62 protein-coding genes (1 of these 62 only partly in view) are annotated in these 53,889 nt (G+C 71.1%); 31 read left to right on the top strand and 31 right to left on the bottom strand.

Features of this window, described 5'->3' with window-relative positions; translation table 11 throughout:
- On the bottom strand, window positions 1–1,248 hold a 1,248-nt coding region (locus LLS1_RS00005), incomplete at its 3' end, for an alanine racemase (protein ID WP_226653062.1).
- A gap of 126 nt (window positions 1,249–1,374) precedes the next feature.
- On the opposite strand from LLS1_RS00005, the gene LLS1_RS00010 reads away from it, so the two are divergent.
- The 7 genes from LLS1_RS00010 (at window position 1,375) to LLS1_RS00040 (ending at window position 6,861) form a co-directional block, all read left to right on the top strand.
- On the top strand, window positions 1,375–2,382 hold the full coding sequence (locus LLS1_RS00010) for a sugar kinase (protein WP_226653063.1): 1,008 nt from the start codon (window positions 1,375–1,377) through the stop codon (window positions 2,380–2,382).
- Window positions 2,379–3,236 carry an IclR family transcriptional regulator gene (locus LLS1_RS00015; RefSeq protein WP_226653064.1) on the top strand — a complete coding sequence of 286 codons (858 nt, stop codon included), beginning with the start codon at window positions 2,379–2,381 and terminating at the stop codon, window positions 3,234–3,236. Before LLS1_RS00010 ends, LLS1_RS00015 begins: the two co-directional genes overlap by 4 nt.
- Window positions 3,233–3,637 carry a RidA family protein gene (locus LLS1_RS00020; protein ID WP_223358857.1) on the top strand — a complete coding sequence of 135 codons (405 nt, stop codon included), beginning with the start codon at window positions 3,233–3,235 and terminating at the stop codon, window positions 3,635–3,637. The genes LLS1_RS00015 and LLS1_RS00020 overlap by 4 nt, the downstream gene beginning before the upstream one ends.
- A gap of 117 nt (window positions 3,638–3,754) precedes the next feature.
- A complete protein-coding gene (locus LLS1_RS00025) occupies window positions 3,755–4,858 on the top strand; it encodes a type III polyketide synthase (protein WP_226653065.1) in 1,104 nt (367 codons plus the stop codon).
- The gene (locus tag LLS1_RS00030; RefSeq protein ID WP_226653066.1) at window positions 4,855–5,379 is read left to right on the top strand and encodes an isoprenylcysteine carboxyl methyltransferase family protein; all 525 of its coding nucleotides are present in this window, start codon (window positions 4,855–4,857) and stop codon (window positions 5,377–5,379) included. Before LLS1_RS00025 ends, LLS1_RS00030 begins: the two co-directional genes overlap by 4 nt.
- Window positions 5,376–6,434 (top strand): NAD(P)/FAD-dependent oxidoreductase, encoded by a 1,059-nt coding sequence (locus LLS1_RS00035; protein ID WP_226653067.1) that lies wholly within the window; start codon window positions 5,376–5,378, stop codon window positions 6,432–6,434. The genes LLS1_RS00030 and LLS1_RS00035 overlap by 4 nt, the downstream gene beginning before the upstream one ends.
- Window positions 6,435–6,567: 133 nt before the next feature.
- Window positions 6,568–6,861, top strand: coding sequence for a hypothetical protein (locus tag LLS1_RS00040; RefSeq protein ID WP_223358854.1), 294 nt, complete (start codon window positions 6,568–6,570; stop codon window positions 6,859–6,861).
- 77 nt (window positions 6,862–6,938) lie between these two features.
- On the opposite strand, the gene LLS1_RS00045 is transcribed toward LLS1_RS00040, so the two are convergent.
- From LLS1_RS00045 to LLS1_RS00060, 4 genes are all read right to left on the bottom strand, one after another.
- Entirely contained in the window at window positions 6,939–7,325 is a 387-nt protein-coding gene (locus LLS1_RS00045) for an META domain-containing protein (protein ID WP_223358853.1), read from the bottom strand.
- Between the two features lie 118 nt (window positions 7,326–7,443).
- On the bottom strand, window positions 7,444–9,144 hold the full coding sequence (locus LLS1_RS00050) for a hypothetical protein (protein WP_226653068.1): 1,701 nt from the start codon (window positions 9,142–9,144) through the stop codon (window positions 7,444–7,446).
- A gap of 82 nt (window positions 9,145–9,226) precedes the next feature.
- Window positions 9,227–10,234, bottom strand: a complete 1,008-nt coding sequence (locus tag LLS1_RS00055) for a hypothetical protein (RefSeq protein WP_226653069.1) — start codon at window positions 10,232–10,234, stop codon at window positions 9,227–9,229.
- Window positions 10,235–10,320: 86 nt separating this feature from the next.
- Window positions 10,321–11,514, bottom strand: a complete 1,194-nt coding sequence (locus LLS1_RS00060) for an MFS transporter (RefSeq protein ID WP_226653070.1) — start codon at window positions 11,512–11,514, stop codon at window positions 10,321–10,323.
- A 133-nt stretch (window positions 11,515–11,647) separates the two neighbouring features.
- On the opposite strand from LLS1_RS00060, the gene LLS1_RS00065 reads away from it, so the two are divergent.
- Together LLS1_RS00065 and panD are read left to right on the top strand one after the other, a co-directional pair.
- Window positions 11,648–12,100 (top strand): MarR family winged helix-turn-helix transcriptional regulator, encoded by a 453-nt coding sequence (locus tag LLS1_RS00065; RefSeq protein ID WP_226653071.1) that lies wholly within the window; start codon window positions 11,648–11,650, stop codon window positions 12,098–12,100.
- Between the two features lie 9 nt (window positions 12,101–12,109).
- Window positions 12,110–12,523: an aspartate 1-decarboxylase gene (gene panD / locus LLS1_RS00070; protein ID WP_226653072.1), complete on the top strand. Its 414-nt coding sequence runs from the start codon at window positions 12,110–12,112 to the stop codon at window positions 12,521–12,523.
- A gap of 52 nt (window positions 12,524–12,575) precedes the next feature.
- On the opposite strand, the gene LLS1_RS00075 is transcribed toward panD, so the two are convergent.
- Window positions 12,576–13,076 carry a hypothetical protein gene (locus tag LLS1_RS00075; RefSeq protein ID WP_223358847.1) on the bottom strand — a complete coding sequence of 167 codons (501 nt, stop codon included), beginning with the start codon at window positions 13,074–13,076 and terminating at the stop codon, window positions 12,576–12,578.
- A gap of 70 nt (window positions 13,077–13,146) precedes the next feature.
- Between LLS1_RS00075 and LLS1_RS00080 the strand changes: the two genes are divergently transcribed.
- Complete coding sequence (locus tag LLS1_RS00080; RefSeq protein ID WP_223358846.1) at window positions 13,147–13,509, top strand: nuclear transport factor 2 family protein; 363 nt, start codon at window positions 13,147–13,149, stop codon at window positions 13,507–13,509.
- A gap of 6 nt (window positions 13,510–13,515) precedes the next feature.
- Here the strand turns inward: LLS1_RS00080 and crcB are convergent, their stop codons facing one another.
- Genes crcB through LLS1_RS00095 form a run of 3 tightly spaced genes read right to left on the bottom strand, consistent with a single transcriptional unit; the run spans window position 13,516 to window position 14,869 of the window.
- Window positions 13,516–13,890, bottom strand: coding sequence for a fluoride efflux transporter CrcB (crcB, locus tag LLS1_RS00085; RefSeq protein ID WP_223358845.1), 375 nt, complete (start codon window positions 13,888–13,890; stop codon window positions 13,516–13,518).
- Window positions 13,887–14,345, bottom strand: coding sequence for a CrcB family protein (locus LLS1_RS00090; protein WP_226653073.1), 459 nt, complete (start codon window positions 14,343–14,345; stop codon window positions 13,887–13,889). The genes crcB and LLS1_RS00090 overlap by 4 nt, the downstream gene beginning before the upstream one ends.
- The gene (locus tag LLS1_RS00095; protein ID WP_223358843.1) at window positions 14,342–14,869 is read right to left on the bottom strand and encodes a universal stress protein; all 528 of its coding nucleotides are present in this window, start codon (window positions 14,867–14,869) and stop codon (window positions 14,342–14,344) included. The genes LLS1_RS00090 and LLS1_RS00095 overlap by 4 nt, the downstream gene beginning before the upstream one ends.
- Window positions 14,870–15,034: 165 nt before the next feature.
- On the opposite strand from LLS1_RS00095, the gene LLS1_RS00100 reads away from it, so the two are divergent.
- The 5 genes from LLS1_RS00100 (at window position 15,035) to LLS1_RS00120 (ending at window position 18,895) form a co-directional block, all read left to right on the top strand.
- A complete protein-coding gene (locus tag LLS1_RS00100; protein WP_374758227.1) occupies window positions 15,035–15,394 on the top strand; it encodes a phage holin family protein in 360 nt (119 codons plus the stop codon).
- A complete protein-coding gene (locus LLS1_RS00105; protein WP_226653075.1) occupies window positions 15,391–15,660 on the top strand; it encodes a hypothetical protein in 270 nt (89 codons plus the stop codon). The genes LLS1_RS00100 and LLS1_RS00105 overlap by 4 nt, the downstream gene beginning before the upstream one ends.
- Window positions 15,650–16,663 carry a YihY/virulence factor BrkB family protein gene (locus LLS1_RS00110; RefSeq protein ID WP_226653076.1) on the top strand — a complete coding sequence of 338 codons (1,014 nt, stop codon included), beginning with the start codon at window positions 15,650–15,652 and terminating at the stop codon, window positions 16,661–16,663. The genes LLS1_RS00105 and LLS1_RS00110 overlap by 11 nt, the downstream gene beginning before the upstream one ends.
- Window positions 16,664–16,729: 66 nt before the next feature.
- Entirely contained in the window at window positions 16,730–17,410 is a 681-nt protein-coding gene (locus LLS1_RS00115; RefSeq protein ID WP_226653077.1) for an NUDIX domain-containing protein, read from the top strand.
- Window positions 17,411–17,713: 303 nt separating this feature from the next.
- Window positions 17,714–18,895, top strand: a complete 1,182-nt coding sequence (locus LLS1_RS00120) for an RtcB family protein (protein ID WP_226653078.1) — start codon at window positions 17,714–17,716, stop codon at window positions 18,893–18,895.
- An 18-nt stretch (window positions 18,896–18,913) separates the two neighbouring features.
- On the opposite strand, the gene LLS1_RS00125 is transcribed toward LLS1_RS00120, so the two are convergent.
- The 3 genes from LLS1_RS00125 to LLS1_RS00135 all read right to left on the bottom strand — a co-directional run bounded on the left by LLS1_RS00125 (window position 18,914) and on the right by LLS1_RS00135 (window position 22,597).
- Window positions 18,914–19,933, bottom strand: coding sequence for a hypothetical protein (locus tag LLS1_RS00125; RefSeq protein ID WP_226653079.1), 1,020 nt, complete (start codon window positions 19,931–19,933; stop codon window positions 18,914–18,916).
- Between the two features lie 310 nt (window positions 19,934–20,243).
- On the bottom strand, window positions 20,244–21,932 hold the full coding sequence (locus LLS1_RS00130) for a hypothetical protein (RefSeq protein ID WP_226653080.1): 1,689 nt from the start codon (window positions 21,930–21,932) through the stop codon (window positions 20,244–20,246).
- Complete coding sequence (locus tag LLS1_RS00135; protein WP_226653081.1) at window positions 21,929–22,597, bottom strand: response regulator transcription factor; 669 nt, start codon at window positions 22,595–22,597, stop codon at window positions 21,929–21,931. Before LLS1_RS00135 ends, LLS1_RS00130 begins: the two co-directional genes overlap by 4 nt.
- Before the next feature lie 302 nt (window positions 22,598–22,899).
- On the opposite strand from LLS1_RS00135, the gene LLS1_RS00140 reads away from it, so the two are divergent.
- The 4 genes from LLS1_RS00140 (at window position 22,900) to LLS1_RS19450 (ending at window position 25,282) form a co-directional block, all read left to right on the top strand.
- On the top strand, window positions 22,900–23,538 hold the full coding sequence (locus LLS1_RS00140) for a hypothetical protein (RefSeq protein ID WP_226653082.1): 639 nt from the start codon (window positions 22,900–22,902) through the stop codon (window positions 23,536–23,538).
- An 80-nt stretch (window positions 23,539–23,618) separates the two neighbouring features.
- Window positions 23,619–24,347 carry a YcnI family protein gene (locus LLS1_RS00145; protein ID WP_223358833.1) on the top strand — a complete coding sequence of 243 codons (729 nt, stop codon included), beginning with the start codon at window positions 23,619–23,621 and terminating at the stop codon, window positions 24,345–24,347.
- A complete protein-coding gene (locus LLS1_RS00150) occupies window positions 24,344–25,108 on the top strand; it encodes a copper resistance protein CopC (RefSeq protein WP_226653083.1) in 765 nt (254 codons plus the stop codon). The genes LLS1_RS00145 and LLS1_RS00150 overlap by 4 nt, the downstream gene beginning before the upstream one ends.
- A gap of 45 nt (window positions 25,109–25,153) precedes the next feature.
- Window positions 25,154–25,282, top strand: coding sequence for a hypothetical protein (locus tag LLS1_RS19450; protein WP_264186778.1), 129 nt, complete (start codon window positions 25,154–25,156; stop codon window positions 25,280–25,282).
- A 28-nt stretch (window positions 25,283–25,310) separates the two neighbouring features.
- Here the strand turns inward: LLS1_RS19450 and LLS1_RS00155 are convergent, their stop codons facing one another.
- On the bottom strand, window positions 25,311–25,472 hold the full coding sequence (locus tag LLS1_RS00155) for a hypothetical protein (protein WP_223358831.1): 162 nt from the start codon (window positions 25,470–25,472) through the stop codon (window positions 25,311–25,313).
- A 140-nt stretch (window positions 25,473–25,612) separates the two neighbouring features.
- On the opposite strand from LLS1_RS00155, the gene LLS1_RS00160 reads away from it, so the two are divergent.
- Together LLS1_RS00160 and LLS1_RS00165 are read left to right on the top strand one after the other, a co-directional pair.
- Window positions 25,613–26,800, top strand: coding sequence for a MarP family serine protease (locus tag LLS1_RS00160; RefSeq protein WP_223358830.1), 1,188 nt, complete (start codon window positions 25,613–25,615; stop codon window positions 26,798–26,800).
- A gap of 19 nt (window positions 26,801–26,819) precedes the next feature.
- Window positions 26,820–27,842, top strand: a complete 1,023-nt coding sequence (locus tag LLS1_RS00165) for an NADPH:quinone reductase (RefSeq protein ID WP_226653084.1) — start codon at window positions 26,820–26,822, stop codon at window positions 27,840–27,842.
- Here the strand turns inward: LLS1_RS00165 and LLS1_RS00170 are convergent.
- Window positions 27,826–29,094, bottom strand: coding sequence for an MFS transporter (locus tag LLS1_RS00170; protein WP_226653085.1), 1,269 nt, complete (start codon window positions 29,092–29,094; stop codon window positions 27,826–27,828). The genes LLS1_RS00165 and LLS1_RS00170 overlap by 17 nt on opposite strands.
- 90 nt (window positions 29,095–29,184) lie before the next feature.
- Between LLS1_RS00170 and LLS1_RS00175 the strand changes: the two genes are divergently transcribed.
- From LLS1_RS00175 to LLS1_RS00190, 4 genes are read left to right on the top strand one after another with little or no spacing between them, the layout of a single operon-like run.
- The gene (locus tag LLS1_RS00175) at window positions 29,185–29,739 is read left to right on the top strand and encodes a TetR/AcrR family transcriptional regulator (RefSeq protein WP_223358827.1); all 555 of its coding nucleotides are present in this window, start codon (window positions 29,185–29,187) and stop codon (window positions 29,737–29,739) included.
- 53 nt (window positions 29,740–29,792) lie between these two features.
- Window positions 29,793–30,533 carry an AzlC family ABC transporter permease gene (locus LLS1_RS00180; protein ID WP_226653086.1) on the top strand — a complete coding sequence of 247 codons (741 nt, stop codon included), beginning with the start codon at window positions 29,793–29,795 and terminating at the stop codon, window positions 30,531–30,533.
- On the top strand, window positions 30,530–30,835 hold the full coding sequence (locus LLS1_RS00185) for an AzlD domain-containing protein (RefSeq protein WP_223358825.1): 306 nt from the start codon (window positions 30,530–30,532) through the stop codon (window positions 30,833–30,835). Before LLS1_RS00180 ends, LLS1_RS00185 begins: the two co-directional genes overlap by 4 nt.
- A 36-nt stretch (window positions 30,836–30,871) precedes the next feature.
- Entirely contained in the window at window positions 30,872–31,255 is a 384-nt protein-coding gene (locus LLS1_RS00190) for a hypothetical protein (protein ID WP_226653087.1), read from the top strand.
- Here the strand turns inward: LLS1_RS00190 and LLS1_RS00195 are convergent.
- From LLS1_RS00195 to LLS1_RS00225, 7 genes are all read right to left on the bottom strand, one after another.
- Window positions 31,242–31,913 carry a GntR family transcriptional regulator gene (locus tag LLS1_RS00195; RefSeq protein WP_226653088.1) on the bottom strand — a complete coding sequence of 224 codons (672 nt, stop codon included), beginning with the start codon at window positions 31,911–31,913 and terminating at the stop codon, window positions 31,242–31,244. The two genes, LLS1_RS00190 and LLS1_RS00195, sit on opposite strands and share 14 nt — an antisense overlap.
- 274 nt (window positions 31,914–32,187) lie before the next feature.
- Window positions 32,188–33,279 carry a sugar-binding protein gene (locus LLS1_RS00200; protein ID WP_223358822.1) on the bottom strand — a complete coding sequence of 364 codons (1,092 nt, stop codon included), beginning with the start codon at window positions 33,277–33,279 and terminating at the stop codon, window positions 32,188–32,190.
- Between the two features lie 47 nt (window positions 33,280–33,326).
- Window positions 33,327–34,670 (bottom strand): multiple monosaccharide ABC transporter permease, encoded by a 1,344-nt coding sequence (gene mmsB / locus LLS1_RS00205; protein ID WP_226653089.1) that lies wholly within the window; start codon window positions 34,668–34,670, stop codon window positions 33,327–33,329.
- Window positions 34,671–34,672: 2 nt separating this feature from the next.
- Window positions 34,673–36,220, bottom strand: coding sequence for a multiple monosaccharide ABC transporter ATP-binding protein (mmsA, locus tag LLS1_RS00210; RefSeq protein ID WP_223358820.1), 1,548 nt, complete (start codon window positions 36,218–36,220; stop codon window positions 34,673–34,675).
- 151 nt (window positions 36,221–36,371) lie between these two features.
- Window positions 36,372–37,562 (bottom strand): ROK family transcriptional regulator, encoded by a 1,191-nt coding sequence (locus LLS1_RS00215; RefSeq protein ID WP_226653090.1) that lies wholly within the window; start codon window positions 37,560–37,562, stop codon window positions 36,372–36,374.
- 52 nt (window positions 37,563–37,614) lie between these two features.
- Window positions 37,615–37,944, bottom strand: a complete 330-nt coding sequence (locus LLS1_RS00220) for an L-rhamnose mutarotase (protein ID WP_226653091.1) — start codon at window positions 37,942–37,944, stop codon at window positions 37,615–37,617.
- Between the two features lie 26 nt (window positions 37,945–37,970).
- On the bottom strand, window positions 37,971–39,263 hold the full coding sequence (locus LLS1_RS00225; RefSeq protein WP_226653092.1) for an enolase C-terminal domain-like protein: 1,293 nt from the start codon (window positions 39,261–39,263) through the stop codon (window positions 37,971–37,973).
- Between the two features lie 142 nt (window positions 39,264–39,405).
- Between LLS1_RS00225 and LLS1_RS00230 the strand changes: the two genes are divergently transcribed.
- Complete coding sequence (locus tag LLS1_RS00230) at window positions 39,406–40,254, top strand: fumarylacetoacetate hydrolase family protein (protein ID WP_226653093.1); 849 nt, start codon at window positions 39,406–39,408, stop codon at window positions 40,252–40,254.
- A gap of 44 nt (window positions 40,255–40,298) precedes the next feature.
- Window positions 40,299–41,048: an SDR family NAD(P)-dependent oxidoreductase gene (locus LLS1_RS00235; protein ID WP_226653094.1), complete on the top strand. Its 750-nt coding sequence runs from the start codon at window positions 40,299–40,301 to the stop codon at window positions 41,046–41,048.
- A gap of 40 nt (window positions 41,049–41,088) precedes the next feature.
- On the opposite strand, the gene LLS1_RS00240 is transcribed toward LLS1_RS00235, so the two are convergent.
- Genes LLS1_RS00240 through LLS1_RS00270 form a run of 7 tightly spaced genes read right to left on the bottom strand, consistent with a single transcriptional unit; the run spans window position 41,089 to window position 48,550 of the window.
- Complete coding sequence (locus LLS1_RS00240; RefSeq protein ID WP_226653095.1) at window positions 41,089–41,814, bottom strand: GntR family transcriptional regulator; 726 nt, start codon at window positions 41,812–41,814, stop codon at window positions 41,089–41,091.
- 58 nt (window positions 41,815–41,872) lie between these two features.
- Window positions 41,873–42,865, bottom strand: a complete 993-nt coding sequence (locus LLS1_RS00245; RefSeq protein WP_226653586.1) for an aldo/keto reductase — start codon at window positions 42,863–42,865, stop codon at window positions 41,873–41,875.
- A gap of 2 nt (window positions 42,866–42,867) precedes the next feature.
- On the bottom strand, window positions 42,868–43,989 hold the full coding sequence (locus LLS1_RS00250) for a mandelate racemase/muconate lactonizing enzyme family protein (protein ID WP_226653096.1): 1,122 nt from the start codon (window positions 43,987–43,989) through the stop codon (window positions 42,868–42,870).
- 29 nt (window positions 43,990–44,018) lie between these two features.
- Window positions 44,019–44,909: a carbohydrate ABC transporter permease gene (locus tag LLS1_RS00255; protein WP_226653097.1), complete on the bottom strand. Its 891-nt coding sequence runs from the start codon at window positions 44,907–44,909 to the stop codon at window positions 44,019–44,021.
- On the bottom strand, window positions 44,899–45,885 hold the full coding sequence (locus LLS1_RS00260) for a carbohydrate ABC transporter permease (RefSeq protein WP_226653098.1): 987 nt from the start codon (window positions 45,883–45,885) through the stop codon (window positions 44,899–44,901). The genes LLS1_RS00255 and LLS1_RS00260 overlap by 11 nt, the downstream gene beginning before the upstream one ends.
- A gap of 5 nt (window positions 45,886–45,890) precedes the next feature.
- Window positions 45,891–47,138 carry an ABC transporter substrate-binding protein gene (locus LLS1_RS00265; protein ID WP_223358810.1) on the bottom strand — a complete coding sequence of 416 codons (1,248 nt, stop codon included), beginning with the start codon at window positions 47,136–47,138 and terminating at the stop codon, window positions 45,891–45,893.
- 47 nt (window positions 47,139–47,185) lie between these two features.
- Window positions 47,186–48,550 carry an alpha-L-fucosidase gene (locus tag LLS1_RS00270; protein ID WP_226653099.1) on the bottom strand — a complete coding sequence of 455 codons (1,365 nt, stop codon included), beginning with the start codon at window positions 48,548–48,550 and terminating at the stop codon, window positions 47,186–47,188.
- A gap of 75 nt (window positions 48,551–48,625) precedes the next feature.
- On the opposite strand from LLS1_RS00270, the gene LLS1_RS00275 reads away from it, so the two are divergent.
- Genes LLS1_RS00275 through LLS1_RS00290 form a run of 4 tightly spaced genes read left to right on the top strand, consistent with a single transcriptional unit; the run spans window position 48,626 to window position 52,320 of the window.
- A complete protein-coding gene (locus tag LLS1_RS00275; RefSeq protein WP_226653100.1) occupies window positions 48,626–49,996 on the top strand; it encodes an alpha-L-fucosidase in 1,371 nt (456 codons plus the stop codon).
- Between the two features lies 1 nt (window position 49,997).
- Window positions 49,998–50,834 carry an amidohydrolase gene (locus LLS1_RS00280; RefSeq protein WP_226653101.1) on the top strand — a complete coding sequence of 279 codons (837 nt, stop codon included), beginning with the start codon at window positions 49,998–50,000 and terminating at the stop codon, window positions 50,832–50,834.
- A 38-nt stretch (window positions 50,835–50,872) separates the two neighbouring features.
- On the top strand, window positions 50,873–51,625 hold the full coding sequence (locus tag LLS1_RS00285) for an SseB family protein (RefSeq protein ID WP_226653102.1): 753 nt from the start codon (window positions 50,873–50,875) through the stop codon (window positions 51,623–51,625).
- Between the two features lie 20 nt (window positions 51,626–51,645).
- Window positions 51,646–52,320, top strand: coding sequence for a LysE family translocator (locus LLS1_RS00290; RefSeq protein WP_226653103.1), 675 nt, complete (start codon window positions 51,646–51,648; stop codon window positions 52,318–52,320).
- A gap of 37 nt (window positions 52,321–52,357) precedes the next feature.
- On the opposite strand, the gene LLS1_RS00295 is transcribed toward LLS1_RS00290, so the two are convergent.
- The 3 genes in view from LLS1_RS00295 to argF are tightly spaced (at most 25 nt apart) and all read right to left on the bottom strand, a layout consistent with a single transcriptional unit that may run on beyond the window.
- The gene (locus LLS1_RS00295; protein WP_226653104.1) at window positions 52,358–52,777 is read right to left on the bottom strand and encodes a hypothetical protein; all 420 of its coding nucleotides are present in this window, start codon (window positions 52,775–52,777) and stop codon (window positions 52,358–52,360) included.
- A 25-nt stretch (window positions 52,778–52,802) separates the two neighbouring features.
- The gene (locus LLS1_RS00300; protein ID WP_226653105.1) at window positions 52,803–53,753 is read right to left on the bottom strand and encodes a carbamate kinase; all 951 of its coding nucleotides are present in this window, start codon (window positions 53,751–53,753) and stop codon (window positions 52,803–52,805) included.
- Window positions 53,753–53,889 carry the final stretch of an ornithine carbamoyltransferase gene (argF, locus tag LLS1_RS00305; protein ID WP_226653106.1) on the bottom strand. Its footprint extends 889 nt past the window's final position, so only the last 137 of its 1,026 coding nucleotides appear in the window; its start codon lies beyond the right edge, outside the window — the gene reads right to left on this strand; it ends in the stop codon at window positions 53,753–53,755. The genes LLS1_RS00300 and argF overlap by 1 nt, the downstream gene beginning before the upstream one ends.

Here is a 53,889-nt window from a genome sequence, read left to right on the forward strand (position 1 = left end):
CCGGGGGCCCCCCCCCCGCCCCCCCCCCGGGGGGGGGCCGGCGAGGGCGTCGTCCACCACGGCGAGCGCGCGCCACTTGTCGAAGGTGGTGCAGGGGTGCGAGAGGCCGAAGCGGATCACGTCGCCGACCTCCACGGTGGCGTGCGCAGGAAGGCGCACGAACGCGTGCTGGTCGTTGAGGGCGGTGACCACGGCGCCATCGAGCGGGAGGTCGCGGTCGGCGCCGCGCGGCCGCACGGCCTGCGGGACCGGCAGCCCCTCGTCGTACGGGAAGTCCCGCTTGCCCGCGTCGACGAGGGCGAGCCCCGGTTCCGGTCGCGAGACGACCGTCGCCCAGCCGTGGATGGCCGACCGGAAGGGGCCGCCTCCCACCCGGCCGAGCGGGGTGATGACGCTGTAGAACCCGTCGTCGTGCGTGACGTAGGCGCCGGAGCGCAGCAGGACGTCGACGACGCGGCCGCGGGATCCTGCCAGGTCGCGACGCGGCGCGAGGACGTCCGCCACCACGTCGAAGTAGGCGCTGCCGCCCGCGGTGAGGACGACGGGTGCGCCCTCCGGGTACAGTCCCGCCTCCTCGAACGCGTCGTGCAGGGCCGCGAGCGTCTCGAGATACGCCCGCACGGTCGCGAGACTCTCGGCGCTGCCGTCGTGCGCGAGGGCTCCTTCGTATCCGGCGACGCCCGCCAGCCGCAGCACCGGAGAGTCCGCGACGGCGCGTCCGACGGCGAGCGCCTCCTGCACGGTGCGGGCGCCCGTGCGCCCGCCGGGAGCGCCGAGCTCGACCAGCACGGCGAGCGGCTCCGCCGCGGTGGCAGCGGCGTCGGTCAGCGCGTCGGACATGATCTCGACGGCGCGCACCGAGTCCGCCCAGACGGTGAGCCGGGAGGTGTGGGGGGCGAAGGCGCGCACCGCAGCGGGCTGCACCAGCGCGTTGGCGAGCAGCACCCGCGGGATGCCCCAGCCCAGCGCGACGGACGCCTGCCACGGCGTCGCGACGGTGATGCCCCACGCACCGGCGTCCAGCTGGCGCTGCCAGAGCTCCCGGCTCATCGTCGTCTTGCCGTGGGGTGCCAGCGAGACGCCCGTGCTGCGGCACCACTCGGCCATCGTCGCGAGGTTGTGTGCGACGGCGCTCTCACTGAGGGTCACGAGCGGAGTGGGGAACTCGCGCAGCGGGGGCCGCGCGGTGCCGAGCGCGGCGACATCGGCGAGCGCGTAGCCCAGCGGAACGGCCTTGTACTCTCTCACGTCGGTCCTTCGAACGGGGATCAGGAGCCGCGCGTTGCGTATGTTGCAACGCTCGTTGCACGTCGTGCTCCGTCTGTTCTAGCATGCCCCTGGACGTCCGCCAAGAGCACTCGGAGAGGAGGCGCGATGCCGTCGCCCCTGCTCGTCACCCTCGGCGAAGCCCTCATCGCGCTCTACCCGGAGGCGCATCGCCCGCTCGCCGAGGCTCAGACCTTCGGCTCCGACGTGGGCGGCGCCGAGTTCAACGTCGCCACCTCCCTCGCCCGCCTCGGCCTGCCCACCGCCTGGGTCTCCCGGCTGGGAGCGGACGGCTTCGGCGAGCGAATCCTCCGCGTCGCCGACGACGCCGGCCTGGACGTCTCGGCCGTCGAGCGCGACGAGTCACGCCCCACCGGGCTGTACATCAAGGAGTCCACGGTCGCGCCGGAGGGCGTCCGCACCCGGATGCACTACCACCGCCGCGACTCGGCCGCAGCGGCGATCGACGCCGACCTGCTGCGCCGCGGGAACGCGGCGTCGCTCCTGCAGCGCGCCACGCACGTGCATACCAGCGGGATCACGGCCGCCCTCTCGTCGACCGCGGCCGCGGCGACCGGTGGCCTGCGCGACGCCGTCGGCCCGGACGCCATGATCAGCGTCGATCTGAACCACCGGCCGCGCCTCTGGGAGGGCCGCGACACCGCACCGCTTGACGCCCTCGTCGCCCAGGCCGACCTCCTCTTCGCCGGACACGACGAGGCGGGCACGTACTTCGGCCACGCCGACCCGGCGCAGCTCTTCGCCTCGTTCCCGCAGCTGACTGCGATCGTGCTCAAGCACGACGCCCACCGCGCCTCGGTGCACCGTCGCGACGGCCAGGAGACCCACGTGCCGTGCCTGAGCGTGGAGGTCGTGGAGCCGGTCGGCGCGGGCGACGCGTTCGCCGCCGGGTTCCTCGCCGGCCTCGCCGAGGGCCGCGACGACGAGGCCTGCCTGCGGCTCGGCCACGCCCTCGCCGCGGCGACGCTCATCGGCCACGGCGACCGTCCGCTCACCGTCCCGACGGTGGCGGAGCGCGAGACGATCGCGCGCGCCGCGGGGGCGTGGTCCGGGTGGCGGGTGCACCCCGGAGAGCTCCCGTGGAGGTCCGCATGAGCCAGTCCCTCGCCCGCGCACTCGACGTGCTCGACCTCGTCTCGCGCGGCACCGCCACCCTCGATGCGCTGGCCGACCAGGTCGGAGTGCACAAGAGCACCGTGCTGCGCCTCCTGCAGACGCTGGAGCAGCGCGGCTTCGTCGGGCGCGACAGCGGGCACCGGTACCACCTCGGCCCGGCGGTCTTCGCTCTCGCCGAGAGCGCCCTCGACACCCGCGACGTGCGCACTGCGGCCTCCCCCGCCCTCCGCTCGCTCGCCGCCGAGACCGGGCAGACGGTGCACTTGGCGACCTACCAGGACGGCGTCGTCACCTATATCGACAAGGTCGAGTCGCGGCAGCCGCTGCGCATGTACTCACGTGTCGGGCTGCCCGCCGCCCTCCACGCGACCGCCGTCGGCAAGGTGCTGCTCGGCGCGCTCGACGACGCCGAGCTCGATCGCGTCGTCTCCACCGTGGTGTTCGAGCACTACACGGACCGCACGATCAGCGGCGCCGCCGACCTGGTCGCCGAGGTCCGTCGGAGCGCCGACCGCGGCTGGGCCGAAGACCACGAGGAGCACGAGACCTTCATGAACTGCGTGGGAGCACCGGTGTTCGGCGCCGACGGCCGGGTCGCCGCCGCGGTGTCGGTGTCGGTCCCGAACGTCGTGCTGCCGTACGAGGGCGTGCTCGCGCTGCTCCCCGCGCTGCTCGCCGCGACCGCCCGCATCTCCGCCGAGCTGGGGGCGCCCGCGAGGTCGATCCCCCTGGCGGTGCTCCCGGAGGCCGCCCACGCCTCATCCTCCACCGCATCCCCCTTCCCCACCGACGCGGGCGCACCCGTGTCCGCCGCACCGAAAGGCACCGCATGACCGACCGCCTCGCCGTCTCCACCGCCGACGCACCGCCGCCCGCGCACACCTTCTCGCAGGGCGTCCGCCGCGGACCCTTCCTGCAGGTGTCGGGCCAGGGCCCGGTCGACCCCGCCACCAGCGAATACCTGCACCCGGGCGATGTGAAGGCGCAGACCATCCGCACCCTGCAGAACGTGGAGGCGATCCTCGCCGCCGGAGGAGCGACCTTCGACGACGTGATGATGCTGCGCGTCTACCTGACCACGCGCGACGACTTCGGCCCGATGAACGAGGCCTACGGCGAGTTCGTCGGCGCCCGCGTCGCCTCCGGCGTGCTGCCGGCCCGCACCACCGTGTTCACCGGGCTGCCCCGGGCGGAGATGCTCGTGGAGATCGACGCGCTGGCCGTGCTCGCCTGAGCGGCACACATGTGGACCGAATGTCGCGAATCGCGCACTGGAAGCCGACATTCGGTCCAAATGTGAGGCGGCCGTGAGCCGTCGTCGCGGGGCGTGCGCCGGGTGTACGTTGCGCGTGTGAGCCGAATCGTGTCGGTGGCGCCGGTGCTCCCGGCCCGCAGCTACCCCCAGCAGGAGATCACGACCGCGCTGCTGGGGATGATCACCCCGGACCCGCAGCGCCAGGCCGTCATGCGGCGCATCCACGCGGCCAGCGGGGTCGAGACGCGCAGCCTGGTCATGCCGCTGGAGCGGTACAGCTCGCTCGCCTCGTTCCAGGAGTCCAACGACTTCTTCATCGCCGAGGGGACGACGCTGGCCGAGCGGGCGGTGACCGGCGCGCTGGTCTCGGCGGGGCTGCAGCCGGCCGATGTCGACTTCCTGCTCTTCACCTCGGTCACCGGTATCGCGGCCCCGTCGATCGACGCCCAGCTGGTCGCGCGTCTGGGGCTGCGGCCCGATGTCAAGCGCCTGCCGAGCTTCGGACTGGGCTGCGTCGCCGGAGCCGCCGGCATCGCGCGCGTGCACGACTACCTGGCCGGGCATCCGGGGGAGGTCGCGGTGCTGCTCTCGGTCGAGCTCTGCTCGCTGACCGTGCAGGCGGCCGACGACTCGATGGCCAACATCGTCGCCAGCGGCCTCTTCGGCGACGGTGCGGCCGCGGTCGTGATGGTCGGAGACGAGCGGGCCCTGACGCTCGGGATCGCCGGGCCGGAGGTCGTCGACACCCGCAGCCGCATCTACCCCGACACCGCCGACGTGATCGGCTGGGACATCGGAGGCACGGGGTTCCGCATCGTGCTGAGCGCGGGCGTGCCCGACGTGATCGAGCGGAACTTCGCCGGGGACGCCCGCGGGATCCTCGCCGCGCACGACCTCGAGGTGAGCGACGTGGGCGCGTGGGCCGCGCATCCCGGCGGCCCGAAGGTGCTGGAGGCGTTCGCCCAGGCGCTCGACCTGCCCGAGGGGGCGCTCGACGCAAGCTGGCGGTCGCTGGCACGGGTGGGCAACCTCTCGTCGGCCGCGGTGCTGCACGTTCTCGCCGAGCAGCTGGATGCGCACGGCCCCGGCACGGTCGGCCTCCTGTTCGCGCTCGGACCGGGGGTGACGAGCGAGCTCGTCCTGCTCCGCTGGGCGGACGGCGCCCCGCGTGTCCCCGAGCCCCTCGGTGTCGCAGCGTGATCTGGTACACGGTGCTCGTGCTCGCCACCGGTGGCGAGCGCATCGCCGAGCTGGTCGTCTCCGCACGCAACGCGCGCTGGTCGTTCGCGCGCGGCGGTGTGGAGTTCGGGCGCGGCCACTTCCCCCCGATGGTGGCGCTGCACACCGGCCTCCTGCTCGCCTGCCTCGCAGAGGTCTGGTTCGGCGACCGCCCCTTCCTGCCCGGGCTGGGCTGGCCGATGCTCGCGCTGGTGCTGGCCAGCCAGGCGCTGCGCTGGTGGTGCATCGCCGCGCTGGGGCCCCGCTGGAACACGCGCGTGATCATCGTGCGCGACCTGCCGCTCGTGGCGAGCGGACCGTACCGGTGGCTGAAGCACCCGAACTACGTCGCCGTCGTGGTCGAGGGTTTCGCCCTGCCGCTGGTGCACACCGCGTGGATCACGGCGATCGCCTTCACCGTCCTGAACGCCGTGCTCCTGCTCGCCGTGCGCATCCCGTGCGAGGACCGCGCGCTGGCGACCGTCCTGCCCGCTCGCGCATGAGCGGCGCCCCGCGGGGCGATGCCGACCTGATCGTCGTCGGCGGCGGACCCGTGGGGCTCGCCTGCGCCATCGAGGCGCGCCTCCACGGCATGGAGGTGCTGGTGATCGAGCCGCGCGACGGCCCGATCGACAAGGCGTGCGGCGAAGGGCTGATGCCCGGCGCACTGGCGGCCCTGGACCGCATCGGCGTCGACCCGCCGGGCAGCCCGCTCGCCGGCATCGCGTACGTCCGCGGCGACGCACGCGTGGAGCACCGCTTCGCCGCGCGTCCCGGCCGCGGGGTGCGGCGCACGGTGCTGCACGACGCCCTCGCGCTCCGTGCGGACGAACGAGGCGCGCGGAGGCTGAGGGGCCGTGTCAGCGCACTCGCGCAGCGGCGCGACGGCGTGCGCCTCGAACTGGCCGGCGGCGGCGCGGTCGAGGCGCCGTGGGTGATCGCAGCCGACGGCCTCCACTCCCCCGTGCGGCGCCTGCTCGGCCTCGACCACCGGCCGCAGGCGGAGAGCCGGCGCCGGTTCGGGGTGCGCCGCCACTACGCCGTCGAGCCCTGGACGGACCTCGTCGAGGTGCACTGGTCTCCGGAGGCGGAGGCGTACGTGACCCCCGTCGACGCCGGGACCGTCGGCGTCGCCGTGCTCGGTCGGCGGCCCCTCGACCAGGACGCCGTGCTCGCCTCGCTCCCGGATCTCGCCGCGCGACTGGAGGGCGCCCTGCAGCTGGGACCGACGCGCGGGGCGGGGCCGCTGCTGCAGCGCGCCCGGTCGCGTGCGTCGGGGCGGGTGCTGCTGGCGGGAGACGCCTCCGGCTACGTCGACGCACTCACCGGGGAGGGGATGCGCGTCGGGTTCGCGCAGGCGCGCGCCGCGGTCGCCGCCGTGCGCGCGGGCGACACCACTCAGTACGAACGAGCCTGGCGCGCGACGACGAGGGACTTCCGGATGCTGACCTCCGCGCTCGTCCTCGCCGCGCGGTCGCCCTTCCGCCCCCGCATCGTGCCGACGGCCGTCGCGCGACCCGAGCTGTTCGGCTCCATCGTCGAGCGCCTCTCTCGCTGACGACAGGCCCCGGCCGGTGACTGCGGCGCGGGTATTGCATGCATAGGAAGGCCTAAATGATGCGCGCTTGGGGTCGGCAGCGTTAGCATTTGGAAGATCCGTTGTAACCGTGTGATATTCCAGGAGGTCGGGAATGAGCAAGCCGTCCGAGGCATCAGGCTTCCGGTCTCCATCCACGACCGTCACGCCGGCGACGACCAAACGGCAGCGCACCACGATCACGTTCTATCTGTCTGACGCGCTGCGCAACCGCGCACGAGCGGTCTACCGCGCCACGTCGTTCGCGGAGCGCGACAGCAGCTGGTCCGAGATGCTCACGAAGGCACTGCTCGCCGAGGTGGAGCGCCGAGAGCTCGAGCACAACGACGGCAAGCCCTTCTCGGCGAGCGAGGAACCACTGACTCCCGGTCGACCCATCGGGTTCTGATCGGGACGAGGGGGCGTCGTGCAGCTGATCCCCCAAGGCACATGCACGGCGCCCTCTCACTCACAGGATCGGCACGCTCAGCCCTTGGCGAGCGTGCCGATCTTGCCTCCGCCGTTCTTGTAGACGACCAGCTCATCGCCCGACACCTTCGCCGTGACAGCGATGTTCAGCCACGGGTTGACGCCTTCGCAGGCCTTCAGCGTCGACGCGAACGGGCCGAACGTGAACGTGTCGCCGCTCACCGTCCCCTTGCCCGACAGGTCGTTGCAGCCGTCGTTGCCGCTGAACGTCCCGTCGTCCTGGATCGTCAGATGAGGCTGCCCCGCGGCCGTCGAGCCCCACGTCCCCGTGAAGGACGACGCCGAGGAGGAGCATCCGCTCAGCGCGATCACCGCAGCGACCGCGGCGAAGGCGAGAGCGGCACGGACGGGGCGGGTGGCGCGGACGCGGCGCAGGCTGTTCATGGCTCACACCGTAGCGGGTGGGCGGGTGCGCAGGGAATGGGGCAAAACGCCGTCGCGGGCGGGCAGGGCGAAGCGGGCCGCCGGCCGGGTGCCGACGGCCCGCAGGCCGAACGCACGCCTACCGCGTGCGGTGGTGCCGACGCTCGCGGCTGGCCGCCGTGAAGAGCGCCATCACTCCGAGAAGGGCGAGCAGCGCCGCGAGGGCGCCGAGGGCCAGTTCGTTGGTTCCCGTCGACGCGAGCATCGCCGAGCCGCCGGTGCCGAGGGCGACCACCGCGCCGGCCGAGGCGGGCATCGTTCCCACCGCGCCGATGACGGTGCCGTCACCCGGGGTGGCCGGGGTCGAGGGTGTCGTCGGGGTGGTGGGAGTGGTCGGCGTCGTCGGGGTGGTGGGAGTGGTCGGGGTCGAGGTCGATCCCGTCGTCCCGCTGTCGCCGATCACGCTGATCGCGTTGCCGCCGATGGTCACCGGCACCTCCAGTCCGACCGGCGCCTCGACGGGGAGCAGGCCGCCGAGCAGCCCCGTACCCGGGTCGGTGCCCCCTCCCGTCGCCGTAGTGCCGCCCGTCGCCGGGGCCACCACGGTGGAGGAGTCGCTGGACGAGTCGCCCACGACGCTCACTGCGTTGCCGCCGGCCGTCACCGGAACTCCCGCATCGATCGGAAGCTGGATGCCGCTGCCGAGCAGGCCGCCGTCGGAGCCGTTCCCGGTGGCCGTCGTGCCGCCGGTCGCCGGCGCGGTGGTCGAGGAACCGGTCGACGTCGAGTCGCCCACGACGCTGATCGCGTTGCCGCCCGCCGTCACCGGGACCGCCGCATCCACCGGGGCCTGGATGGCGCCGAGCAGGCCGCCGTCCGAGGAGCCGGCGCCCGTCGCCGATGCCGACGGCCCGGACCCGGAGGCAGCCGGAACCGACGCCGCCGAGCCTGTCGACGACGAGTCACCCAGCACGCTGATCGCGTTGCCGCCCGCCGTCACGGGAGCGTCCGCGCCCACGACCGCCTGCACGTCACCGAGCAGACCCGAGCCGGTCCCGCCGGAGGCGGAACCTGCGGTGGCTGACGCGCCCGAGCCGGACCCGGCCGGAGCCGAGGTGGCCGCACCCGTCGACGACGAGTCACCCAGCACACTGATCGCGTTGCCGCCCGCCGTCACCGGGACCGCCGCATCCACCGGGGCCTGGATGGCGCCGAGCAGGCCGCCGTCCGAGGAGCCGGCGCCCGTCGCCGATGCCGACGGCCCGGACCCGGAGGCAGCCGGAACCGACGCCGCCGAGCCCGTCGACGACGAGTCACCCAGCACACTGATCGCGTTGCCGCCGACGGTGACGGGCACCGCGGCGGAGACGGGGGCCTGCACGTCGCCGAGCAGGCCGTCGCCGGAGTCGCCGGCTGCGGTGGCCGTCGCGGCGGGAGCCGGAGCAGCCGCGGGGGCCGTGGCTGCCGAGTCCGCGCTGCCCGCGTCACCGACCACGCTGACCGCGTTGCCCGTGACCGTGACGGGGACGGACACATCGGCCACCGCCTGCGTGCCGCCGAGGATGCCGCCGACAGCGGACGGGTCGATCGTGGCGGACGGCGCCGGGGCGGGAGCCGGGGCGCTGGAGGCGGACGACGCGGACGAGGAGTCGCCCACGACCGAGATGCCGTCGCCGGAGAGAGTGACCGGCACGGAGAGCCCGACGAGCGCCTGGGCGCCGCCGGAGCCGGCGCTGTCTGCGGACGGGGCCTCAGCGGCGTTCGCCGCCGCAGTGCCCGCCAGCCACAGGCCGCCGGCGCAGAGGGTGATCCACAACCCTCGCGAAACGTACTTGTTCATGATTCAGCCTTTCGAATGAGTGTCGATGCGCCTCCGCTCGGGAGGCATGGTCGCGTTCTGCCCGCAGGCAGACGAGACCCACTCAGTCGGGGCTGGTGTCGTGGTCGGCGACGGGGGACGCCGGAATTCGGTCGTCCGAAGAAGACGCGGCGGCGACCCCGAGAGCACGCCCGGGCAGGGCCGAGCCGTCCGCGATTGCCGCGACCGCGGGACCGGGTGTGCCGGATCCGCCTCCCGCGCTGCCCGAGGGCACGCCGGGAGGAGCCTGGCCGTCTGGCCGCGGATCGCCGGGCGCGACCGGTCCAGGAGCGGACGCCCCGCCGGCGGAAGACGCACCGGTGGCGCCCGCGTGACCGGAGAGCAGGGGAAGGCCGGACAGACCAGTGACAGAGCGGCCGTCGGTCGCATCGGAGGCCGCCGCAGCGAGGGCCGCTTCAGCCGCCCCGGAGATGGTCGGGACGGCCTGGCCTCCCGCTCCCGGAAGACCGGGGAGGGAGACGACCGGAGGGGTCGAGGTACCCGGCGCCAGCGGCGCGACGGAGTCGGTCACGACGCCCGCGACGCCGGTCACCGTCTGGTCCACGAGGCCGGTGACGGGCGCGGTGACCGACTGGACCGGTGTGCCGCTCCCGACGAGCCCGGTCACGACGTCGCCGACGACCGGGGTGGAGGAGACGGCCGTGTCGACCGCCGAGGCGACGGGCTGGACCACGGTGGACACGGGGTCCGCTGCGGCCACGTCCGAGACGGCGGAGGCGACCGGGGTCACGACCGCCGAGACGGCTTGCTGCACGGGCTCCGGGAGCACCGGAGCGACACTCGACGTCGCAGCATCGGCCGTCTGGCCGAGCCCGCTCGTCACGCCGGAGACCGCGTCACCGAGTCCGCTCGTCAGGCCGGAGACGACCCCGCCCAGCCCGGACGACGCGGCGGCGGGAGGCGGAGGGGGCGTCGCATCGTCGGCGTGCGCGGAGCCTCCGCCGAACAACAGCCCGAGGGCGACCAGACCGGCTCCGCCGAGGAGCGAACCGAGGATCACCCGGAGGACAGGAGGCCGCGATGGGAGCAGGTCCTCTGCTGCTGCATCCATCACGATCACCCCCTGATCGTCAGGTTCCGAGCACTTCCGGTTGGTCTGGTCCGTTCGAGACGAGGTCGAGTGTACGCCGTCGTCTACTAGACCGGAAGCGATTCTTCCGAGGTCGTGAGTGATGACCGGCGGGAGGCCCGGTTCGCCGCTCCGGCCGCCACTGCGACGACCAGGAGTGCGGCGACGGTCATCCCGGCGCCGACCCACAGCGGCGAGGTGTACCCCAGGCCGGCCGCGATGGTGAGCCCGCCGAGCCAGGCGCCGAGCGCGTTGCCCACGTTGAAGGCGGCGATGTTGGCGCCCGAGGCGAGGGTGGGCGCGTGATCGGCGTAGGTCAGCACCCGCAGCTGCAGGGCGGGCACGGTCGCGAAGCCCGCGGCACCCATGAGCACGAGGGCGATCACCGCCGGGACGGGCATCCCGGCGACGAGCGCGAAGGCGATGAGCACCAGGGCGAGCACGGCGAGGAGCACCAGCAGGGTCCGATCGATGGAGCGGTCCGCGAGCCGCCCACCGACCGCATTGCCGGCGAAGAGCCCGAGTCCGAACAGGATGAGCAGCCACGGGACCGCGCCGGACGCGAAGCCCGAGACACCGGTGAGTGTGTACGCGATGTAGGTGAAGGCGCCGAACATCCCGCCGAAGCCCAGCACCGTCGCGGCGAGCGAGAGCCAGACCTGCCCGGAGCGGAACGCGCCGAGCTCGCGCCGGAGGCCGGGTGCCGCAGTGTCGGCGTCCTCCCGCGGGACGAGCACGGCCACGCCGATCAGGGCGAGCACGCCGATGCCCGTGATCGCCCAGAAGGTGGATCGCCAGCCGGCCGCCTGGCCGAGCAGGGTGCCCAGCGGCACGCCGAGGACGTTCGCCGCGGTGAGCCCGGTGAACATGATCGCGATGGCGCTCGCGCGCTTCTCCGGTGCGACGAGACCGGCCGCGACGACCGATCCGATGCCGAAGAAGGCACCGTGGCAGAGGGCGGCGACGATGCGGCCGCCGAGCATGACACCGTAGGTCGGGGCGAGCGCCGACATCAGATTGCCCGCGATGAAGAGCACCATGAGGCCGAGCAGAGCGGCTTTGCGCGGGACCCGGGTCGCTGCGGCCGTGAGCGCGATCGCGCCGACCGCGACCGCGAGCGCGTAGCCGGAGATGAGCCATCCGGCGGTGGCCTCGTCGACGTGGAAATCGGCGGCGACCTCGGGCAGCAGCCCGGCGATGACGAACTCGGTGAGGCCGATGCCGAAACCCCCGAGTGCGAGGGCGATCAGGCCAGCGGGCATGTGAAGACTCCGTGAAGTGTGAGGGGTGGATGCGCGGGGCGCGTAGTCTGTTAGTTGCAGACGCGCCATAAATAGTTGCACGTGCAATTACTTTGCGCAACCCCGAGCACTCGAACCGACCAGAGGAGACCCCGTGGGGATCGGAGACGACGCCGTCGAGGTGCGGGCCCAGGGCTGGCGCACGCTCGCCGCGCTGCACAACTTCATCGAGACCGGGCTCGAGCGCGCCCTCTCTCGCCAAGCCGGGCTCTCGGTCGTCGAATACACGGTGCTCGACGCCCTCAACCGGCAGGACGGCTGGCACATGCGCATGCAGCAGCTGGCCCGCGCGAGCGCGCTCAGCCCGAGCGCGACCACGCGCCTGGTCAACCGGTTGGAGGAGCGCGGCCTCCTCACCCGGGTCGACTGTCTCGACGACCGTCGCGGCATCTACACCGAGCTCACCCGCCCCGGGCACGAGCTCCTCGACCGCGCCCGGCCCGTGCACGACGCCGCCCTCGAACGTGCGCTGGCGGAGGCGACCGACGTTCCCGAGCTCGCCGCGCTCGTCGCCGCCCTCCCGCAGCTCACCCTCGCCCTCCGCTGAGAGAAGACCATGCTCCGCACCATGTTCAAGTCCAAGCTCCACCGCGCGACCGTCACGCACGCCGACCTGCACTACGTCGGCTCCTTGACGGTCGACCTCGACCTCCTCGACGCGGCCGACCTCCTCCCGGGCGAGCAGGTCGCCGTCGTCGACATCGCCAACGGCAACCGCTTCGAGACCTACCTCATCCCCGGCGAGCGCGGCAGTGGCGTGATCGGCGTCAACGGCGCGGCCGCGCACCTCGCCGGGGTCGGCGACCTCGTGATCGTCATGTCGTACGCACAGCTCGACGACGCGGAGGCACGCACGTTCGTGCCGAGCGTCGTACACGTCGATGAGCGCAACCGCATCGTCGAGGTCGGCTCCGATCCGGCCGAAGCCCTCACACCCGGAGTGGAGGAACCGCCCTTCGCGCTGCGCTGAACCCCGTGCGCTGCGCCGAATCCCGTGCGCTGCGCTGAGGCCGGAGGGCGGACTACCTCAGCACCTCCACCAGGGCGATCCACGAGAACAGCACGGTGCCGACGATCGCGAGGATGGTGCCGATCGCGACGAGCACCATCCCGAGCAGGCCGATCGCCCCGATGAGGAGCACGCCGCCCGCCAGGAAGAAGACGAGCGGGAGCGCGAACGGCAGGATGTTGCCCAGGTCGTAGCGTCGGTACTCCCGGTTGGTGCCGTCACCGCGGATGGCGCGGATGGCGAGGACCGCCAGCACAGCGCACAGGAGGGTGCCCACCAGCACCTGCACGCCGAAGCCGATCTGCTGCTGGCCCGGGATGAGCCCCAGGCAGCACAGCACGACCCCGAGGATCAGCGCGGCGATGGAGGCGCCCGCCCGCGCGGCGAGCCCGCGCGACTCGGCGATCTGCCTGATGTTGACCGACAAGGCGACGATGAGGAGGCCGCCGAGGGCCGCCCCCGCGCCGGCGACGGCCGTGTTGAACGCCGCCCAGTCCTCGAACTCCGGAGTCATGGCGCATATCGTATCGGCGGCCGCTGCACCAGGCTGGCGGGTCGACGCGGGCAGGGCGTATAACGGGGGCATGGCCGACGCGATCACCAGCTGGATCGACGATTACCGACGGGCGTGGGAGTCGAACGACCCCGACGACATCCGGGCGCTCTTCACCGAGGACGCGAGCTACCGCACCGAACCGTTCGCGGAGCCGTGGGACGGCCACATCGAGATCGTGGAGGGCTGGCTCGACGCGCGCGACGAGCCCGGCGCCGCCTCGTTCGAGTGGCGGTTGCTCGGCCAGGACGGCCCGCAGTATTTCGTCGAGGGCGTCACCGACTACGTCGATGGGCCCACATACAGCAACCTGTGGGTGATCCTGCTGGCCCCGGACGGCCGCGCCGAGGAGTTCACCGAGTGGTGGATGGAGCAGGACGGCGGCGAGGACTGACCGCCCTCACAACTGGCCGAGCCACAGGCCGAGTCCGGCCGCGGCGAGCGCGAGCAACAGCATCCCGACGCCGTTGAACAACGCGGCCCGGTGGCGTCGCTGCTGCGCGAGGCGCACGGTCTCGTAGCTGGCGGTGCTGAACGTCGTGTAGCCGCCGAGGAAGCCGGTGCCGAGGATGGCACGCCACTCGGCCGGGAGCCCGTTCGCCAGGGCGAGCCCGGTCACGAGCCCCAGCAGGAATGAGCCGGTCACGTTGATGACGGTCGTCCCGAGCGGGAAGTTCACGCGCACGAGGCTGCGCGTCACGCCATCGAGGACGAGCCGGGCGACGGCGCCGAGACCGCCCGCCACGGCGACGGCGAGCACCAGCACGGGTGTCACGAGCCCTCCCCCTCCTGCTGCTCACGCTTCGCCCGTCGACGACCGATCGCCGCGCCGACCGCGATGCCGGCGACGGAGGCCAGCGCGCCGACCGCCACGGTGGCGACGGCGTAGACGATGCTCCCGCCGACGTTCTGTGCGACGATCAGCCCGTCCGTGTCGACGGCGAACGCCGAGTAGGTGGTGAAACCACCCAGGATGCCGGTGCCCACGAAGAGACGGACGGCACGACGACGGCCTTCGTCCGGCCCGCGCAGAGCGAGAGCCTCCAGCAGCCAGCCCAGCACGAAAGCGCCGACGACGTTGATGCCGAGGGTCGCGAGCGGCAGGCCGAGGACAGGTGGCACGGCCGCCGAGATCAAGTAGCGCACGGTCGTGCCGAGGGCACCGCCCACGAAGACGAGCAGCAGGGAGCTCCCGTGCAGGTGCACCGGGACAGTTCGGCGGGCCGTCACTTCTGCGGCGGCTCTTCCCACGGCAGCGATTCGGCTCCGGGGACGGGTGCGAGGGGCACGACGATCACCGGCCGGTGCTGGCGATGCGCCAGGTGCACCGCGACCGATCCGTTGAAGAACTCGCGGAGGCTGCCGCGCAGGCCTGCCTCCCGGGTGCCGACGACGATGTACCGCGCGTCCAGTTCGTCCGCGAGACGGGTGAGCGCCCACGCCGGGTCGCCTGCGAGCTGCCGCAGCGTGTAGGGCACTCCCCGCCCGGCGAGCACCGAGCGGATGCGCTCCTCCAGCTCGGCGTCGAACTCCTCGTCCTCCGCCTCCGGGAGATCCGGGTCGTACGGGAGCGCGACCACGGTCCCGTCGACATAGTTGGACACGAGGTACCGGTTGGGGTCGACCGTCGCGCAGATCAATGGGACGTCGAGGTCGTCGGCCAACCGGGCTGCCTGTTCGAGCACGGCCACCGGCTGTCCGGCGACGACCGCCACCAGGATTCCGCCCCGCCCGAGGGAGTCGTCACCGCTCATGTCCCTAGTGTGCACCATCCCATCGGGGTACGGTCACGGTACGGGTGAAGGGAGAATGACCACACGATGTCACAGGACAGCACGCGTACGGGCCGCCCCACGGCAGGGTCCGCTCTCCCCAGGGAGCGGCGGCGCACGACGCGCGGTCTCAGACCGCTGCCGGAATTGACGCGCGATCTGGTCGCCCAAGTGAAGCGCCTGGTCTCGGCCGAACTCGCCCTCTTCAAGGCGGAGATGTCGGCGAAGGCCAAGGCGGCGGGCATCGGGGCCGGGCTGCTCGTCGGCGCGTTGGTCTTCGTGTTCTTCGCGCTCGGAGTGCTCGTGACCGCGGCCGTCCTCGCCTTCGCGCTCGTCGTCCCCGCGTGGCTCGCCGCGCTCATCGTGGCGGGCATCCTGATCCTGCTCGCCCTGCTGGCGGCGCTGATCGGCCGCGCGAGCCTCAAGCGCGGCGTCCCGCCCCTCCCCGACGATCTCGGCTCCGAGCTGAAGGCCGACGCGCACGCACTGAAGGGACAGCAGCCGTGACCGCTCCGACGACCGCCCGTGGGACGACCGCCGCAGGCTCCCGCCCGCCGCTGCCGAAGAACGCCGGCATGAACACCATCCAGCTCGACCTCGAGCTCACACGCAGCGAGCTGGCGAGCACGCTCGACGACATCTTCGCGACGTTCAACCCGCGCGTGCAGATCCGCTCGCACCCGGTCGCCGCGGCCGGGATCCTTCTGGCTGTGGCCGCTGCCGCCGCCGGTGCGGTCGCGCTGCTGATCGGGAAGCGCCGGCGTGACGGCTGACCGCCCGCTCGTGCCCTGGTACCGGCTGCCCTGGGGCTTCGTCCTGAAGGGCACGCTCCGCGGCTTCTCCCGCGACGCCTGCACCGATCTGGCGGCCGGGCTCACCTATTTCGGCGTGCTGTCGCTCTTCCCGGCGATGATCGCCCTCGTCAGCATCCTGGGCCTCGTCGGCCAGAGCAGGTCGGGCATCGACGCACTGTTCGGGATGGTCAATGAGGTGGCGCCGGGGATGCTCGATGTCGTCCGCGGCCCGATCGAAGACCTGGCCGGCTCCCCCGCGACCGGCCTCGCGCTCGCGATCGGAATCGTCGGCTCGGTGTGGTCGGCCTCCGGCTACGTCGGCGGCTTCGGCCGCGCTCTCAATCGCGTGTACGGCGTGCAGGAGGGTCGCACGGCGTTCGCCCTGCGTCCGGCGCAGCTGCTCGTCACCATCGCGGTGCTCGCCCTGGTGGCCGTCGTCGCCATCCTGCTCGTGGTGTCCGGGCCCATCGCGCAGGCGATCGGCGGCGCGATCGGCCTCGGGGACGAGGCGCAGACGGCGTGGTCCATCCTGCGCTGGCCCGTCGTGGTCCTCGCGCTCGTCGTCCTGGTCGCACTGCTCTACGGGGTCGCGCCGAACGTGAAGTATCCGCGCTTCCGCTGGGTGACGCTCGGCTCGATCACGGCGATCCTGGTCATCGGCGTCGCGTCGGCCGGGCTCGCGTTCTACGTCTCCAACTTCGGCAGCTACGACAAGACCTACGGCGCCCTCGCGGGCATCATCGTCTTCCTGCTCTGGATCTGGATCGCGAACAACGCGCTCCTGCTGGGCGGCGAGCTGGACAAGGAGGTCGAGCGCACGCGCGAGATCCTCGCCGGCGCGGAGGCCGAGTACGGTCTCGGCCTCCCCCTCAAGTCCGAGACCGCCATCGTGAAGGCCCGCGACGCCGAGGCCGGAGCGGTGCTCGCCGCCCGCGCGCTCCGCAAGCAGCACGCGGCCCCGGACCCTCGAGACGGCGAATAGTCGGCCGCGTCGGCGGTCCGGTGGGCATTTCGCGGCGCTTCGGCGCAGCGGGATAGGCTCGCCAGCGTGAATGGACAGGATGCGCGGCCCGGGCACGATCTCCCCGACGGCCGCGGACGCACGGGGCTCCAGCAGACCGGACGCGACCTGGCGGCGAACCCGGACGTCCGCGTGCGCGACGTGGAGGTCACGTCCGACGGCTGGCATGTGCTGCGCCGCACCACCTTCGACTACCGCGGGCGCGACGGCTCCTGGACCACCCAATCTCGCGAGACGTACGATCGCGGGAACGGCGCGACCGTGCTGCTCTACGACCCCGACGCGCGCACCGTGCTGCTCACGCGCCAGTTCCGCTTTCCCGCGTATGTGAACGGACATCCCGACGGCATGCTCGTCGAGGCGGCGGCCGGGCTGCTCGACGGCGACGCGCCGGAGGAGGCCATCCGGCGGGAGGCCGCCGAAGAGCTCGGGGTGCGCATCGGCGAGCTCGAGCACCTCTTCGACCTCTTCATGAGCCCCGGCTCGGTCACCGAACGCGTGCACTTCTACGCCGCGCCCTACCGCCCGGCGGAGGTCGCCGGCGGCGGGGGTGTGGAGGCCGAAGGCGAGGAGATCGAGCCCGTGGTCGTGCCCTATGACGAGGCCCTCGCGATGATCGCGGATGGCCGCATCGCCGACGGCAAGACGGTGATCCTGCTGCAATGGGCGGCGCTGAACCTGTTCCACCGCCTCGCTGAGCAGCGGTAGACAGCGACACGCCCGGGCGTGTATGGTCGGTCTCCTGCGCCGACCGGCGCAGACGCCCCGATTCCACGGAATCAGCCGACCGGTGAGGAGATGCAGTCATGGCGAGCAAGCTCAGCCTGCAGCTGCAGCGCGAACAGCGCGCTTACCGGACGCTCGAGACCGCTCGGGGACTGTAGAGACCGCATCCGCCCGGATGCCGCAGCCCCCGTCCCCTCGAGGACCGGGGCTTCTTCTCTGTGTGCCGTCACCGTGCGGGATGCGTGAGCCGCCCCGGCCGCACCCTTCACGAGAGACGAAAGGACCATGGAGAGAATCTCGAACCGCCTGCTGAGCTGGGCCTCCCTGCTGGAGGACTCCACGCGCGCACAGGCGGTCACCACCTCGACAATGCCGTTCATCCACCCGCACCTTGCCCTCATGCCCGACGCCCACCTGGGGCTCGGCGCGACGGTCGGCTCCGTCATCCCCACCCTCGGCGCGGTCATGCCCGCCGCCGTGGGTGTGGACATCGGCTGCGGGATGATCGCGGTGAAGACCCAGTTCACCCGGGAGGACGTCGCCGCACGCGCCTCCACCACGCCCCTGAGCGAACTGCGTCGGCAGATCGAGCGCACCATCCCGCTGTCGGCGGGAGGCCGTAACAACAAGGTGGTCGCGACGGCGCAGCCGCGTGTGGAGGAGCTGACCCGGATGGCCGACGCGATCGGCCTCGAGCCGGGTGCCTACGCGAAGGCGTGGGAGCTGCAGCTGGGCTCGCTCGGCTCGGGCAACCACTTCATCGAGGTGAGCCTGGACGAGGAGGATGCCGTCTGGCTGTTCCTGCACTCGGGCTCCCGCGGCGTGGGCAACCGCATCGCAGGGCACCACATCCGCGTGGCGCAGGAGCTGATGTCGACGTGGTGGATCGATCTGCCCGACCGCGACCTCGCCTACCTGGTGGAGGGAACGGCCGAGTTCGACGCGTACATCGCCGAGCTGCGGTGGGCGCAGCACTTCGCGCTGCTCAACCGCGAGGAGATGATGGACCGCGTCATCCGCCAGGTCGCCGAGCACTTCGGCATGGCCGTGGAGGAGCGCGAGCGGATCAACTGCCACCACAACTTCACGGAGCGCGAGAGGCACTTCGGCAAGGATGTCTGGCTCTCCCGCAAGGGCGCGATCTCGGCGCGGCCGGGCCAGCCGGGACTCATCCCCGGGTCGATGGGCACGGCATCGTACGTGGTGTCGGGCCTCGGCAACCCGCTCGCGCTGCACTCGTCGCCGCACGGAGCCGGTCGCCGGTTCTCGAGATCGGCGGCGCGCAAGCGCTTCACGATCGAGGAGCTGCGGGAGGCGATGACAGGGATCGAGTTCCGTGACACCGACGCTTTCCTCGACGAGATCCCGCAGGCCTACAAGCCGATCGACCAGGTGATGGCGGACGCGGCCGATCTGGTGGAGGTGCGCCACACGCTGCGTCAGATCGTCAACGTGAAGGGCGACTGACCGGCCGGGGCTCGGCGATCAGTACTTGATCGTCGAGCCCTGCGCGTTGAGGAAGTCGATGTGCACGTGGTTGCAGGTGTCGTCGAACGGCTTGAAGTTGTCGAGGCTGATCGAGCCGCGGCAGCCGAGCTGGCCGAGTCCGGTGCCGTTCGGGACGATCGGGTCGAGCAGCCGGATGAGCTCCAGGGACTTGGCGTCTCCGCCGGTGAGCGGGCTGCCGTTCAGCAGGTAGAAGTCGAGCGCGTGACCGCCGCCGTCGGCGTAGTGCGCCGAGGCGGTGCCTGCGCCTTCGATCTGGCCCGTGCAGCGCCGGTTGATGTCGGAGACGCCGACCTGGCTGTAGTGCGCGAGAGCGAAGGAGATCGTCTGCAGGACGCGGTAGTCCACGCCGCAGCCCTGCACCGCCTTGCCCTCGGCGAGGTTGGCGATCTCGGGGATGTGGTTCGGCGTCGAGCCGACAAGGCGACCGGAGGCGACGGCGCCCATCAGCTGGATGGCGAGGGCCTGCACGGTCGGAGAGACGGTGGAGTTGGTGGTGGAGTCGAGCGCCTGCGGGCTCTCCTCGATCCCGAGTCCGTCGCGCGAGACGACCTGGGCGGCGTCCTCCTTGCCACCCGTGAGAGTCTGCACGGCGAGGGCGGTGCGCGCGGTTCCGACGGGGGAACCCTCGGTCGTCGTCGCGTAGGCGGGCAGAGCGGCGGTGCCGAAGAACGCGGTGAGCGCGAGCATGACGACGACGTGGAATCCGCGGCGGCGGTGCTCGCCGGGGCGCCGCGACCGGTGGCGGTTCGAGCGGTCGGCCGTCGAGCGACGCACTCGGGGGGCGCGCGCCTCGGCCGTCGCGATGGCGGCCGGGTCGACGGTCGGCGTGACGACCACGCGTTCCCGCTTACGGGGCTGCGAGCGCTCGGCTTCGAGCCGGGCGCGGCGGCTGCCGTAGACCGGCTGCGTCGTCTCGGCAGCGGTCAAGTGCTCGCCGTGGGTGAAGTCCTCGACGGGGTCGGCCGTCAGCTCGGTCTGCCGTTCCACATCCACCACGAGGGGTGCACGAGACCCGCGGCGAGGCCGCGGTGAGGCAGAGGAACGGGACAAGCTGATCTTCCTGAGGGGGCAGGGGCGGGCACGTACCCGATCTTTTCTACCCCATTTCGCCTGAACGTTCTATCAATGCAGACGAATAGATCATCGATGCCTTCGCAGGGAGGCCTCCACGGGGCGCATCCCGCGTGTTCGGGTCACGCAGAAGCGCCCCAGCTGGGACAGTGCACGGATGCGGGGTCCGGCCGACCGAATCTAGCTCCGCCGCGGGGGTTCCGAACCAACGGGTACGGTTGTTACGACAGGCGTCTCACGGCACGACGACCGCGAGTTCCACCCGACCTTCCGACTCTCTCAGATCGACGTCGGCGTGCTCCGCCAACTGCCGCAGCCCGATGCCCGGCGCGGCCGACGAGAGCGCGCCGCCCGAGGTGACGACCACCGACACGCCGGACTCGTCCGTGGAGCGGACATCCAGTGTCACCGGACTCCCGTCGCCGTGCCGCACCGCGTTCGCGAGGCCCTCCGAGATCGCGTCGACGACGGCCTCGCAACGCGCGGGCTCGCGCAGACGGTGCCACGCGTCCGCGGCGATGCTCGACTGCAGGGCGATCGCCGACCGCCAGCTCTCCACGAGAGCGCCGACCCGCGCTTCGGGGTCCGGCTCGTCGGCGGGGGCGAGCAACTCGACGCGGATGCGGTCGACCACGCGGCGCAACTCGCCCGAGGCGTCCTCGCCACCTCCGGCGCTGAGTGCGAGCGCGGCGGCGATCAACTCCGACTGCACGCCCGAGTGGAGCATGCGGGCGAGTGCGGCGCGCTGGTGATCGTAGTCGGCGCGGAGGCGGGCGGCATCGAAGACGCTCGCCTGCACGGCCGCCTCGAGGCCGTGCTGGTCGAGGCGGATGCGTGAGGAGAGAGAGACGACGAGCGCCAGGGCGAGGGCGATCAACGGGTACGTGCCGGCCTCGAACCAGATGAAGTGCGGGTGGACGCCCACCCAGCGGATCGCCGCATCGGTCGTGAGGGAGAGCAGGATGCCGACGACCCCGTAGCCGACGACGAGGACGAGCGCCCGGTATCGCTGCGGGGAGCGCGCGGCGAGGCTGGACACGCCGACGTTGCCGGCGGCGACGACGATCAGGCCTCCGACGACGGCGGGAAGACTCAGTAGGAACCCGTATTGCGACAGGCCGAACGGCGTCACCAGGGCGGCGAAGAGCACGGCGAGCAGGATCGGCGGGGCGGGCTGCATCCCCCCGAGCACCGACACGACCCAGTCGCGCCTGCTCACCCGCGCGTCCTCCGCTGCGCCGGAGGCCTCCGCATCCTCACGTTCGTAGAGCCAGTGGCTCACCGGGCGGACGACGTCGGACGCGAGCCCGCGCAGCACACGGGCGGCCTCGCTCGGCCGCAGCGGCGCATCCGCCACGACGGCGGCGCGCTCGATCTCGGCGAGCACATCGTCGACCGCTGCGTGCCGCATGGCGCTGACCCGCAGCGCCGCCCGCTCGGCGTCGAGCTCCGAGGCCCGCTGGGCAGCCCGCAGGCGCCGGTAGACGCCCAGGTGGTCGCGCACGAGATCCACGCCGACCGCGATCAGGGTGAAGATGGTGACCGTGGTCACGACGTTGATCGCGATGCGGCCGACGAGGTCGCCGGTCTCGACGCCGATTCCCAGCACCTCCCCGACCGCGAGGAACAGCAGCGGGCGCAGCACCCCGATGCCGGCGAACAGCGTGAACACCGCGGCGACCCGGATGCGCGCGGGTGTGACCCGCAACACCGCCCAGGCGAGCACGAGAAGCACCCCGACGACGAGGTGCTGCGTGATCGAGAGCGCGAGCACCGCGACCGGTCCGCCTTGGATGTACTGCAGCCCCGACATGACAGTGAGCGCGAACGGAGCCGTGATCACCCAGGTCCACACGGTGATCGCCGAGCGGCCGGTCGCGCGGGCGATCAGGCGCTGCGTGCGTGCCCGCGCGATGCTGGTCATAGGCCGCTGCGGGGATCGCCGAAAGTGGTGACGTACAGGGTGGCGGCGGCGACGCGCGGGGTGGTGCCCTCCTCCGCCGACAGGCCGAGGGCGTGGAAGACGCGCTCGACGCTCTTCTCCACCGCACGCACCGAGATACCGCGCCGTCGGGCGATCTCGGCATTGGTGAGACCGGCCGCGAGCAGCCGTGCGGTCTCGAGCTGCGCCTCGCTGAGCCGGAGCAGCGCATCCCGCTGCCCGCTCGCTTCCGCGTCGCGCGCGATGGGCCGGTCGGCGAGCACCGCCTCGGCGGCGTCGACCAGGTCGTCGACCGACTCGACAGCGGACTTGTTGACGTAGGACGCGTCGGCGACCGTGTCCTTCGCCCTCGCCGCGGCGGCCTCCCGGGACAGGTTGCTCAGAAACAGCACCGCCACGTGCGGCGCACGCTCCCGCACGATGGTGGCGAGCTCCACCCCGTTGGGCCGCTGGCCGAGGTCGATGTCGGTGACGAGGAGGTCGGGGTCGGCCGTCTCGAGGGCTCCCAGCGCCTCGGGCGCGGACGCGGCGGACGTCACCTCGAATCCACGCTGGCGGAAGGCGTCGGCGACCAGGGAGCGCATGAGGGCGTGGTCCTCCACCACGAGCACCCTCCTGCTCCACGTTCCGCCGTCCACCTGGCTCATCCTGCACAGGATAACCGCCTGCGGGACGCGCGCATGCCCGCATCCCGCCCCTATAAGAGGAGCACGGCGAGGATGCGCGACGGCGCTGTCAGGAGCCGAGCTCCTTCAGGACCGCGGCGACCCGGCGCGCGCGGGTCTCAGCGGCCTTCGCGCCCTCCTCAGTCTCGGTCTCGCGGGCGTCCGGTCGCACTGTACCGCCGGCCGGCGCCGGCCCACCAGGGTGCCCGGGAGGCGGCATCCGTTCCGTAGACTGACTCCGAACCCTCGTCGACACCGTGAGGGCGACGAGTGAGGACGGACCGATGGGATCGAGGCCGGCGCGCGCGATGCGCGGCACCCTCGCGTCCGCCGTCGCCATCTTCGTCGCCGCCCTGTTCCATGTCGCGGGCGGCGGAGCGGTGCCCGGCGTCGTCCCCCTGGCGCTGAGCCTGGCGTTCGCGACCCTCGCCTCCATCGCGCTCACGTCTCGCCGGCTGTCGCTCTGGAGGCTGGCCGCCTCCGTCGTGCTGAGCCAGTTCCTGTTCCACGCGCTGTTCAGCCTGGGCGACGGCACGGCGCGGTTCGTCTCCGCCGACGGCACGAGCGCGTCCGCCGTCCACCTGCACACCGGGTCGCACCTCACGATGACCGGGGCGGCGATGCCGGCCGGGCACACCGACTACACGGCGCCGTCGATGTGGCTGACGCACGCCACCGCGGCGCTCATCACGGTCATCGCGCTGCGCTTCGGCGAGCGCGCCTTCTGGAGCCTGTTCGAGACCGCCCGGCTCGGTGTGCTGCGTTTCGCGCGTCTCGTCGCCGGCGCCTCTCCGATTCCGGTGCGGGTCGTCGCTGTGGTCGCCACGGTCGCCGCGGCCGAGCCGGCGCACGTGCGCGATCTGGGCCTTCCTCTCGCACGGCTCCGGCATCGTGGGCCTCCGGCCGTCGCCGGCGCGTTCTGACGGCATCCCCTCGCTCTTCGCGGTCGGGGCCGTCCGGCGCGCGCACGCGTTCGACGACCCTGAAGAGACCAAGGACCCTCATGAAGAAGACGACCTTCGCCGCCTCCATCGCGGCGACCACCACCGCCCTGCTGCTCCTCGCCGCACCGCTCGCGGCCAGCGCCCACGTGCACGTCACGCCGGACTCGGCGACGCCCGGCAGCTACGCCACCCTCACGTTCAAGGTGCCCACCGAGTCCGCCACGGCGGGGACGGTGAAGCTCGTGGTCGACCTGCCCACCGCGACACCGTTCACCTCCGTCAGCTACCAGCCGATCCCGGGGTGGACGGCCTCCGTCGACACCGAGACCCTCGCCACGCCGGTCAAGACCGACGACGGCACCATCACCGAAGCGCCGGTGCGCATCACCTGGACGGCCGACAACGGCACCCAGATCGCTCCCGGGCAGTTCCAGGAGTTCACGATCTCCGCCGGCGCCGTGCCCGACACCGGGTCCATCCTGCTGCCGACGCACCAGTACTACTCCGACGGCAGCGTCGTCGACTGGGCGGACAAGACTCCCGCCTCCGGCAAGGAGCCCGAGCACCCCGCCCCCACGCTCTACGTGAACGACCCGGCTCCGGCCGAGGAGGGCGGCACCATGACGACGCAGGTCGAGACCACCGGCACCACGCCCGCCTCCACCTCCGCGGGGACCGCCGCGACGGCCGTGTCGATCGGGCTCGGGATCGGCGGACTCGCCCTCGGGGCCATCGCCCTCGTGATCTCGGTGCTGGCGCTCGTGCGCCGGGGTAAGGTGCGGGCATGATGCGTCGTGCCCTCGCGGCGGCGGCCGGCCTGGCCGCCGCCCTCGCCCTCGCCGTTCTGCCCGCTGTCGCCGCGTCCGCCCACGACTACCTGGTGAGCAGCGACCCGGCGGCCGATTCGACGGTCACCGCCCCGCTGAGCACGGTGACGCTGACGTTCAACGATCGCGTGCTCGACCTGGCGGGCGACGGCTCCAGCACCCTGCTGACCGTCACCGGCCCCGACGCGGCGACGCGCCACTTCGAAACGGGATGCGCGACCGTCGCCGACCGCAACGTCAGCGCGCCCGTCGCGCTCGGAGCAGCCGGCTCGTACACGGTCACGTATCAGATCGTCTCGGCGGACGGCCACACCGTCTCGAACTCGTACACGTTCGCCTACCAGCCGCCGGCGGGCACTCCGGAGGCGGCCGGCAGCGAGACCACCGGCTGCGGGGCGGCGACCGCTCCCGCCACCGCGACGCCCGCGGCGTCCGACCCGGGCTCGCCCGCGCCGACGGCCGGAGGCTCGGAGCCGCTCGTGACGGCCTCCACGCCGCAGCCGACGCAGGCCGCGAACGACTCCGGGCTCGGTCTGGTGATCGGCATCGCGATCGCGATCGTCGTGCTGGCGATCGCGGGCGTGGTCATCGTCGTCCTAACCGCCCGGCGCAGGCCGCCGGCGGCAGCGGGCACCCCTTCGGGCCCCGAGCAGGGGGACGCCCCGAGGAAGGACGACGCCGGGAAGGACGACGCCGGGAAGGACGACACCGCAGGGAGCTGACCGGACCCCGTTGTCGCGGGGCCTCCGCGGGCGTACCGTCCACGCATGGCCTCAACGAAGCGCGACCAGCCGGACATCGTTCCCGACGAGCAGATGGATCCGGACATCGTCCCGGCGCCGCAACCGGCGCCCGAGTCGATCGACGATGGAGACGAGGAGGACGGCCGGACCTGATCCGGCCGTCCTCCGTCGTCGACGCGCCTCAGTCCGGCGCACCACCCGAAGCGGTGTCCTCCTCGGTCTCGGCATCGTGGTGATCCTGCTGCGAGGGCTCGTTCCCGTGCGCGGCGTCGTGCGCCGTCAAGTCGGCACTGGTCATCTCCCGCTCGCCGGGATCGAGGTCTCCGCGCTGCTCGTCGCTCATGGTCTGCTCCTTCCCCGGCCGCCTGATCCTTCTCGGACCGGACCACGGACGGTAGCCCCGGGGTCGCTCGGAGACAAGGGCCAGAGGATGCTCACCCGGGGTTGAGGCTGCGCCCAGCCTGGTGCGGCATCGTAAGGCCCGTGGAGATCGTGGTCGACGTCGTGCTGCTGGTGCTCGGCGTGCTGGCCGTGGTCGCCGGCTACACCAACGGCGCCATCCGCGCCGCCGGTTCGCTCGTCGGTCTCGGCTGCGGCATCGCGCTCGGCCTGTTCCTGGCACCGACCGTCGTCGGCTGGGGCGTCTCCTACGGCTGGACCGGAGTCACCCAGCGCTCGATCGTCGCCGGCGTCGTCATCCTCGTGTGCGCCGGTGTGGTCTACGCCATCGCCGGCGGGATCGCCGCACTGCTCGGCAAGGTGCTGCGCCGCGGCCCGATCCGCTGGCTCGACTCCCTGATCGGCGCGGTCCTCGGCCTCGCGACCTGGGCCGTCGTGGTGTGGCTCGTCGCCGGCTTCGCCATGTCGACCAGCCTGGCGACCGTGGTGCAGGCGGCCGACTCCTCCCGCGTCGTCGCCGCACTCAACGGGATCGCCCCGCTGCCCGCCTCGACCGTGCTGGGCGCGATGGACGATGCGCTCGCCAGCGCCGGCTTGCCCAAGGTCTTCGAGGGCGACGAGTCGATCAAGACGATCTCGGCCCCGGACCCGTCGGTTCCGGCCGACGTCACGAGGTCGGAGCAGTCCGTCGTCACCGTTCTCGCCTCCAAGCCCGCCTGCGGCGTCGACTCCGAGGGCAGCGGCTGGGTGGTGCAGCGCGGGCGCGTGGTGACCAATGCGCACGTGGTCGCGGGCGCATCCTCGATCGTGGTCCGCGAGTCCGGCAGCGGCACCCTCGATCGGGCGACCCTGGTGGCCTTCGACCCGTCGCGCGACCTCGCGGTGCTCGATGTGACCGGCCTCGGTGCGCCCGCGCTCGACATCGGGCAGGACCTCGCGTCGGGTGCGCAGGCCTACGCGGTCGGCTACCCCGGGAACGGCCCCTTCACGGTGAGCCCCCAGCGCGTGCGTGACCAGCTCACGGCGCGCGGCACCGACATCTATCAGAGCGGCTCCGTCGAGCGCGAGATCTACTCGCTGCGCGGAACCATCCGGCCGGGCAACTCGGGCGGGCCGCTCCTCGACTCGTCGGGGGATGTCGTCGGCGTGGTCTTCGCCCGCTCCACCGTCGACCCGGACACCGGATACGCGCTCACCCTGTCCGAGCTGCGCCCCGTGCTCTCCTCGGTCGGGAGCGCCCCGATCAGCTCGGGGGCGTGCTCCGCGGGCTGACACGTGGTTGGCTGGGGTCATGCAGGCTGTCACGTACTCCTCCACCGGCGACTCCGACGTGCTCGTGCTCGGTGAGCGGGAAGAACCGCACGCCGGTCCCGGTCAGGTGCGCGTGCGCATCCACGTCTCCGGGGTCAATCCGACGGACTGGAAGTCGCGTCGCGGCGGCGGGGATCCCGCACCGCTCGCGCGCCCACAGGTGCCGAACCAGGACGGCGCGGGCGTCGTCGACGAGGTCGGGGAGGGAGTGACCCGCCTCCGGGCGGGCGATCGGGTGTGGGTGTGGGATGCGGCCTATCAGCGCCCCGACGGCACCGCGCAGGAGCTCGTGGTGCTTCCCGAACGGCAGGTCGTCCCGCTGCCCGACGAGGTCGGGTTCGACGTCGGGGCGAGCCTCGGCATCCCGGCGCTGACCGCCCACCGCGCGCTGACATCGTACGAGCACGCGCCGGCCGAACTCGCTCCCGGCAGCCTGGCGGGCCGCACCGTGCTCGTCGCGGGCGGCGCCGGGGCCGTCGGCCACGCGGCCATCCAGCTGGCCGTCTGGGCCGGGGCGACCGTCGTCTCGACCGTGAGCAGCCACGAGAAGGCGGAGCTCGCGCGGGCGGCGGGCGCGCACCATGTCGTCGACTACACCGACCCCGACACCGCGCAGGCCATCGGGGCGCTGGCTCCGCGCGGCGTCGACATCGTGGTGGAGGTCAACCCCGCGGCGAATGCCGAACTCGACGTGCGGGTCGCCGCGACCGGCGCCACCATCGCGATCTACGCGGACACCCCGGGCGAGGCCGAGGTGAGCGTGCCGGTCCGGCCCAGCATGTCGAAGAACCTGCGCTGGCAGTTCGTGCTCACGTACACGACCGCCGCGTCGGTGAAGGATGCCGCGGTGCGCGCGGTGTCGGCCGCGGTCGCGGACGGCGCCCTGCCCGTGGGGGCCGAGCACGGCCTCCCGCTCACGCGATACCCCCTCGCGGAGACCGCCGCCGCCCACGACGCCGTCGAGGGCGGCATCGTGGGCAAGGTGCTCATCGACCTGGTGTGAGCCGCCGGGCGCGCAGCGTCTGCACGATCAGCGCGACGACGGCCGCGGCCCCGATCGCCACCGCGTAGCCGAGGACGGTCGGCAGCAGCCCCACGGAGGCGATCAGCTCTCCGGCGACGAGTGCGGGCACGCCGTAGGCGAGGTAGCTGATCAGGAAGATGCCGGCGAAGAGCTCGGCCCGCTTGTCGTTCGGAGCGAGCGGGGCCAGGATGCGCAGCATCGCCGAGAACCCGGCGCCGAAACCCGCACCGGCCACGGTCGCACCGGCGAACAGAAGCGGGAGGACCGCGGCGGCGATGCCGATCCCGGCGAGGACGACGCCGACGACGATCGCCACCATCCCCCACTGCGTGCTGAACCGGGCGGGCGCACGGGTCAGGAGGAGGCCGGCTGCGGCGCCCACGGCCGGAGGCACCGCGACGATCGCGCCGTTGAGCAGCCCGCTGTCGAGGTGGAAGACACCGTGGAGGATGGACGGCGACAGCCCGATGAACAGTCCGGCCAGCATCCAGGTCGCGAGGAAGAGCGGGATCGCACCGACGAACTCGCCACGGGCGGCCCGAGGGATCACCAGCCGGGGCACCAGCGAGCGGAGCGCTCCGGGTCGCCGCTCCACGGTCTCCGGCGATGCAGCGACGACCACGACCCCGGCCGCGAAGAGCACGGCGAGGGCGACGAAGACGAGCGTGGTCGGCGCGTTCGTGAACTGCACCGCGAGGCCTGTGAAGAACGCACCGAGGGCGATCCCGCCCACCGGTGCGGTGCTTCCGATGGTCGCGCCGAGCTTCTTGTGCTTCTCGGGAGCCAGTTCGACGAGGGCGGCGGTGAAGGTGCTCATGGCGGCACCGGTCGCGACGCCCTGCACGGCCCGCGCGGCGATGATCCAGCCGATGTCGGTCGCGAACAGGAACATCAGCATCGCGACGATCTGCAGGGCCAGCGCTCCGATCAGCACCGGTCGCCGGCCGATGTGGTCGGAGAGCGACCCGGCGACGAGCAGAGTGATGAGGAGCGTCACGGCGTAGATCGCGAAGGCGACCGTGAGCAGCCACGGGGCGAAGCCCCACTCCTGCTCGTAGAGCACGAAGAGCGGGCTCGGCGCGCCGACCGCGAGGGCCACCGCGACGAAGGCGAGTGCCGTTCCGGCGAAGGCGGCGACCGGACGCAGCCGCAGGGAGCGACGGGCGGGTCGCGGAGCGACGTGCAGCGCCGCGGTGGCGCCGGTCGGGCAGATCTCGTCGGCTGTGGTCATGACGGCCTCCTTAAAGCAAATCGGGTTGCTTTAGTGGACTCTAAACGCTCGAACCAGTTAAAGCAACAGAATTTGCTTTAAGCTGTTGCCATGTCCGAAACACCGATCGACGAGGGCGCCGCCAAGCGCACGGGGGGCCGCAGCGCCGCGGTCATCCACAACGTGCGCACCGCGGTCGAGGACCTCGTCAAGGAGAAAGGGAGCGAGCGCGTCACGGTGCCGATGATCGCCGAGCGCGCCGGCGTCAACCCGACCAGCATCTACCGCCGCTGGGGCGACCTCCCCACCCTCATCAACGACATCGCGACCTATCGGCTCGAACCCGACCGGCCGATCCCACGGGCGGACAGCCTGCGGGACGACCTCGCCGGCTGGGCCCGCGAACTCGTCGCCCACTACCGCAAGCCGGTCAACGCCGCACTCCTGCGCGGCGGGGCGTCGAGCGCCGGCGAACGCCAGTCCGACTGCCTCCGCAACCGGCGCACCGAGGCCGGGATGCTGCTCGAACGGCACCCCGAATCCAGCCTCACCGTCGACGAGATCATCGACATCGTCATTGCACCGATCATCTACCGGGTCATCTTCCTGCCGTGGACGCTCGACGACACGACGGCCGACGGGCTCGTCGGGCGCCTGTTCCGCTAGCGACCACCGCGCCCGCGGCGGCGCGTGCCGCCGCGCCGCGCTAGTCTCGCAGGATGGCCGACGACCGTTCTCCCGAGGTCCGCACCGCCGCGCGCTCGGGCTGGGCCGTGGGGCTCGCGACAGCGGCCTACGGGATCTCGTTCGGCGCACTGGCGACCGCGTCGGGCCTGGACGTCTGGCAGGCGTGCGTGCTCAGCCTGCTGATGTTCAGCGGGGGCTCGCAGTTCGCGCTGATCGGAGTGCTCGCCTCGGGCGGTGCGGCCGCCGGCGGCACCGCGATCGCGAGCGCCGCGCTGCTGGGGGTGCGCAACTCGTTCTACGCCCTCCGGCTCTCGCGCATCATCGGCCATGGGTTCTGGCGGAGGTCGGCGGCCGTGCAGCTGACGATCGACGAGTCGACGGCCGTCGCCACCGCTCAGACCGAACCCCGCGCGCAGCGGACGGGCTTCTGGGTCACCGGGCTCGTGGTCTACGTCGGCTGGAACTTCATGACCTTGGCCGGCGCCCTGCTGGGCAACCTCATCGGCGACGTGCGCGCCTACGGTCTCGACGCCGCGGCGGCGGCCGCCTTCCTCGGGCTGCTGTGGCCCCGCCTCAAGGCCCGCCAGACGCAAGCGGTAGCCGTCGCCGCCGCGTTCGTCGCGACCCTGCTGACACCGTTCCTGATGCCGGGGCTCCCGGTGCTCGCGGCCGCGCTCGTCGCCATCGTGGTCGGAGCGCTCAACCTGTTCGGCGCGCGCGACGATCCGCCGCATCCGGAGGCCATCCCGATGGAGCGGGAGGTGGAGCCGTGACGACCTGGAACATCATCCTGCTGGGCTCCATCGCCGTGCTCGCCCTCAAGGCGGTCGGCTGGCTGGTGCCGCCGAAGGCGCTCGACCATCCCACCGTCGCCCGGATCAGCGACCTGCTCACGGCCGCCCTGCTCGCCGCCCTGATCGCGGTTCAGACCTTCGGGGCCGGGCAGTCGCTGGAGCTGGACGCGCGCCTCCCCGCCCTGGCGATCGCCGCCGGGCTCTACGCGCTCCGGGTGCCGTTCATCGTGGTGGTGCCGGCGGCCGCGGTGGTGGCGGCACTCATCCGGCTCCTCCCCTGACGACACGGTGTCGGGGGCCCTTCGTACAGTTTCGCCGTGACCGCATCCTGGCATCCCGTGGCGAACGCCCACCCGACGGAGTGGGTGCTGTGCCAGGGTGCCGCCGGGCCCGCATACGCGGTCGTGCGCCGGTTCGCGTTCGGCGACCCCGGCCGGCCCGACATCTGGTTCCGGGTCGTCACCTGGTCCGCCGCCTCCGTGGAGCGCGAACTCATCGGCTGGTGCCGCACCCTGGATGCCGCCGCGAAGGTCGCCTGGGACTACCGCTGCGCCGCCGAGTCGTGGCGGCATCACATGGCCTCACGGAGGGTGGACTCCACCACCATGGAGGCGCAACGCCCCAGCGCGTCGGAGCTGGTGCGCTTCTACCGGGCCTCCCTGCGTCGTCCAGCGGCCGTTCCCCCGGTCAGCGCAGGCTGAGGGCGCGGGAGCCCACGGCGACGTCGGCATCGTCCAGCACCTGCTCCACCATGCGCACGGACCGCGGATCGTGCGCCCGCAATGCCGCCGCGAACGCGAGGACCCGCTGGCGCGGGAGCACGCTCGCCGCACCGGGCTCCAGTCGCAGATGGCGCAGCACGCGCAGGTGCACGGCGACCACCGTCTCGGCGAGCACCGCGTTGCGCAGCGAGGCGAGCACCACGTGCATCACGCGCAGGAACACCTCGACCGCGTTCTGGTCGTCGTCGCGTTCCAGACGGCCGGCGAGCAGGCCGACTTCCAGATCGGCGTCGGCGTCGAGAGCGGGAAGGGACTGCCGCACCGCGTCGGGGTAGAGCCGGCGGAGCACGGCGATCGCGTCGACGACGTCTACGGGCGAGAGCGGCGCGACGATCGTGAACCGGTTCGGCGCCGTCTCGACCAGGCCGACCGCCGAGAGGCGCGCGATCGCCTCGCGCACCGGCGTGCGGGAGACCTGCAGCCAGGAGGTCAGGTCGGAATCCTTGAGCCGCGCGCCCGGCTCGAGCGAACCGTCGAGGATGCGTTCGAGCAGGAGCTCGAAGACGTCGTTGCGCAGAAGCCGGCGATCGGATCGGATGGCGACCGGGCGGGTGGGTGTCTCGGTGTCGCGGGGCATGTGCGTTCTTTCGGCCGGGTGAGGCGGATGAAGGATGCGGGTACCCTGATATATGTCTACTTCATGTTGGCGTCCCGTCGCAAAACAAACCATCCGGTAGGGGATCCCACGGTGCCGAGAATCCGTGGAGACCCCGATGTCCCGTCCGGCACCCCGCTCATAGGGTTGTCACAGGTTTTCGGCCAGGGGGACAACCAGGGGGACACCGGAAAGGGCCGGAGCGACATCGTCGCTCCGGCCCTTTCGCCGTCCGCCCGAGGGCGGGAGGCTGGTGCTACTTGGTCAGCGGCTCCAGGGTCGGGTCGTTGGCGTACGCCTCCGCCGCGTTCTCCTTGGTCACGATGACCGGCTTCAGCAGGTAGGCCGGGACGACCTTCGCGCCGTTGTTGTAGGAGGTCGGGTCGTTGATCTCCGGCTTGTCGCCCTTCTGGAGGGACGAGACCATCGCGACGGCCTGCTTCACCAGGTTGCGGGTGTCCTTGTTGATGGTCGAGTACTGCTCGCCGGCCATGATCGACTTGACCGACTCGGCCTCCGAGTCCTGACCGGTGACGATCGGCACCGGCTTGCCTGCGCCCTTCACCGAGGTGATGATGGCGCGGGCGAGGGTGTCGTTCGGGGAGAGGACGCCGTCGAGCTCGGTCGACGCGTAGTTGGCCGCGAGGAGGGTGTCCATGCGGGTCTGCGCGTTGGCCGGCAGCCAGCCCTGAGTGGCGGTCTGCTTGATGTCGGTCTGGCCGGAGACGACCTTCAGCGTGCCGTCATCGATCTTCGGCTGGAGGATCTTCATGGCGCCGTCGAAGAAGACCTTCGAGTTGGCGTCGTCCGGCGAACCGGAGAAGAGCTCGATGTTGTAGGTCTTCTTGTCCGGGTACTTGGCCTTCATGCCGTCGAGGAGGGCCTGGCCCTGCAGCTCGCCGACCTTCTCGTTGTCGTACGCGACGTAGTAGTCGACGTCCTTCGTGTTGAGGATGAGGCGGTCGTACGCGATGACCACGGCGCCCGCGTCGTGGGCCGCCTTGGCCTGTGCGGCGAGCTGGCCGCCGTCGACGGCGCCGATGATGATGACCTTGGCGCCGTTGGTGATCATCGACTGGATCTGCGACTGCTGGTCGGAGACGCCGGAGCCGCCGGCGTACTGCACGTCGGCCTTGAAGCCGGCGTCCTTGAGGTCCTTCTCGAACAGGCCACCGGCGAGCACCCAGTTCTCCGACGTCTTGGTCGGGAGGGCGACTCCGATGGTCGAGTCCTTGGGGAAGCCGGCCGCGGTCGACGAGCCGGACGAGCCGTCACGGCTCGAGCAGCCCGTGAGGGCGAGCGCGGCGGCAGCTGCGACAGCCACTGTCGCGAGTGCGAATTTGCGCATGGCGTTTCTACTTTCTGTGTGTTGGATGGTGCAGGTGTGAGGTGAAGTCAGTTCGTCAGTGAACGGGACGAGGCCTCGGCGGAGTCGTCCGCGGGGACCACGGCGGGCTGGTCGGCGCCGACCGCGTCGGCCTCCTGCTTCTTGCCGCCGCCGAACATCCGGCCGATCAGCGAGGGGCCGCCGCGACGCTTCGAGTAGACATCGATGCCGACCGCGATGAGCAGGACGAGCCCCTTGATGATCTGCACCTTGTCGCTCGTGACTCCCAGCAGCTGGAGGCCGTTGTTGAGGACCGCGATGACCAGACCACCGACGATGGAGCCGGCGACGGTGCCGATGCCGCCCGAGACGGCCGCGCCGCCGATGAAGACGGCCGCGATGGCGTCGAGCTCCCAGCCGAGACCGTCCTGCGGGCCGGAGGAGACCGAGCGGGCCACGGCGATCATGCCCGCAAGCGCGGCGAGCACCGACATGTTCATCATGACGAAGAAGTTGATGCGCTTGATCTTCACGCCCGAGAGCTCCGCCGCGTGCCAGTTGCCGCCGACCGCGTAGATGTGACGGCCGAAGATCGTGCTGCGGGTGACGAACGAGTACACGATGATCAGGACGCCGAGGATGACACCGGCGACCGGGAAGGAGGTGCCGACGCGGCCGCTCGCGAACAGGAAGGTGAAGTACACGACGACGGCGCCCAGGACCAGGACCTTGAACACGCTCACCCAGAGCGGCGCCTTCTCGGAGCCCATCTTGGTCTGGTTGTGGCGCGTGCGGACCTCGAGCAGCACGATCGCGACGACCACGATCAGGCCGAGCAGCAGCGTCGAGTTGTTGAAGCCCGTGTCGGGGCCCCACTCGGGGAGGAAGCCGCCGCCGATGAAGGTGAAGCCGTCCGGCACCGGGATCGTGTTCGCGTTGCCGATGAACTGGTTGAGACCGCGGAAGATGAGCATGCCCGCCAGCGTCACGATGAACGCCGGGACGCCGACGTAGGCGACCCACCAGCCCTGCCAGGCGCCGATCACGGCGCCGATCACGAGCCCGAGGATGATGGCGAGGGGCCACGGCATGTGCCATTGCGTCATCGCCTGGGCGACCACGATGCCGACGACGGCCGCGACGGATCCGACCGACAGGTCGATGTGCCCCGCGATGATCACCATCACCATGCCGATCGCGAGGACCAGCACGTAGGCATTCTGGTTGACCAGGTTGATGAGGTTCACCGGGTCGAGCGTCTTGCCGCCCGTGACGATCTGGAAGAACACCACGATGACGACGAGCGCGCCCAGGATGCCGAACTGGCGCCCGGTGGACTGGCCGCTGCCGAACATCTTGCCGAGGTCGCGGATACCCCCGGACTTCTTCTTCTCGGAAATCTGTGTGGTCATGGTTATGCCGTCACCCTCTTCTTGGCGGATGTCATGCTCTTCAGGAGCGCTTCGGGGGTCGCTTCCGCGATCGGGAACTCGTTCGTGATCTGACCTTCGAAGATCGTGTAGATCCGGTCGGAGATGCCGAGGAGCTCGGGGAGCTCCGAGGAGATGACGATGACGCCCTTCCCCTGCGCGGCCAGCTGCTGGATGATGCCGTAGATCTCGTACTTGGCGCCGACGTCGATGCCGCGGGTCGGCTCGTCGAGGATGAGGAGGTCCGGGTCCGTGAACATCCACCTGGCCAGGACGACCTTCTGCTGGTTGCCGCCCGAGAGCGTGCTGACCCCGCGGTCGACGTCCGGCGTCTTGATGCGCAGGCTCTTGCGGTACTCCTCGGCGACCGCGTACTCCTTCAGGTCGTCGACGACGCCGTGCTTCGCGATCTTCGTCAGCTTGGCCGCGACGATCGACTGCTTGATGTCGTCGATGAGGTTGAGGCCGAGCACCTTGCGGTCCTCGCTGACGTAGGCCATGCCGTTCGCGATCGCCTCGGAGACGTTGCGCACCTGGATCTGCCGGCCGTCCTTGTAGATCTCACCGGAGATGAAGTTGCCGTAGGAGCGGCCGAAGACGCTCATCGCGAGCTCGGTGCGGCCGGCGCCCATGAGGCCGGCGAAGCCGACGATCTCGCCGCGGCGGACGGTGAAGCTGGAGTTCTTGACGACCAGGCGGTCCGGCACCTGCGGGTGCTGGACGACCCAGTCGCGCACCTCGAAGAAGACCTCGCCGATCTTCGGCGTGTGCTCCGGGAAGCGGCTCTCGAGCGTGCGCCCGACCATCCCGCGGATGATGCGGTCCTCGTCCACGCCGTCGGCCTTGACGTTGAGCGTCTCGATGCTGCGGCCGTCGCGGATGATCGTGATCTCGTCGGCCACGCGCTCGATCTCATTGAGCTTGTGGCTGATGATGATGGAGCTGATGCCCTTGCTCTTCAGACCCAGGATGAGGTCGAGCAGGTGGGCCGACTCGGCCTCGTTCAGCGCGGCGGTGGGCTCGTCGAGGATGAGCAGCTTCACCGACTTGTTGAGCGCCTTCGCGATCTCGACCAGCTGCTGCTTGCCGACGCCGATGTTCTTGATCTGCGTGTCCGGGTCGTCGGAGAGGCCGACGCGCGCGAGAAGCTCGACGGCGCGGGACTTGGCCTCGTTCCAGTTGATGACGCCGCCGCGACCGGGCTCGTTGCCCAGGAAGATGTTCTCGGTGATCGAGAGCTCCGGGATGAGGGCGAGCTCCTGGTGGATGATCACGATGCCCTGCTGCTCGCTGGACTTGATGTCCTTGAACCGCATGACCTCGCCCTGGTAGACGATGTCGCCCGAGTAGGTCCCGTACGGGTACACGCCCGAGAGGACCTTCATGAGAGTGGACTTGCCCGCACCGTTCTCGCCGCAGATCGCGTGGATCTCATCGGCCTTGACGGTCAGGGACACATCCTCCAGCGCCTTGACACCGGGGAACTCCTTGGTGATCGCGCGCATCTCGAGGATGACTGCGTTCGACGACATCGTCGCTCCTTGGTTTCGGATTGTTGCCACGCATGTTCGGTCATGCGCCTAAGTAGTAAACGCTATGTCTGGTCTTGGCGTCAAATAGTGAAGACAACGAGACGGTAACGGTTTGCGTGACGTGCACGGTACGCCTTCGCGGAGGGCGGGGCTACTCCGCGCCCGCGAGGGCGTTCTGGATGACGAGGGCCGCGGCGCCCAGCGACTCGGCGCGATCGCCCAGCGACGACACGCTCACGGTCGTCGTGTCGGCGATGATCGGGATCGCGTTGTGCTGGATCCCGCGCCGGATCGGCTCCAGCAGGGCGTCGCCCAGGCCCACCAGGGGACCGCCGATCAGCACCAGCTCGGGGTTGATGACGTTGGCGATGCTCCCGATCGCCTGGCCGATCGCCTGCCCGGCGTCGCCCACGACGCGCAGCGCCGCCGGATCGCGCTCGAGGCCGCGGCGCAGGATGTCCGCGGTCGTCACCGGCTCCGTCCCGCTCCGGCCGAGGGACTCGATCATGACCGTCGTCGAGGCCACCGTCTCCAGGCACCCGCGGTTGCCGCACCGGCAGATGACGCCGGGGTCCACGACGGGCGTGTGCCCCAGCTCCCCCGTGATGCCGAGGTAGCCGTAGTAGGTGAGGCCGTTGATGATCAGCCCGGCGCCGATGCCCGAGCCGATCTTGACGAAGATGATGTTGCGCACGCCGCGATGGGCACCCCAAGTGACCTCGCCCAGCGCACCGAGGTTGGCGTCGTTGTCGAGCACGACCGGGAAGCGGAAGGCGTTCTCGAGGTCGCGGAGGTTGACCCCGACCCACTCCGGCAGGATCGCGCCCTGCAGCACCGTGCCGGTGCGCCGGTCGATGGGACCGGGGATGCCGATGCCGACCGAGAGCACCGACTCGCGGTCGTGGCCGCCGTCGGCGAGCATGCGATCGAGCAGGTCGGAGGCGTCGGCCACCGCCCCGGTGACGTCGTAGCCGAGCGGGAGGGCGAGCTCCTGCTCCGCCAGCACCTCGTACCCGAGCGTGCAGAGCACGATGCGCACGTGGCGGCGGCCGAAGTCGACGCCGACCGCGATGTCTCCGGTGTCGCTCAGCTGAACGAGCAGCGCCCGCCGACCGCTGGAGGTGACAGGTGTCGTGGTGACGACGCCTTTGACCGCCATGTCCCGGACGATGTTCGAGACGGTGGCGGTGGACAGCCCCGTCCCGCGCGCCAGCTCAGCCTGGGTGGAGGGGCCGTTCGCCAGGAGGAACTCGACGAGGCGCTCCTGGTTCAGGTGCCTCAGTGCGCCCTGCGACCCGGGATTGCGAGCGCCACGGGGCACGAGGCCCGGAGTGGCGGTCATAGGGATAAGCGTGAATCATCCTCGGGTTGGAGTCAAGCTGTGAACGTAACGGTCAGCTGTCACGCTGCTGAGAGAGCTCCCACACGAGCGGGAGCTCCTGGCCGTCCACTCCGCTGCCGAGCCGCTCGAAGTGGTCGACGTGCCGGTTGATGGACTCCTGCCAGCGCCGATTGGCCGGATCGTCCTCCAGCGCCGCCATCGCGGCGGCGAAGTCCTCGCACTCCACGAGGTGGAACAGGTGCCGCCCGCTCCGCCAGATCGCCCAGTCGCGGATGCCGAGGCGGCCGAACGACGCGACCAGGTCGTCCGGGATGGCGGCGTGGGCCTCGTCGTAGGCGAGCTCGTGTCCTTCGCGGAGCACGGAGTGGAGGGCGACGCGCATGCGGGTGCTCCTTCGGTGGGTCGTCGTCAGTCGACGAGGGTCGGCAGGAACTCGTGTGCGCGGAGCGACTCCGGGATCATCTCCATCCCGATCCCGGGGGCGAGCGGCGCACGGTAGCGCCCGCGGTGCAGCTCGACCGGGGTGACGAAGTGCTCGTGCAGGTGCTTCGTGTATTCGATCATGCGCCCCTCCTGCGAGCCCGACACGGCGACGTAGTCGAACATCGAGAAGTGCTGCACCGCCTCGCAGAGGCCGACGCCTCCGGCATGCGGGCAGACCGGGACGCCGAACGCGGCCGCCAGGAGCAGGATCGCGATGTTCTCGTTGACCCCGGCGACGCGGGTGGAGTCGATCTGGACGATGGAGGCCGCGCCGGCCTGGAGCAGCTGCTTGAACAGCACCCGGCTCATGCCGTGCTCGCCGGTGGCGATCGGCACGGGGGCCACCGCCCGGGCGATGGCCGCGTGCGCGAGCACGTCGTCGGGACTCGTCGGCTCTTCGACCCAGGCCAGGCCGAACGGCTCGAGGGCGCGGATCCATTCGATCGCCTGGTCGCGGTCCCAGCGCTGGTTCGCGTCGATCGCGATGCGGATGCCCGGCCCGACCGTCTCACGGGCGATGCCGAGGCGGCGGATGTCGTCGCCGAGGTCGTCCCCCACCTTGAGCTTGATCTGTTCGAAGCCGTCGTCGACCGCCTCACGGGCGAGCCTCCGGAGCTTGTCGTCGGAGTATCCGAGCCAGCCCGGCGTCGTCGTGTAGCCGGGGTAGCCGAGAGCGATCAGGTCGGCCTCGCGCTCCGCGCGGCCCGGTTCGGCGCGGCGGAGGATCTCCAGCGCCTGCTGCGGCGTCAGCGCGTCGCTGAGGTAGCGGAAGTCGACCAGGTCGACGAGCTCCTCCGGCGTCATCCGCGCGAGCAGCTGCCAGAGCGGGAGCCCCGCGCGCTTGGCCTTGAGGTCCCAGAACGCGTTCACGACGGCGCCGATGGCCATGTGCATGACGCCCTTCTCCGGGCCCAGCCAGCGCAGCTGCGAATCGTGCACGAACTCGCGCCAGAAGCCGCCGAGATCGCTGAGGACGCTCTCCACGTCGCGCCCGATGACCCGGTGCGCGACCGCGTCGATGGCGGCGACCTGCACGTCGTTGCCGCGGCCGATGGTGAACACGAAGGCGTGACCCTCGTGCCCGTCGCCGGCATCCGTGGTCACGCGCAGGTAGGCGGCCGAGTAGTCGGGGTCGGGGTTCATCGCGTCCGACCCGTCGAGCAGGGCGGACGTCTCGAACCGCACGTCCAAGGTCTCGAAGCCGGTGACGATGCTCACGCCGTTGTCCTTTCGTTCGGCTGTCGGCAACATCCTATTGGATATAGGTGAAGGATGCCAGCATTATCGATGACGTTGAATTCCTATAGGAAATAGCAATAGGATGGGCTCGACCCCGCGTCAGCGAGCGAAAGGACCCTCGATGCGATTCATGCGACTCGGAGCGCCCGGAGCGGAGATCCCCGCCGTGAGCGACGGGACGACGACGTGGGACCTGCGCCCGCTCACCGCGGACATCGACGGGGCGTTCCTCGCCTCGGACGGCCTGGCTCGCGCGAGCGCGGCCGCGAACGGCGGGACGCTGCCGGTCCTCGACGCGGCCGGCCTCCGCTTCGGCGCGCCCATCGCACGCCCGCAGGCCGTCATCTGCATCGGCATGAACTATGCGGCGCACGCACGGGAATCGGGTGCCGAGCCGCCGAAGGACATCGTCGTGTTCTACAAGCACCCCAACACGGTGGTCGGGCCGAACGACGACATCCTGCTGCCACCCGGCTCCACCACGACGGACTGGGAGGTCGAGCTCGCCGCCGTCATCGGCGCGCGCGCCCGCTACCTCTCCTCCGCCGAGGAGGCCCTGGACCACATCGCCGGATTCGCCGTGGCGAACGACGTCTCGGAGCGCGAGTACCAGCTCGAACGCTCCCTCGGGCAGTGGAGCAAGGGCAAGAGCTTCGAGACCTTCAACCCGCTCGGACCGTGGCTCGTGCCGGCCGCGGAGGTCGGCGACGGCTCCGGCCTGCGGCTCTGGTCACGCGTCGGCGGCGAGACCCGCCAGGACTCGAGTACGAGCGACCTGATCTTCGGGGTCGCCGAGATCGTCTACCGCCTCAGCCAGTTCACCGTGCTCGAGCCCGGAGACCTGATCAACACGGGCACGCCTGAGGGCGTCGCGCTCTCCGGCCGCTTCCCGTATCTCGCGGCCGGCGACGTGGTCGAGGTCGGCATCGAGGGGCTGGGCGCGCAGCACAGCACCGTCGTCCCCGCCTGAGCCGCCCCGATCGCATCCCTCCCGCACATACGAAGGAGACACCGATGTCCCAGCACTTCGACGGCCTGGTGGCCGCGGTCACCGGCGGCGCCTCCGGCCTCGGCCGGGCGATCGCCGACGAGCTCGCGGCGCAGGGCGCCCGCGTGTACGCGCTCGACCTCGACCCCTCGGGCGTCACCGCGCCGCACACCGGCATCCGGTGCGACATCGGCGACGATGCCTCCGTGCGTGAAGCCGTCGCCGCGGTGGTCGGCGACGCCGGACGGCTCGACGTGGTGGTCGCCAACGCCGGCATCGGCGCGCAGGGAGACGTCACGGCGAACGACGACGACGAGTGGGCGCGTGTGCTCAACGTGAACGTCGTCGGCTCGGCCCGCACCGTCCGCCACGCGCTCCCCCACCTCCAGGAGTCACCGGCGCCCGCCATCGTGTTCACCAGCTCCATCGCGGCGTGGGCGGGGCTGCCGCAGCGTGTGCTGTACTCGGCGTCGAAGGGCGCGATCTCGGCCATGACGCTGGCGATTGCTGCCGACTGCCTCCCGCTCGGCATCCGCGTCAACGCGGTCGCCCCCGGCACGGCCGACACTCCGTGGGTCGGCCGGCTGCTCGATTCCGCCACCGATCCCGACGCCGAGCGTGCGGCGCTCGAGGCGCGGCAGCCGAGCGGCCGCCTGGTCCAGCCGCAGGAGGTCGCGGAGGCCGTCGCCTACCTCGCGTCGCCCACCTCGGGCTCCACCAACGGCGTCATCCTGGCGGTCGACGGCGGCATGTACTCGCTGCGGCCGCGCCGCTGAACACGCCTCGCTGCGGCCGCGCCACTGAAACGTCCGCAGCCTATTCGTGTTCGGCCGACTCCAGGCTCGCCGCGATGCGGTGATACGACCGCGTGATGTGGTCGAGCATCGCGGCCTCGGCGGCCGCGGCATCCCCGCTTCGCAGCGCCTCCAGTACGGCCTCGTGCTCGCCGGAGGTCTCGTCGACCACCCCGTGCTTGAAGTAGATGCGGTACTGGTGCATGTGCGAACGGAGGCGCGAGATCGCGTCGGCCAGGAGCACGTTGCCGGAGTGCTCCGCGATGATGCGGTGGAACTCGGAGTCCTGGTTGGCGAAGTCCTTGTAGTCCTTGAAGCGGTCCTCGCCGGTCTGCGATGCCTCGCCGCTGCGGTGCATCTCCTCGCAGAGCTGCTCGAGCTGGTCGAGAGTCTGCTCGTCGAGCTCACCGGCGGCGTTGCGCGTCGCATACGGCTCCAGCAGCCGCCGCATCTCGAACAGCTCCCGCAGGCCGTCGCTGTCGAGCAGAGGAGCCGCCGTGTATCCCTTGAGGGCCTTCTTGACCACGAGCCCCTCGGACTCGAGGCGGGCGAGCGCCTCGCGCACGGGGGTCGGCGAGACGCCGAGCTGCCGGGCGATGCCGTCGATGCTGGCGCGGCTCCCCGGCTCGATCACCTGGTCCATGAGCAGCCCGAGCACGGCGTCGTACACGTCGTCGGCGAGAGCTCGTCGTGCGGGCAGGAAATGCTCGCCTCTCACCTCGTTCGAGGTGTCGGATTCGATGCTCATGTGCACATCCTAGGTCGCGTGGTGGGTTCCGAGAGGATAGAGGATCGACGATCGTCCGTCACAGTACCCCGCTCGCGGCGAGCTCGCCCCACAGCTCCTCGGGCACCGACGCGTCGGCGAGCGAGGCGTTGCGGACGATCTGCTCCGGCGCGTCCGCCCCCATGACCACGGTCGCGACGGCCGGGTGCCGCAGCGGGAACTGCACGGCCAGCTGCGGCACGGTGACGCCGTAGGGCGCCGCGATGTCGGCGATGCGGTTCGTGCGCTCCACCACGGAGGCCGGCGCCGAGCTGTAGTCGAACTTCGCTGCAGCGACCGGACGATCGGTCGCGAGGATCCCCGAGTTGAAGACCGCGGCGACGGCGACGGAGACGCCCCGCTCGAGGGCGGCGGGCAGCAGGTCCTCCTCCGCGGCGTGGTCGAGCAGGGTGTAGCGCCCGGCGCACATCACGATGTCGAGGTCGGTCTGCTGGACGAAGCGGGTCAGCATCGCCGACTGGTTCATCCCGGCGCCGTAGGACCGGATGACGCCCTGCGACCGCAGCTCCTCCAGTGCGGGGAACGCACCCTCCAGCGCCTCCCGCTCGTGCTCGTCGGGATCGTGCACGAACAGCACATCGATGCGGTCGACGCCGAGCCGCCGCAGGGAGTCCTCGACCGAGCGCAGGACGCCGTCGCGGGAGTAGTCGAACCGGCGGCGGAGGGTCGCGGGCACCGCGAAGAGGTTCGCGATGTCCGTGTCTCCGGCGCGGTAGTCGGGGTTCGGCTCCAGCAGCCGCCCGACCTTCGTGGAGAGCACATAGTCGTCGCGCGGGCGGCCGCGCAGCCCCTCCCCGAGCCGCTCCTCCGACCGCCCCAGTCCGTAATGCGGGGCCGTGTCGAAGTAGCGGACGCCGGCGTCCCAGCCGGCGGGCACGATGCGCGGCCACTCCTCGTCGCGCCGCGGTGCGTACAGATCTCCCAGGGCGGCCGCCCCGTAGCCGATCGGACCGACCGTGAGGCCGCCGCGACCGAAATCCCGCGTGCCCCTGTTCGTCGTCGCCTGCGCCATCGTCACGCCACCCGCCTGTCCTCGATCGCGTCGAGATCCCACCGTATGCCGAGACCCGGCTCGTCCGACGGCACGCCGTGCCCGTCGCGGACGGTCATCTCGGCCGTTGTGATCGCGCGCAGCTGCGGGATGTGCTCCAGGTAGAGCGCGTTGGGCACCGCGCAGCACAGCGAGACGTGCAGCTCCATCAGGAAGTGCGGGGCGACCGCGACGTTGAACGCCTCCGCGAGGTGCGCGACCTTGAGCCACGGCGTGATGCCGCCGACGCGCGCCACGTCGACCTGCACGATCCCGGCGGCGCCGCGCTGCAGGTACTCCCGGAAGTGCCCGACGGAGTACATCGATTCGCCTACGGCGATCGGCACGCTGGTGGACTCGGCGAGCCGCCCGTGGCCGGCGACGTCTTCCGCCGGCAGCGGCTCCTCGAACCAGAAGATGTCCAGCTTCTCGAACAGGGCTGCGCGACGGATCGCCTCCGCGGCCGTCAGCGACTGGTTGGCGTCGACCATGATGTCGAGGTCGTCGCCCACGGCGTCCCGCACGGCGGCGAGCCGCTCGTAGTCCTCGTGCCCGCGCGCCTTGCCGACCTTGATCTTCACGCCGCCGAGCCCGCGTGCACGCGACTCCAGGGCCTGCGCGACGAGCTCCTCCGTCGAGAAGTGCAGCCAGCCACCCTCGGTGTCGTAGAGCGGGATGCTCGGCTGCGCCCCGCCCGCGGCGACCCACAGCGGCACACCCGCCGTCCTGGTGCGTGCATCCCACACGGCGGTGTCGACCGCAGCGAGGGCCAGCGAGGTGATCGGCCCGACCGTCGTGGCGCGCGTCGCGTTGAACATCGCCCGCCACACCTCCTCCGGCCGGTTGACGTCGAGTCCGGTCACGACCTCCAGCAGGGTGGTGCGCAGGAGGCTGAGCACGGCCGGGCCGCCGGTGCCGATCGTGTAGCTGTAGCCGAGGCCGTCCACGCCGCCGGCCGTCCGCAGGCGCACGAAGATCGTCTCCTGCTTGAGGAACGATTGCACGGCGTCCGTGCGCACGGTCTCGACGGCGAGGTCGCTGAGCCACGCGTCGGCTCCGACGATCGTGCCGGCCGCGGTGCGCGTGTCGGGCGGGGCGAGGGTCATGGTCGTTCTGCTTTCTCTGGAGGGCGGGATCAGCGGCCGCCGAAGCCGCCCAGCGCGACGCCCTTGATGAGCTGGCGCTGGAGCACGGCGACGATGATCAGCGACGGGATGATCGCGAGCGTGGAGGCCGCCATCATCAGGCTCCACTGCGTGCCGTGCTCGCCGGTGAACATCGAGAGACCGAGGGGCACGGTCGCGAGGTCCTGGCTGTTGATGATGATCAGCGGCCACAGGTAGGAGTTGTAGTAGCCGACGAACGAGAAGACGCCGAGCACCGACAGCGGAGCCGCGAGCTGCGGGAGCAGCACCGACCACAGCGTGCGGAAGCGGGAGGCCCCGTCGATGATCGCGGCCTCTTCGAACTCGATCGGGATGGTGAGGAAGAACTGCCGCAGCAGGAAGGTCCCGAACGCGGTGAACGCGAACGGCACGATCAGGGCGACGTAGGTGTCGACCAGGCCCAGCTGGTTCATCATGATGAACAGCGGGACCACCAGCACCTCCTGCGGGAGCACGAGGGTGAACACGTACAGCAGGAAGATGCGGTCGCGGTACTTGAACCGCAGGCGTGAGAACGCGTACGCGCTCAGCACCGCGACGATCACCGACAGCAGGGCGCCGCACACCGCGACGAAGAACCCGTTGAAGATGAACCGGCCGAACGGCACGAGCGTCCACGCGTCCACGAAGTTGGACCACTTCACCTCCGACCCGATGAACGACGGCGTGGGCGAGAACACCTCGCTCTCCGGCTTGAGGGCCGAGAAGAACATCCAGATGAACGGAAAGGTGAAGAGCAGCGCGACGACGGCGAGCACCAGGGTGTTGAGCCAGGTCTTCGCGACGACGGCCTTCTGGGCGCGGCGCATGCGCGGCTTCGGGCGCATCCGCTCCGGGGTGCGGACGGACTCACTTGTCATAGTTGACCCACCTCTTCTGTCCCGCGAACTGGAGCGCGGTGATGAGCATGACGACGATGAAGAGCATCCACGCGAGCGCCGACGCGTAGCCGAGCCGGTCGAAGACGAAGCCGTTGCGGTACAGGTAGAGCACGAAGGTGTTCGTGGACTCGCCCGGACCGCCCTGCGTCAGGATCTGCGGCTGCACGAACACCTGGAACGCGCCGATCATGGTCATCGTCATGGTGAAGAACAGCGACGGCGACAGCATCGGCAGGATGATCCCCTTGAGCCGCTGCCAGGCATTGGTGCCGTCCATCCGCGACGCCTCGAGGATCTCCTTCGGGATGCCGCCGAGCCCGGCCGAGAGCACGATCACGTTGTAGCCGAACGACTGCCAGACCGACATCGCGATGACGGAGGCGAGGGCGAAGCGGGAGTCGGAGAGCCAGCTGGGGCCGTCGACCCCGATGCCCGCCAGCGCGGAGTTGACGATGCCGTTGTCACTGAGGAGGAGTCGCCAGACGAGCGCGTTGGCGACCATCGGCGTGATGGCGGGGAGGAAGAAGATGACCCGCCAGAACCCCGCGAACTTGACCCGCGTGTTCAGCCACAGCGACACCGCGAGCGCGAGGACGAGGTTCAGGGCGGTGTAGACGAAAGCGAAGATCACCGTGTTGAAGAGGACGGTGTAGAACGTCGGGTCCGAGAAGAGCTTCTGGTAGTTCGCGATGCCGACGAAGGTCGGCGAGCCGAAGAGGGGCCACTCGAAGAGGCTGATCACCAGCGAGCCGACGAGCGGCACGACGATGAAGAAGACGAAGCCCGCGAGCCCCGGCCACAGGTACGCCAGCGCGGTGAGACCGTCGCCGCGGCGCTTCTTGCCGCCCGCGCGAGGCGGCGAGGGATGGGGGACGTGGAACGGGCGCGTCGGGGGCGCGGCGGGCGCCGCCGTCTCGTCGGAGACGGCGGCGCCCGTGATCAGCGGAGAGGACATGCTGCCTACTGCCCCACCGAGTTCTGGATCGTGCTCAGCACGTCCTTTGCGGTCTTGTCACCCCGGTAGCCCTCGACGCCGTACTGGGTGAACAGGGTCTCCACCTGGTTCCAGGTGGGCGTGGTGAGCTGTGCGGTGGCGTTCTTCAGGAGCGCCTGCACGGCCGCATACGCCTCCGGCGACTTGCCCTCCGCCCAGGCGGACTGCGCGTCGGCGCGGGAGGGGACGATGCCGCGCTTCTCGGCCTGGCCCTTGAGCACGCTCGTGTCGGTCATCGCGACGATGGCCTTGAACGCGGCGTCCGGGTTCTTGCAGTTCTTCGCGATGCCGAAGCCGGAGCCGGCCGTCATGCCGTGCGCGTCTCCCGACGTGCTCGGGACGATGGTGACGCCCATGTCGAACTTCGCCGCATCCGCGAAGGTGCCGTACATCCACGGGCCCTCGATGAGCATGTCGACGGCACCGGAGGTGAAGGCCGCCTGCGACGCGTCGGAAGCGTCGGCCGCCTCGGGGGCCTTGGCGATGCCGTCCTTGTTCACCAGGTCGAAGTACGACTGCACCTGGTCGACGAGCTTCGAGTTCGTCAGGTCGAGCTTGCCGCCCTTGACCGCCTCCGCGCCGTCGGCGATGGCCCAGGCGTTCGGGATGAAGAAGCCCGGCGCGATCGCGAGCGCCTTGTGGTCGCCCGTGGTCAGCTTCTTGGCGTCGGAGAGGAACTGCTCACGCGTGTAGGTCGTGCTGGGCAGGTCGAGGCCAGCGGCCGTGAAGGCGTCCTTGTTGTAGTAGAGGACGATCGGCTCGGCGTCGTAGGGGATGGCGCGGATGGTGCCGTCGACCGTCATGCCCTTGAGCATCGAGGAATCGAATGCCGACGTGTCGAGCTTGTACTTCTTGATGAGGTCGTCGAGCGGCATGAGCAGCCCCGAGAGCTCCTGGGCGCGCGCGGCCTGCGTGGTGAGCAGGCACGGCGGGTTGGAGCCGCTAAGACGGGTCTTGACCTTGGTCCAGTAGTCGTTGAAGCTCGGGCCCTCGATCGTGACATCGAGCGAGGGGTCGACCTTCTTGCCCAGGTCGATGAAGCCCTGCCACTGGTCGCGGTCGCTCTGGCTGCTGACCCAGGTGTACATGGCGATGGGGCCCTTGGCGTCTGCTCCGCCATTGCCGCCGGAGCATCCGGCCAGGGCGGCGAGCGCGCCGGCCATCAGGACGGCGGTTCCGAGACGGACCGCCTTGCGCGTGCTTCGTGGTGTCACTTGCTGTGCCTCCTTCATTGGATTCATCACTGTGATCGTGCGGGGGGTCACGCGAAGTCGATCGCGATGACGTCGATGGGGGCGCCGGATGCGTCCGGCGCCGGGATGTGAAGCTCGCCGAGCGGGTCCTGCCCGGGGGCGGGCTGCTCGTGCACCTCGAGGTTGACCTCGTACGGGAGGTGCTCGCCCGTCGCGAGCAGGCGGACCCCGCTCACCCGGCCGACCGGGATGCCGCGCACGACGACCTCCTCGATCGGGCGCAGCACGAGATGCAGGTAGAGCGTGCCGGGTCGCGCGGTCGAGGGGCCGTAGAAGTCGACGCCCTGCGTGGGCGACACGTCCACCACGCTCTCGGAGTGCACGTCCATCCACACGCCGATCTCCTCGAGCGTCGCCACCTGCGATTCGTTGAGGCTCCCGTCGCCCTTCGGGCCGATGTTGAGGAGGAGGTTGCCGCCGCGGCTCGCGACCTCGATCAGCGTCGTGATCAGCGACGTCGTGCTCTTGCTCTTGGTGTCGCCCGGCCGCCATGCCCACATCTGGCCGATCGTGAGGCAGAGCTCCCACGGGCCCGACGGGGCGGTGACGGGGAACCCCTGCTCGGGCGTCGAGTAGTCGCCCTGGCCGAGCAGACGGTCGTTGATGACCACGTCGGGCTGGAGGGACTTGATCAGGGCGCGCAGTCCCGCGCTGTCCCACTCCTCCTCCGACCGCTCCCATTCGCCGTCGAACCAGAGCAGATCGATCGTGCCGTAGTCCGTCAGGAGCTCGGTGAGCTGGCGGCGCAGGTACCGCTGGTAGCGCGCCCACTGCTCGGGCGTCGATCGGCGGTGCGTGTCGTCGGCGATCGGGCGGCCCGCGTTCGCGGGATACCCGGCGGCCGGCCAGTGTTCCTCGGCGTAGGGTCGGTCGGCCATCGTGAAGGCCGGGTAGTCCGGGTGGTTCCAGTCCGGAAGGCTGTAGTAGATCCCGACGCGGATGCCCTCTGCGCGGATGGCCTCGACGAATTCCCGCGTCACGTCGCGCCCGAACGGCGAGTGCTCGATGCCGAAGTCCGACTCCGCCGTGTGGAACATGGAGTATCCGGCGTGGTGGCGGGCCGTGAAGACGACGTAGCGGGCGCCCGCCCGCTTGGCGAGACGGGCGAGCGCGACGGCATCCCATTCGACCGGGTTGAACGTGGGGGCGCTCGACTGGTACCCCTCGACCGAGACGGAGTCCTCGACTCCGTCGGAACCGGGGATGATGGAACGGCCCACCAGCGGCCAGGAGATCTCGATCCCCTGCTGACTCGCGTGGTCCCAGTGGACGAACAGGCCGAAGCCCGCGCCGATGAACCACTCCCCGCCGGGCAGCGTGAAGTCGGTCGGGCGCACGAAGGACGCGGGCGGTGCGGCGAGTGCGGTAGTCACAGCGTGGCTCTCCTTTGAGTCGTATGGCTATTGCCTATAGGATATGTGAAGACAGCAATCCTCACAATGCATTCAATGAAGAAGGAGCATCAGAGCGTGGCAATGTTCAAAGACGACCCCGTCCGCCCCGAGAACTACCGCCGCTTCGAACGGGACGTGCCGGAATGGTTCACGGACGCCAAGCTCGGTGTCTTCGTGCACTGGGGCCCCTACTCCGTGCCCGCCTGGGCGGAACCGATCGGCGAGCTCGGCACCATCGAGAAGCAGTACTGGTTCACGCACAACCCGTACGCCGAGTGGTACTTCAACACCATCCGCATCGAGGACAGCCCCGCGGCCGAGCACCAGCGCGAGGTCTACGGTGGCGCGCCCTACGACGACTTCCTCGACCAGTGGAACCCCGACGAGTTCGACCCCGAGGAGTTCCTCGCCCTGGTCAAGAGCACCGGTGCCGGCTACTTCGTCCCCACCACCAAGCATCACGACGGCGTCACCCTGTGGGACGCGCCCGGCACCGACGGCCGCAACACGGTGGCCCGCGGCCCCAAGCGCGACCTGATCGGCGCCTTCGAGAAGGCCACGCGCGACGCCGGACTGCGCTTCGGCGTCTACTACTCGGGCGGGCTCGACTGGCACTTCTCGCAGCTGCCTCCGATCACCGACGAGGGCCAGGAGTTCGGCCGCCCGGTCGACGCCGCCTACGCCGAGTACGCCTACGATCACGTCGTGGACCTCATCGACCGCTACTCCCCCGACGTGCTCTGGGGAGACATCGAGTGGCCCGACGCCGGCAAGCCCTCGGGCCCGTTCAGCATGGAGAACCTGTTCGAGAAGTTCTACGCCGCGAGCCCCGAGGGCGTCGCGAACGACCGCTGGGGGGAGACGCACTGGGACTTCCGCACCAGCGAGTACCAGAACGGGACCAGTGTGGAGGGCACCGGCGCGTGGGAGAACTGCCGCGGCATCGGGTTCTCGTTCGGCCACAACACACAGGAGGACGAGCGTCACCTGCTCAGCGGCCCGGCCGCAGTCGCCACGTTCGTCGACATCGTCTCGCGCGGCGGCAACCTGCTGCTGAACGTGGGCCTCACCGCGCGCGGCACCGTGCCCGATCTCCAGCGCCGCACGCTCGAGCACCTCGCCGCCTGGAACGCGGCGAACGGCGACGCCGTCTTCGGCAGCCGCCCGCTCGATGCCGGCATCGCGGGCCCGTCGGACGAGCCGTGGGTGCGGTGGACGCGCACGGGCGGCATCGCGAACGCGTTCGTGGACGCGACCGGCGACGTGCGCCTGACCGGCGTCTCGGAGGCGGTGGATGCGGCGAGCGCCCGCCTCGCCGACGGCACGCCTCTGGCGGTGACCCGCGACGGAGACGCCCTCGTGGCGCGCCTCCCGGAACCCGCCGTCGCCGGCCCGGTCCTCGTCCGCTTCGAGCTGGCCGACTGAGATGGCGGTCGACGCCCACCTGCACCTCTGGGACCTCGAACGGGTCGAGTATCCCTGGCTGACCTCCGCGCTCGCACCGATCGACCGGACGTTCACGTTCGCCGAGGTGGAGCCGCTGCTGGCGCAGGCGGGCGTCGACCGCGTCGTTCTCGTCCAGGCCGCGAACTCCGTGGACGACTCCGCGGCGATGTTCGCGGTCGACTCCCCGCGGGTGGCCGGGGTGGTCGCCTGGGTCGACCTTCTCGTCCCCTCCGTCGCCGCGCGGCAGGTCGAGGAGTGGAGCGCGCATCCGACGTTCGTCGGCGTCCGGCACCTGATCCACGACGAGCCCGACCCGGACTGGCTCGGCCGGCCGCCGGTGCGCCGCTCCCTGGCGCTGCTCGCCGAGCGCGGCCTCTCCTTCGACGTGATCGGTGTGCTCCCCCGCCACCTGGAGCACGCCCTCGCGATCGCGGACGAGCTGCCCGGGCTGCAGCTCGTGATCGACCACCTGGGCACCCCGCCGGTCGGAGCCACATCCCGCGAGCCGTGGGCGGGCCTCCTCTCGGCGCTCGCGGAGCGTCCCAACGTCGCCGTCAAGCTCTCCGGCCTCACCACTCTCGGCGCCGCCGGGCAGGCGTCGGCCGCCGACCTGCGCCCGTTCGCGGACCACGCTCTGGCGGCCTTCGGTGCGGAGCGGGTGCTGTACGGCGGCGACTGGCCGGTCTCCACCCTCGCGGGGCCGTACGCCGCGACCTGGGAGACGGCCGCCGAGCTGATCTCCGGACTCAGCACGACCGAGCGCGCGCAGATCCTGGGAGGGACGGCGGAGCGCGTCTACCGTCTCGGCGGCCGCTGAGCCGCTCCGGGAGCCCACCTCTCCGGGATACTGGACGGGTGAACGATCGCCTGGTCCGCAACATCCCCGTCCAGACCGCGCTGGAGGCGTGGGCCGACCGCAAGGAGGCCCGCACCTTCTCGAACGTGCTCCGGCAGTGCGTCGCGGGTGAGCTGCTGCTCGACATCAGCGCCTCCGTCTTCGCCGACCCGTCCGCGGGGTTCCGGCCCGGCGACACCCTGGCGCTCGCCAAGCAGACGGACGCCGCAGGCAAAGACCTCCTCGTCGCCTTCACGAGCAATGAACGCCTCGCCGCCTACCGCCGCGGTGCCGAGTTCCGGTCGCTCGCCCAGCCGGCCTGGTCGGTACTCGCCGAAGCGATGTCCCGCGCCGACGGCCTCGCCCTCGACCCGGGCGACGACGCCCTCCTCATCGCCTACGCCGACGAGCTGCGAGGCCAGGTGACCGACGAGCCGGGTCGCAACGCCGCCCTGAAGAACGCCCTCGTCGACCGCGATCTCCCCTGGCCCGCGTTCCTCCAGCTGGTCACCGCCGCACCGGTCGTCTACGTCGGCCTCGACGAGGGCCCCGGCGCCATCCCCTCCGCCGTCGGGCAGGACGGCGACCTCTTGCACCCGGTCTTCACCTCCCCCGCCGAGGTCTTCGCCTGGTCCCCCGGCCTCACCGCCCGCGGCACCACCGTCGCCGCGGTCGCCCGCGTCGCCCGCGAAGACGGCTACGCGGGCCTCCTCCTCGACCCTGCCGGCCCGTCTGCGGTGCTGCGGCTCGACGAGGTGGACGCCGCGAGCTGACCACCCCCTAAGATCGTCGCATGACGGCGCTCTCGATCCTGGCGTTCGCCGGGCTCTGCCTGGTGCTCGCGCTCACGCCCGGCCCCGACACGTTCCTCGTACTGCGGTACAGCATGGGTCGAGCGCGCGACGGGTTCGCGGCCGCGGCCGGGTGCGCCGCCGGATCGCTCGTCTGGGCGGCGCTGGTGGCGGTCGGGCTCGCGACGCTGCTGGAGCAGTCCGCCGAGCTGTTCCGGGTCGTGAAGATCGTGGGCGGCCTCTACCTCATCTACCTCGGCGTGTCCGCGTTCCTGGCGACCCGCCGCAGCGCCCGCGCCGCCGCGGCCGGGCCGGTCGGCGACGCGGCCGCGGAGGATGTCGGGGGCGGTGCCGCTCCCGCGGTGCGCCGCCGCGGCTCCACCCCGAGCCTCCTCGCCGGTCTGCTCTCCACCCTCCTGAACCCCAAGGTCGGCTTGTTCTTCCTCGCCGTCGTGCCCCAGTTCGTCTCGGCCCACGCCGGCTTCGGCGAGACCATGCTGCTCGGTGCCGTCGACGCAACGATCGGCGGCCTCTACCTCGTCGCCATCACCCTGCTCGCCTCCCGCATGGTCGCCTGGCTCAAGCGCCCGCGGGTGACCCGCGTGCTCGAGCGCGTCTCCGCCGGCATCCTCGCGGCGCTCGGGATCGGCACGGTGGTCGCCGGCGCCGAGGGGTGAGGCGCCGAGGGAACGGTCAGCCTGCGCGTTCCTGCGGTCATCGTGCACGCGCTGAGTCGAGCCGACGATAGAGATCGTACGTCCCTTCCCAATCCATGTGCTCGGCCGTCTCCCGGTCGGCGACACGCGCGTCGCCGCTCCATAAGCCCTGGTCCGACTGAACGACGGTGGGGGCGCCCTCCGGCACACGCCGCCAGTCGCGGTGATCGTGAACGAGCCAGATGCTGTCGGATCCGAAGTGGCTGCGCAGAGCGACCAGAAGGTAGCGCTCGGCGATGGTGGCGCGTCGGAGGAGGACGAGTGCAACGGTATGTCCGGCGGTGAGCGCGCACACGCAGTGACGACGCACGAGAGCCTCTGGAACGTTCGGGCCGGCGACGAGCACAAGTGTGGCCTGCGCCGCCGAGGAGCGTCGTGTCGCCTTCGCGGACGACACGGGCGGTCCGGTGATGAGCATGGTCGTCTCCTCTGATCGCATCGGTTCACCGGTGGACTGCGCCGGCGGGTGGCCGTGACTGTTCCGCGGTCGGTGTCGCGCGGACGAGCGTTCCGCTTGCGAGGCGGGCAGCCTCCTCGATGTGGTCGAGGGCGGCGATCACAGCGGTGTGGCCGGTGGCGTCCACGTATCGGCATGCCGCCTGGGCTTTCGGCCCCATCGACCCGGAAGGCAGCGTCAGCGACTCGAGCTCATCTGGAGTGATCTGGTGGATCAGCTCGCGTTCGGTGCCCGGATAGTCGCGGTACACGCCGGGAACATCGGTGGCGATGACGAAGCGATCCGCGGCGAGGTCGATCGCGACCCGGGCGGCGGTGAGGTCTTTGTCGATGACGGCGTCGACCGGGTGGGGGTGACCTCCCGGGCCGATGGCCAGCGGTATGCCGCCGCCGCCTGCCAGGATGACGACAGTTCCCCGCTCGGCGAGAAGCTCTGCGGCGTTCAAGCCGAGGATCTCTGCGGGCTCCGGGGACGGCACCACTCGCCGCCAGTCGTCCCCGTCGCGGTGGAACGTCCAGCCGAATCGGTCGGTGAGGCGCTCGGCCTCCGATTCGGCGCATACGGGGCCGACGAATTTCGTCGGGCTCCCGAAGGCGGGATCGTCCGCAGCGACGCGGGTGTGTGTGATCAACGCGGTCGCGGCGCATCCTTCGCCGGCGAGCGCGGCTTGGATCCACCCGCCGATGAGACCCTGCGTCTCGGCGACCATGTCGGAGAGCGGGTAGGGCGAGGCGAGAGTGCGGTCGGTCTGGTTCTCGGTGGCGAGGAGGCCGACTTGGGGGCCGTTCCCGTGCACGATGATCACCTGCCAGGAGTGGGCCATTCGGGCGATGGCGGGAGCGATCCGGCCGAGCCGCTCGACTTGGATACGCTCATCGGGGGGATCACCGCGGCGGAGGAGTGCGTTCCCGCCCAGGGCGAGCACGATCCTGGGCATCAGCCGATTCCCCGGACACGGCGGGCGGCGTCGACCAAGACCGCTTTGATGGTGTGCATACGGTTCTCCGCTTGGTCGAACACCAGGGACCGCGAGGAACGGAACACATCGTCGCTGACCTCCGCGCCGACGAGCT

Source organism: Leifsonia sp. LS1 (assembly GCF_020521355.1).
In the GTDB taxonomy this organism is placed as follows: domain Bacteria; phylum Actinomycetota; class Actinomycetes; order Actinomycetales; family Microbacteriaceae; genus Leifsonia.

Excerpts from the sequence above, each read along its gene's own strand:
- LLS1_RS00295 (WP_226653104.1), bottom strand. The coding sequence starts at position 52,777 with ATGCTCATCACCGGACCGCCCGTGTCGTCCGCGAAGGCGACACGACGC.
- LLS1_RS00140 (WP_226653082.1), top strand. The coding sequence starts at position 22,900 with ATGGGATCGAGGCCGGCGCGCGCGATGCGCGGCACCCTCGCGTCCGCC.
- LLS1_RS00235 (WP_226653094.1), top strand. The coding sequence starts at position 40,299 with ATGTCCCAGCACTTCGACGGCCTGGTGGCCGCGGTCACCGGCGGCGCC.
- LLS1_RS00130 (WP_226653080.1), bottom strand. The coding sequence starts at position 21,932 with ATGACCAGCATCGCGCGGGCACGCACGCAGCGCCTGATCGCCCGCGCG.
- LLS1_RS00200 (WP_223358822.1), bottom strand. The coding sequence starts at position 33,279 with ATGCGCAAATTCGCACTCGCGACAGTGGCTGTCGCAGCTGCCGCCGCG.
- LLS1_RS00255 (WP_226653097.1), bottom strand. The coding sequence starts at position 44,909 with ATGACAAGTGAGTCCGTCCGCACCCCGGAGCGGATGCGCCCGAAGCCG.
- LLS1_RS00180 (WP_226653086.1), top strand. The coding sequence starts at position 29,793 with ATGGCCGACGACCGTTCTCCCGAGGTCCGCACCGCCGCGCGCTCGGGC.
- LLS1_RS00290 (WP_226653103.1), top strand. The coding sequence starts at position 51,646 with ATGACGGCGCTCTCGATCCTGGCGTTCGCCGGGCTCTGCCTGGTGCTC.
- LLS1_RS00175 (WP_223358827.1), top strand. The coding sequence starts at position 29,185 with ATGTCCGAAACACCGATCGACGAGGGCGCCGCCAAGCGCACGGGGGGC.
- LLS1_RS00195 (WP_226653088.1), bottom strand. The coding sequence starts at position 31,913 with ATGCCCCGCGACACCGAGACACCCACCCGCCCGGTCGCCATCCGATCC.
- LLS1_RS00095 (WP_223358843.1), bottom strand. The coding sequence starts at position 14,869 with ATGAGCGGTGACGACTCCCTCGGGCGGGGCGGAATCCTGGTGGCGGTC.
- LLS1_RS19450 (WP_264186778.1), top strand. The coding sequence starts at position 25,154 with ATGGCCTCAACGAAGCGCGACCAGCCGGACATCGTTCCCGACGAGCAG.
- LLS1_RS00280 (WP_226653101.1), top strand. The coding sequence starts at position 49,998 with ATGGCGGTCGACGCCCACCTGCACCTCTGGGACCTCGAACGGGTCGAG.
- LLS1_RS00075 (WP_223358847.1), bottom strand. The coding sequence starts at position 13,076 with ATGACTCCGGAGTTCGAGGACTGGGCGGCGTTCAACACGGCCGTCGCC.
- LLS1_RS00040 (WP_223358854.1), top strand. The coding sequence starts at position 6,568 with ATGAGCAAGCCGTCCGAGGCATCAGGCTTCCGGTCTCCATCCACGACC.
- LLS1_RS00050 (WP_226653068.1), bottom strand. The coding sequence starts at position 9,144 with ATGAACAAGTACGTTTCGCGAGGGTTGTGGATCACCCTCTGCGCCGGC.
- LLS1_RS00245 (WP_226653586.1), bottom strand. The coding sequence starts at position 42,865 with ATGGCGCAGGCGACGACGAACAGGGGCACGCGGGATTTCGGTCGCGGC.
- LLS1_RS00220 (WP_226653091.1), bottom strand. The coding sequence starts at position 37,944 with ATGCGCGTCGCCCTCCACTCCGTGCTCCGCGAAGGACACGAGCTCGCC.
- LLS1_RS00260 (WP_226653098.1), bottom strand. The coding sequence starts at position 45,885 with ATGTCCTCTCCGCTGATCACGGGCGCCGCCGTCTCCGACGAGACGGCG.
- mmsA (WP_223358820.1), bottom strand. The coding sequence starts at position 36,220 with ATGTCGTCGAACGCAGTCATCCTCGAGATGCGCGCGATCACCAAGGAG.
- LLS1_RS00020 (WP_223358857.1), top strand. The coding sequence starts at position 3,233 with ATGACCGACCGCCTCGCCGTCTCCACCGCCGACGCACCGCCGCCCGCG.
- LLS1_RS00080 (WP_223358846.1), top strand. The coding sequence starts at position 13,147 with ATGGCCGACGCGATCACCAGCTGGATCGACGATTACCGACGGGCGTGG.
- LLS1_RS00055 (WP_226653069.1), bottom strand. The coding sequence starts at position 10,234 with ATGGATGCAGCAGCAGAGGACCTGCTCCCATCGCGGCCTCCTGTCCTC.
- mmsB (WP_226653089.1), bottom strand. The coding sequence starts at position 34,670 with ATGACCACACAGATTTCCGAGAAGAAGAAGTCCGGGGGTATCCGCGAC.
- LLS1_RS00275 (WP_226653100.1), top strand. The coding sequence starts at position 48,626 with ATGAAGAAGGAGCATCAGAGCGTGGCAATGTTCAAAGACGACCCCGTC.
- LLS1_RS00240 (WP_226653095.1), bottom strand. The coding sequence starts at position 41,814 with ATGAGCATCGAATCCGACACCTCGAACGAGGTGAGAGGCGAGCATTTC.
- LLS1_RS00145 (WP_223358833.1), top strand. The coding sequence starts at position 23,619 with ATGAAGAAGACGACCTTCGCCGCCTCCATCGCGGCGACCACCACCGCC.
- LLS1_RS00150 (WP_226653083.1), top strand. The coding sequence starts at position 24,344 with ATGATGCGTCGTGCCCTCGCGGCGGCGGCCGGCCTGGCCGCCGCCCTC.
- LLS1_RS00135 (WP_226653081.1), bottom strand. The coding sequence starts at position 22,597 with ATGAGCCAGGTGGACGGCGGAACGTGGAGCAGGAGGGTGCTCGTGGTG.
- LLS1_RS00060 (WP_226653070.1), bottom strand. The coding sequence starts at position 11,514 with ATGCCCGCTGGCCTGATCGCCCTCGCACTCGGGGGTTTCGGCATCGGC.
- LLS1_RS00300 (WP_226653105.1), bottom strand. The coding sequence starts at position 53,753 with ATGCCCAGGATCGTGCTCGCCCTGGGCGGGAACGCACTCCTCCGCCGC.
- LLS1_RS00015 (WP_226653064.1), top strand. The coding sequence starts at position 2,379 with ATGAGCCAGTCCCTCGCCCGCGCACTCGACGTGCTCGACCTCGTCTCG.
- LLS1_RS00045 (WP_223358853.1), bottom strand. The coding sequence starts at position 7,325 with ATGAACAGCCTGCGCCGCGTCCGCGCCACCCGCCCCGTCCGTGCCGCT.
- LLS1_RS00035 (WP_226653067.1), top strand. The coding sequence starts at position 5,376 with ATGAGCGGCGCCCCGCGGGGCGATGCCGACCTGATCGTCGTCGGCGGC.
- panD (WP_226653072.1), top strand. The coding sequence starts at position 12,110 with ATGCTCCGCACCATGTTCAAGTCCAAGCTCCACCGCGCGACCGTCACG.
- LLS1_RS00120 (WP_226653078.1), top strand. The coding sequence starts at position 17,714 with ATGGAGAGAATCTCGAACCGCCTGCTGAGCTGGGCCTCCCTGCTGGAG.
- LLS1_RS00010 (WP_226653063.1), top strand. The coding sequence starts at position 1,375 with ATGCCGTCGCCCCTGCTCGTCACCCTCGGCGAAGCCCTCATCGCGCTC.
- LLS1_RS00170 (WP_226653085.1), bottom strand. The coding sequence starts at position 29,094 with ATGACCACAGCCGACGAGATCTGCCCGACCGGCGCCACCGCGGCGCTG.
- LLS1_RS00230 (WP_226653093.1), top strand. The coding sequence starts at position 39,406 with ATGCGATTCATGCGACTCGGAGCGCCCGGAGCGGAGATCCCCGCCGTG.
- LLS1_RS00155 (WP_223358831.1), bottom strand. The coding sequence starts at position 25,472 with ATGAGCGACGAGCAGCGCGGAGACCTCGATCCCGGCGAGCGGGAGATG.
- LLS1_RS00165 (WP_226653084.1), top strand. The coding sequence starts at position 26,820 with ATGCAGGCTGTCACGTACTCCTCCACCGGCGACTCCGACGTGCTCGTG.
- LLS1_RS00250 (WP_226653096.1), bottom strand. The coding sequence starts at position 43,989 with ATGACCCTCGCCCCGCCCGACACGCGCACCGCGGCCGGCACGATCGTC.
- LLS1_RS00215 (WP_226653090.1), bottom strand. The coding sequence starts at position 37,562 with ATGACCGCCACTCCGGGCCTCGTGCCCCGTGGCGCTCGCAATCCCGGG.